This window comes from Staphylococcus sp. MZ3 (assembly GCF_018622755.1).
Classification (GTDB): Bacteria; Bacillota; Bacilli; order Staphylococcales; family Staphylococcaceae; genus Staphylococcus; species Staphylococcus aureus.
The window spans coordinates 2,479,049-2,536,719 of record NZ_CP076026.1 but is presented as its reverse complement, the minus strand read 5'-3'; the positions used below and the strand labels follow the sequence as shown (position 1 = coordinate 2,536,719).

Annotated in this window: 56 protein-coding genes and 2 pseudogenes (2 of these 58 running past the window's edge); 44 read left to right on the top strand and 14 right to left on the bottom strand. The window is 33.4% G+C overall.

Annotated features, from left to right (window positions below):
• From KI230_RS12540 to KI230_RS12500, 8 genes and pseudogenes are all read left to right on the top strand, one after another.
• Positions 1-342 carry the end of a tandem-type lipoprotein gene (locus tag KI230_RS12540; protein ID WP_214958279.1) on the top strand. The gene continues 432 nt to the left of window position 1, outside the view, so the window shows 342 of its 774 coding nt (coding positions 433-774); its start codon lies off the left edge, out of view; its stop codon occupies positions 340-342.
• 243 nt (positions 343-585) lie between these two features.
• The gene (locus tag KI230_RS12535; protein ID WP_000581871.1) at positions 586-1,380 is read left to right on the top strand and encodes a tandem-type lipoprotein; all 795 of its coding nucleotides are present in this window, start codon (positions 586-588) and stop codon (positions 1,378-1,380) included.
• Complete coding sequence (locus KI230_RS12530; RefSeq protein WP_001044255.1) at positions 1,367-2,692, top strand: membrane protein; 1,326 nt, start codon at positions 1,367-1,369, stop codon at positions 2,690-2,692. The genes KI230_RS12535 and KI230_RS12530 overlap by 14 nt, the downstream gene beginning before the upstream one ends.
• A complete protein-coding gene (locus tag KI230_RS12525) occupies positions 2,692-3,018 on the top strand; it encodes a hypothetical protein (protein ID WP_000495498.1) in 327 nt (108 codons plus the stop codon). Before KI230_RS12530 ends, KI230_RS12525 begins: the two co-directional genes overlap by 1 nt.
• Before the next feature lie 2 nt (positions 3,019-3,020).
• Positions 3,021-3,308 (top strand): hypothetical protein, encoded by a 288-nt coding sequence (locus tag KI230_RS12520; protein ID WP_045177706.1) that lies wholly within the window; start codon positions 3,021-3,023, stop codon positions 3,306-3,308.
• Positions 3,309-3,624: 316 nt separating this feature from the next.
• Positions 3,625-3,732, top strand: a pseudogene (locus KI230_RS12515) (Csa1 family protein); the annotation flags it as partial.
• A 111-nt stretch (positions 3,733-3,843) separates the two neighbouring features.
• Positions 3,844-4,638 (top strand): tandem-type lipoprotein, encoded by a 795-nt coding sequence (locus tag KI230_RS12510; RefSeq protein ID WP_000581890.1) that lies wholly within the window; start codon positions 3,844-3,846, stop codon positions 4,636-4,638.
• Positions 4,639-5,198: 560 nt separating this feature from the next.
• Entirely contained in the window at positions 5,199-5,390 is a 192-nt protein-coding gene (locus KI230_RS12500; protein ID WP_001224379.1) for a hypothetical protein, read from the top strand.
• Between the two features lie 138 nt (positions 5,391-5,528).
• On the opposite strand, the gene KI230_RS12495 is transcribed toward KI230_RS12500, so the two are convergent.
• On the bottom strand, positions 5,529-5,714 hold the full coding sequence (locus KI230_RS12495; protein WP_020978354.1) for a hypothetical protein: 186 nt from the start codon (positions 5,712-5,714) through the stop codon (positions 5,529-5,531).
• The gene (locus tag KI230_RS12490) at positions 5,650-5,931 is read right to left on the bottom strand and encodes a single-stranded DNA-binding protein (RefSeq protein WP_000220938.1); all 282 of its coding nucleotides are present in this window, start codon (positions 5,929-5,931) and stop codon (positions 5,650-5,652) included. The genes KI230_RS12495 and KI230_RS12490 overlap by 65 nt, the downstream gene beginning before the upstream one ends.
• Before the next feature lie 288 nt (positions 5,932-6,219).
• On the opposite strand from KI230_RS12490, the gene KI230_RS12485 reads away from it, so the two are divergent.
• From KI230_RS12485 to KI230_RS12465, 5 genes are all read left to right on the top strand, one after another.
• Positions 6,220-6,915 (top strand): SDR family oxidoreductase, encoded by a 696-nt coding sequence (locus KI230_RS12485; protein ID WP_000217459.1) that lies wholly within the window; start codon positions 6,220-6,222, stop codon positions 6,913-6,915.
• A gap of 250 nt (positions 6,916-7,165) precedes the next feature.
• Entirely contained in the window at positions 7,166-7,588 is a 423-nt protein-coding gene (locus KI230_RS12480; protein ID WP_001034726.1) for a DUF1433 domain-containing protein, read from the top strand.
• Positions 7,589-7,854: 266 nt separating this feature from the next.
• Complete coding sequence (locus tag KI230_RS12475) at positions 7,855-8,274, top strand: DUF1433 domain-containing protein (RefSeq protein ID WP_000038231.1); 420 nt, start codon at positions 7,855-7,857, stop codon at positions 8,272-8,274.
• Between the two features lie 17 nt (positions 8,275-8,291).
• Positions 8,292-8,711 carry a DUF1433 domain-containing protein gene (locus KI230_RS12470; protein ID WP_000037508.1) on the top strand — a complete coding sequence of 140 codons (420 nt, stop codon included), beginning with the start codon at positions 8,292-8,294 and terminating at the stop codon, positions 8,709-8,711.
• A 451-nt stretch (positions 8,712-9,162) separates the two neighbouring features.
• Complete coding sequence (locus KI230_RS12465; RefSeq protein ID WP_001146762.1) at positions 9,163-9,585, top strand: carboxymuconolactone decarboxylase family protein; 423 nt, start codon at positions 9,163-9,165, stop codon at positions 9,583-9,585.
• A gap of 111 nt (positions 9,586-9,696) precedes the next feature.
• On the opposite strand, the gene KI230_RS12460 is transcribed toward KI230_RS12465, so the two are convergent.
• A complete protein-coding gene (locus tag KI230_RS12460; protein WP_006191049.1) occupies positions 9,697-11,235 on the bottom strand; it encodes an AbgT family transporter in 1,539 nt (512 codons plus the stop codon).
• Between the two features lie 232 nt (positions 11,236-11,467).
• Here KI230_RS12460 and KI230_RS12455 point away from each other — a divergent pair.
• The 11 genes and pseudogenes from KI230_RS12455 (at position 11,468) to cntE (ending at position 23,044) form a co-directional block, all read left to right on the top strand.
• Positions 11,468-12,286, top strand: a pseudogene (locus KI230_RS12455) (SDR family oxidoreductase).
• Between the two features lie 262 nt (positions 12,287-12,548).
• Positions 12,549-12,911, top strand: coding sequence for a hypothetical protein (locus KI230_RS12450; RefSeq protein WP_000910576.1), 363 nt, complete (start codon positions 12,549-12,551; stop codon positions 12,909-12,911).
• Between the two features lie 874 nt (positions 12,912-13,785).
• A complete protein-coding gene (gene cntK, locus KI230_RS12445; protein WP_001081682.1) occupies positions 13,786-14,607 on the top strand; it encodes a histidine racemase CntK in 822 nt (273 codons plus the stop codon).
• Positions 14,608-14,617: 10 nt separating this feature from the next.
• Positions 14,618-15,436: a D-histidine (S)-2-aminobutanoyltransferase CntL gene (cntL, locus tag KI230_RS12440; RefSeq protein WP_001058843.1), complete on the top strand. Its 819-nt coding sequence runs from the start codon at positions 14,618-14,620 to the stop codon at positions 15,434-15,436.
• Positions 15,429-16,733: a staphylopine dehydrogenase CntM gene (gene cntM / locus KI230_RS12435; protein ID WP_006191042.1), complete on the top strand. Its 1,305-nt coding sequence runs from the start codon at positions 15,429-15,431 to the stop codon at positions 16,731-16,733. The genes cntL and cntM overlap by 8 nt, the downstream gene beginning before the upstream one ends.
• A gap of 139 nt (positions 16,734-16,872) precedes the next feature.
• Positions 16,873-18,471, top strand: coding sequence for a staphylopine-dependent metal ABC transporter substrate-binding lipoprotein CntA (cntA, locus tag KI230_RS12430; RefSeq protein WP_001229081.1), 1,599 nt, complete (start codon positions 16,873-16,875; stop codon positions 18,469-18,471).
• A gap of 12 nt (positions 18,472-18,483) precedes the next feature.
• On the top strand, positions 18,484-19,419 hold the full coding sequence (gene opp1B, locus KI230_RS12425; RefSeq protein ID WP_000472235.1) for a nickel/cobalt ABC transporter permease: 936 nt from the start codon (positions 18,484-18,486) through the stop codon (positions 19,417-19,419).
• Positions 19,416-20,285, top strand: a complete 870-nt coding sequence (gene cntC / locus KI230_RS12420) for a staphylopine uptake ABC transporter permease subunit CntC (RefSeq protein ID WP_000584765.1) — start codon at positions 19,416-19,418, stop codon at positions 20,283-20,285. Before opp1B ends, cntC begins: the two co-directional genes overlap by 4 nt.
• A complete protein-coding gene (gene cntD, locus KI230_RS12415) occupies positions 20,282-21,097 on the top strand; it encodes a staphylopine uptake ABC transporter ATP-binding protein CntD (RefSeq protein ID WP_000173869.1) in 816 nt (271 codons plus the stop codon). Before cntC ends, cntD begins: the two co-directional genes overlap by 4 nt.
• Complete coding sequence (locus KI230_RS12410) at positions 21,090-21,839, top strand: ABC transporter ATP-binding protein (RefSeq protein ID WP_000590517.1); 750 nt, start codon at positions 21,090-21,092, stop codon at positions 21,837-21,839. The genes cntD and KI230_RS12410 overlap by 8 nt, the downstream gene beginning before the upstream one ends.
• Positions 21,840-21,850: 11 nt before the next feature.
• Positions 21,851-23,044: a staphylopine family metallophore export MFS transporter CntE gene (gene cntE / locus KI230_RS12405; RefSeq protein WP_000675402.1), complete on the top strand. Its 1,194-nt coding sequence runs from the start codon at positions 21,851-21,853 to the stop codon at positions 23,042-23,044.
• Between the two features lie 464 nt (positions 23,045-23,508).
• Here the strand turns inward: cntE and lnsB are convergent, their stop codons facing one another.
• Entirely contained in the window at positions 23,509-24,258 is a 750-nt protein-coding gene (gene lnsB, locus KI230_RS12400; RefSeq protein ID WP_000072443.1) for a CPBP family lipoprotein N-acylation protein LnsB, read from the bottom strand.
• 194 nt (positions 24,259-24,452) lie between these two features.
• On the opposite strand from lnsB, the gene KI230_RS12395 reads away from it, so the two are divergent.
• Complete coding sequence (locus tag KI230_RS12395) at positions 24,453-26,030, top strand: FMN-binding glutamate synthase family protein (protein WP_214958278.1); 1,578 nt, start codon at positions 24,453-24,455, stop codon at positions 26,028-26,030.
• 167 nt (positions 26,031-26,197) lie between these two features.
• Here the strand turns inward: KI230_RS12395 and KI230_RS12390 are convergent, their stop codons facing one another.
• Positions 26,198-26,653 carry a YehR family lipoprotein gene (locus KI230_RS12390; RefSeq protein WP_000732090.1) on the bottom strand — a complete coding sequence of 152 codons (456 nt, stop codon included), beginning with the start codon at positions 26,651-26,653 and terminating at the stop codon, positions 26,198-26,200.
• Between the two features lie 359 nt (positions 26,654-27,012).
• Between KI230_RS12390 and KI230_RS12385 the strand changes: the two genes are divergently transcribed.
• The 6 genes from KI230_RS12385 (at position 27,013) to KI230_RS12360 (ending at position 32,230) form a co-directional block, all read left to right on the top strand.
• A complete protein-coding gene (locus KI230_RS12385) occupies positions 27,013-27,270 on the top strand; it encodes a type II toxin-antitoxin system Phd/YefM family antitoxin (RefSeq protein WP_000587618.1) in 258 nt (85 codons plus the stop codon).
• Positions 27,270-27,536 (top strand): Txe/YoeB family addiction module toxin, encoded by a 267-nt coding sequence (locus tag KI230_RS12380; protein WP_045177693.1) that lies wholly within the window; start codon positions 27,270-27,272, stop codon positions 27,534-27,536. The genes KI230_RS12385 and KI230_RS12380 overlap by 1 nt, the downstream gene beginning before the upstream one ends.
• A gap of 355 nt (positions 27,537-27,891) precedes the next feature.
• Positions 27,892-28,968, top strand: a complete 1,077-nt coding sequence (locus KI230_RS12375; protein ID WP_001076673.1) for a M42 family metallopeptidase — start codon at positions 27,892-27,894, stop codon at positions 28,966-28,968.
• Positions 28,969-29,215: 247 nt separating this feature from the next.
• Complete coding sequence (locus KI230_RS12370; RefSeq protein ID WP_045177691.1) at positions 29,216-29,878, top strand: ABC transporter ATP-binding protein; 663 nt, start codon at positions 29,216-29,218, stop codon at positions 29,876-29,878.
• On the top strand, positions 29,871-30,647 hold the full coding sequence (locus KI230_RS12365; RefSeq protein ID WP_000072151.1) for an ABC transporter permease: 777 nt from the start codon (positions 29,871-29,873) through the stop codon (positions 30,645-30,647). Before KI230_RS12370 ends, KI230_RS12365 begins: the two co-directional genes overlap by 8 nt.
• A gap of 395 nt (positions 30,648-31,042) precedes the next feature.
• Positions 31,043-32,230, top strand: coding sequence for an MFS transporter (locus tag KI230_RS12360; protein WP_045177690.1), 1,188 nt, complete (start codon positions 31,043-31,045; stop codon positions 32,228-32,230).
• Between the two features lie 61 nt (positions 32,231-32,291).
• On the opposite strand, the gene KI230_RS12355 is transcribed toward KI230_RS12360, so the two are convergent.
• Positions 32,292-33,644: a carboxylesterase family protein gene (locus KI230_RS12355; protein ID WP_000700923.1), complete on the bottom strand. Its 1,353-nt coding sequence runs from the start codon at positions 33,642-33,644 to the stop codon at positions 32,292-32,294.
• 308 nt (positions 33,645-33,952) lie between these two features.
• The gene (locus KI230_RS12350) at positions 33,953-35,590 is read right to left on the bottom strand and encodes an APC family permease (protein WP_001030711.1); all 1,638 of its coding nucleotides are present in this window, start codon (positions 35,588-35,590) and stop codon (positions 33,953-33,955) included.
• A 179-nt stretch (positions 35,591-35,769) separates the two neighbouring features.
• On the opposite strand from KI230_RS12350, the gene KI230_RS12345 reads away from it, so the two are divergent.
• The 10 genes from KI230_RS12345 to KI230_RS12300 all read left to right on the top strand — a co-directional run bounded on the left by KI230_RS12345 (position 35,770) and on the right by KI230_RS12300 (position 44,578).
• Positions 35,770-36,369 carry a YdeI/OmpD-associated family protein gene (locus KI230_RS12345; protein ID WP_001291521.1) on the top strand — a complete coding sequence of 200 codons (600 nt, stop codon included), beginning with the start codon at positions 35,770-35,772 and terminating at the stop codon, positions 36,367-36,369.
• Between the two features lie 3 nt (positions 36,370-36,372).
• Complete coding sequence (locus KI230_RS12340) at positions 36,373-36,513, top strand: hypothetical protein (RefSeq protein ID WP_001791736.1); 141 nt, start codon at positions 36,373-36,375, stop codon at positions 36,511-36,513.
• 79 nt (positions 36,514-36,592) lie between these two features.
• Positions 36,593-36,712: a hypothetical protein gene (locus KI230_RS12335; RefSeq protein ID WP_001789925.1), complete on the top strand. Its 120-nt coding sequence runs from the start codon at positions 36,593-36,595 to the stop codon at positions 36,710-36,712.
• Between the two features lie 326 nt (positions 36,713-37,038).
• The gene (locus tag KI230_RS12330; protein ID WP_045177685.1) at positions 37,039-38,265 is read left to right on the top strand and encodes a betaine/proline/choline family ABC transporter ATP-binding protein; all 1,227 of its coding nucleotides are present in this window, start codon (positions 37,039-37,041) and stop codon (positions 38,263-38,265) included.
• Positions 38,262-38,897 (top strand): ABC transporter permease, encoded by a 636-nt coding sequence (locus KI230_RS12325; RefSeq protein ID WP_000569113.1) that lies wholly within the window; start codon positions 38,262-38,264, stop codon positions 38,895-38,897. Before KI230_RS12330 ends, KI230_RS12325 begins: the two co-directional genes overlap by 4 nt.
• A gap of 16 nt (positions 38,898-38,913) precedes the next feature.
• Positions 38,914-39,855, top strand: a complete 942-nt coding sequence (locus KI230_RS12320; protein WP_045177684.1) for an osmoprotectant ABC transporter substrate-binding protein — start codon at positions 38,914-38,916, stop codon at positions 39,853-39,855.
• Positions 39,855-40,550, top strand: coding sequence for an ABC transporter permease (locus tag KI230_RS12315; protein ID WP_000398941.1), 696 nt, complete (start codon positions 39,855-39,857; stop codon positions 40,548-40,550). The genes KI230_RS12320 and KI230_RS12315 overlap by 1 nt, the downstream gene beginning before the upstream one ends.
• A 293-nt stretch (positions 40,551-40,843) precedes the next feature.
• Positions 40,844-42,244: an MFS transporter gene (locus KI230_RS12310; RefSeq protein WP_000381267.1), complete on the top strand. Its 1,401-nt coding sequence runs from the start codon at positions 40,844-40,846 to the stop codon at positions 42,242-42,244.
• Between the two features lie 225 nt (positions 42,245-42,469).
• Positions 42,470-43,405, top strand: coding sequence for a 2-dehydropantoate 2-reductase (locus KI230_RS12305; protein ID WP_000684051.1), 936 nt, complete (start codon positions 42,470-42,472; stop codon positions 43,403-43,405).
• Between the two features lie 321 nt (positions 43,406-43,726).
• Positions 43,727-44,578 carry an NAD-dependent epimerase/dehydratase family protein gene (locus KI230_RS12300; RefSeq protein WP_000034507.1) on the top strand — a complete coding sequence of 284 codons (852 nt, stop codon included), beginning with the start codon at positions 43,727-43,729 and terminating at the stop codon, positions 44,576-44,578.
• Positions 44,579-44,668: 90 nt separating this feature from the next.
• On the opposite strand, the gene KI230_RS12295 is transcribed toward KI230_RS12300, so the two are convergent.
• On the bottom strand, positions 44,669-46,165 hold the full coding sequence (locus KI230_RS12295; protein WP_000208558.1) for a serine hydrolase domain-containing protein: 1,497 nt from the start codon (positions 46,163-46,165) through the stop codon (positions 44,669-44,671).
• 231 nt (positions 46,166-46,396) lie between these two features.
• Between KI230_RS12295 and kimA the strand changes: the two genes are divergently transcribed.
• The gene (gene kimA, locus KI230_RS12290; protein ID WP_045177681.1) at positions 46,397-48,226 is read left to right on the top strand and encodes a potassium transporter KimA; all 1,830 of its coding nucleotides are present in this window, start codon (positions 46,397-46,399) and stop codon (positions 48,224-48,226) included.
• Positions 48,227-48,364: 138 nt separating this feature from the next.
• On the opposite strand, the gene KI230_RS12285 is transcribed toward kimA, so the two are convergent.
• Both KI230_RS12285 and KI230_RS12280 read right to left on the bottom strand, forming a co-directional pair.
• Positions 48,365-50,443, bottom strand: a complete 2,079-nt coding sequence (locus KI230_RS12285) for a cation:proton antiporter (protein WP_001185696.1) — start codon at positions 50,441-50,443, stop codon at positions 48,365-48,367.
• A gap of 137 nt (positions 50,444-50,580) precedes the next feature.
• Positions 50,581-51,990: an amino acid permease gene (locus KI230_RS12280; RefSeq protein WP_000101542.1), complete on the bottom strand. Its 1,410-nt coding sequence runs from the start codon at positions 51,988-51,990 to the stop codon at positions 50,581-50,583.
• Positions 51,991-52,275: 285 nt separating this feature from the next.
• On the opposite strand from KI230_RS12280, the gene KI230_RS12275 reads away from it, so the two are divergent.
• On the top strand, positions 52,276-53,082 hold the full coding sequence (locus KI230_RS12275) for a metallophosphoesterase (protein WP_000690199.1): 807 nt from the start codon (positions 52,276-52,278) through the stop codon (positions 53,080-53,082).
• A 62-nt stretch (positions 53,083-53,144) separates the two neighbouring features.
• Here KI230_RS12275 and KI230_RS12270 read toward each other — a convergent pair whose 3' ends face one another.
• Entirely contained in the window at positions 53,145-53,801 is a 657-nt protein-coding gene (locus KI230_RS12270; protein ID WP_001080281.1) for a C39 family peptidase, read from the bottom strand.
• A 112-nt stretch (positions 53,802-53,913) separates the two neighbouring features.
• On the opposite strand from KI230_RS12270, the gene KI230_RS12265 reads away from it, so the two are divergent.
• Positions 53,914-54,387 carry a GyrI-like domain-containing protein gene (locus KI230_RS12265; RefSeq protein ID WP_000456489.1) on the top strand — a complete coding sequence of 158 codons (474 nt, stop codon included), beginning with the start codon at positions 53,914-53,916 and terminating at the stop codon, positions 54,385-54,387.
• A gap of 122 nt (positions 54,388-54,509) precedes the next feature.
• Here the strand turns inward: KI230_RS12265 and tcaB are convergent, their stop codons facing one another.
• From tcaB to KI230_RS12250, 3 genes are all read right to left on the bottom strand, one after another.
• A complete protein-coding gene (gene tcaB, locus KI230_RS12260) occupies positions 54,510-55,721 on the bottom strand; it encodes a putative multidrug effflux MFS transporter TcaB (RefSeq protein WP_214958277.1) in 1,212 nt (403 codons plus the stop codon).
• Positions 55,722-55,902: 181 nt separating this feature from the next.
• A complete protein-coding gene (locus tag KI230_RS12255) occupies positions 55,903-56,562 on the bottom strand; it encodes a membrane protein (protein WP_000831298.1) in 660 nt (219 codons plus the stop codon).
• Between the two features lie 59 nt (positions 56,563-56,621).
• Positions 56,622-57,671 carry the 3' portion of a glycerate kinase gene (locus tag KI230_RS12250; RefSeq protein ID WP_001176863.1) on the bottom strand. It continues 93 nt past the right edge of the window, so only the last 1,050 of its 1,143 coding nucleotides appear in the window; the start codon falls outside the window, past its right edge — the gene reads right to left on this strand; the stop codon is at positions 56,622-56,624.

The window sequence follows — 57,671 nt, the reverse complement described above, 5'->3', positions numbered from 1 at the left end:
GCTGATGATAAATTAAGAAAAGAAATAGAAAACTTTAAATTCTTTGTACAATACGGTGACTTTAAAGATATTAATGATTATAAAGATGGTGACATTTCATATAATCCTAATGTTCCAAGTTATTCCGCAAAATATCAATTGAAAAACGATGATTACAATGTGAAGCAACTTCGAAAAAGATATAATATTCCAACCAACAAAGCTCCGAAACTATTATTGAAAGGTGATGGTGATTTAAAAGGTTCATCAATAGGATCAAAAAATCTAGAATTTACCTTTGTAGAAAATAAAGAAGAGAACATTTATTTTTCTGATAGTATTAATTTCAAACCTACTGAATAGGGTTAATAGAAGTTTGGAATGAAAATTCCATAAAGCACTAGGTAAAAGATTATAACGATAACTCTTAAAATTAATAATAAATCACAGAAACTTTATCTTTTGATTTAATTGTTTTATAATTCTGATAAGAAGATTTAAAATACAAAATAATTACAATTAAATTCATTTGTTCAAAACAATTTTTCGTTTTAGTTGTAAATATTAAAAACTGAGTCAGAATTATAAATATAAGGTGGAGAAATGATGATTCATTCAAAAAAATTAACGCTCGGTATATGTTTGGTATTACTCATTATATTGATTGGAGGTTGTATCATTATGACAAAAATAAATAGTCGAAACGCCCAAATTAAAGACACATTTAATCAAACATTAAATGTGTATCCAACCAAGAATCTTGATGATTTTTACGATAAGGAAGGCTTTCGAGATCAAGAATTTGATAAAAGAGATAAAGGGACTTGGATTATTAATTCTGGAATGTACATCCAATTAAAAGGAGGAGCCTTAAAATCCAGAGCGATGGTACTTTACATCAATCGTAACACTAGAACAGCTAAGGGATATTTTTTAATAAGTGAGACAACAGAAGACAAAAAAGGATACGTTCATAATAAAGATAAAAAATACCCTGTCAAGATGGAACGTAATCGAATAATTCCAACGAAGCCCATAACGGACGAGAAGTTAAAAAAAGAGATTGAAAACTTTAAGTTCTTTGTACAATATGGGAATTTTAAAGATTTTAAAGATTATAAAGATGGGGATATTTCATACAATCCTAACGTACCAAGTTATTCCGCAAAGTATCAATTGAATAATGATGATTATAATGTCCAACAATTAAGAAAACGATATGATATATCAACCAAAAGGGCACCTGAATTAAAATTGAGAGGATCTGGCGATTTAAAAGGCTCATCCGTAGGTTCTAAAGAACTAGAATTTAACTTTGTAAGAAATAAAGAGGAAAATGTGTATTTTTCTGATGGTATTAATTTCAAACCTACTGAGGAAATGAATCATGAACAAAACTAAATATCAAATAAATTCTGACAATATAAAGAGTAACTCTGAAGAAACAAGCGCAATATCTAGTATAAGTTATGAAATAGAAAACGCAAATAATAACGATTTAAATAATGCAAGTATTCAAACGCAAATAGAAATATTAAAATCACAAAATAGTTTCCCTAAAAATCTTTCATATCTTAAAAGTTATACGGACCCCAAAACAGGTACGACTACAAGCGCCTTTTTAAATAAAGACACTGGCAAAGTTACTTTAGGTATGACAGGTACTAATGTACACAAAGACGCAATATTAAAACAAACATTTGGTGTTCCTTCTTATCAAGGATATATAGATGCGAGTGAAACGCTAAAGGATATTGGGGCCGATGTCAATATTGGCCTTCATTCCGTCACAGATAAAGATCCACATTATAAAAATACCCAAGACTTTATCAAAAATATCAAAAAAGACTATGATATTGATATTATTACCGGACATTCGCTGGGCGGTAGAGATGCGATGATTTTAGGTATGAGTAATGATATTAAACATATCGTTGTGTATAATCCAGCACCATTAGCGATCAAAGATGTGAGCGGCCTTTATGCCGATCAAGAAGAACTTAAAAAATTGATTGAAAAGTACGATGGTCACATTGTAAGATTTGTGTCTGATGAAGACGAATTAGATGCAGGTGTCCGCAATCATTTATATGAAACTGCTGGAGAAAAAATAGTACTTAAAAATGGAGAAGGCCATGCAATGAGTGGTATTTTAATGAGCAGAACACAGGCTATAATCTTAGCTGAATTAAACAAAGTTAAAGGCTACCAAGACGAAAATAATAAAGCATTAAAATCCGTTCGTAAACAAACGAGGCATAGATTACATAAAGTAGAGACGTTAAGAGCGAATTGGATTCAAACAACGGGTGGATCACTCTCTTCCTCCCAACAACAATTATTAGAAGCTTTAACAGCACTAACCATTGCCGAAGGCTTAAATCAATTAGTGAATGAAGAAAGCCAACATTTGAAAAAAATGTATCACGCGATGGCACATAAATTTGGAGACAACTGGAAAAAAGCGCAAGAAGTTGGAAATGAAATTGGTGAAAAATTAACCTCTGAAGAGGTTATAGATGAATTAAGAAAAGGTGGCGCGTATGAAAGTAAACTTGAAACAGATCCCAAAAGAAAAATTGATGATAAGATAAAGAAATTAAATGATGTTTATAAAAATTGTAATGGCTATATCGCAAAAATTAAACAGAGTATCGAAGCAATTGTTTCTAATGACCAAATGTTAGCGAGCCAGATTGATGGGATGATGTAATGTTTACTACGTATAAAAATATTAATGAACTTGAAAATGCCTATGATGAAGAAAGAAAACAATTGAATGATGCATTCAATCAAATTGATGAATTAAGACATCAAACACGCAAGAAATGTGAACAAATGTATGATCATTTCTTATATCTCAAACATAAAATGAATTATAGTGAAGACGCTATGATCAGGATGACACGTATTATAGAATCTTTCGATAGAGAAACGAATCAACGTATCCGACATCACGAAATGAAATTAGAAGATTATAAAGATGAGTTAAGAAGAGAATATCTAAAACAATCTGACAGAATTGAAGGAGATGAATAAGCGTGGGACTTGATTTTAGTGGTTTACCAGATTTAGCAGTATTGGAACAAATGAAGGAAAAAGAACAGATTAGTGAGGTTATTGCGCCTGAACATGTTCGTATGCATCATGATCATCAAAATAAGCTGAAAAGTGATGAGAAAATATTACTTGACCAAATGGTAAGTCATTTCAAAAACTTTGAAGATGATTTTAAAAATGCGGCACAAGGGGCTTGGGTGAAAAATGCCACAGGCGAATTAAAAGATATTAGTAATGATTTAGAAAAAATTCAAGATATTAAAGTATAAAAAGATATTAAGAAACACAATAACTATATAATCCATTTAATAATAAATAAATTATATAGTTCATAATTTCGACTATAAGTGGCTATTAGCCATTATTTTTCGGGATCTTTGTCAAATCGGACTAATGAATTCAATAATGGAAGTTAAGCAACCAATCTTTGTTTAACTTCTTTTTTATTTTTTGGAAAATAAAGTTTTGAACATAATAAAATTTGATTATGTTTTAACGAATTTTGATGTTTCTTGAACTATATATCATCTAGTCGTCATTTACAATTGGTAAATATGACTTCAAACTGTATGAAGGTGATGGCGATTAAAAGGCTCATCCGTAGGTTCTAAAGAACTAGAATTTAACTTTATAAGAAATAAAGAAGAAAATGTGTATTTTTCTGATAGTATTAATTTCAAACCTACTGAATAGGGTTAATAGAAGTTTGAAATAAAAATTTCATAAAGTGTTCAAAATAATTTTTCGCTTTAGTTGTAAATATTAAAAACTGAGTCAATATTAAAAATATAAGGTGGAGAAATGATGATTCATTCAAAGAAATTAACGCTCGGTATATGCTTGGTATTACTCATTATATTGATTGTAGGTTATGTCATTATGACAAAAACAAATGGTCGAAACGCCCAAATTAAAGACACATTTAATCAAACATTAAAATTATATCCAACCAAAAATCTCGATGATTTTTACGATAAAGAAGGCTTTCGAGATCAAGAATTTAAAAAGGGTGATAAAGGTACTTGGATAGTTAATTCTGAAATGGTAATCGAGCCAAAAGGTAAGGATATGGAAACGAGAGGAATGGTGCTCTATATCAATCGCAATACTAGAACCACAAAAGGGTATTATTTTATAAGTGAAATGACAGATGACAGTAACGGCAGACCAAAGGATGATGAAAAAAGGTATCCGGTAAAAATGGAACATAATAAAATCATACCAACGAAGCCACTACCGAATGACAAGTTAAAAAATGAAATTGAAGACTTTAAGTTTTTTGTACAATACGGTGACTTTAAAGATATTAATGATTATAAAGATGGTGACATTTCATATAATCCTAATGTTCCAAGTTATTCCGCAAAATATCAATTGAAAAACGATGACTACAATGTGAAGCAACTTCGAAAAAGATATAATATTCCAACCAACAAAGCTCCGAAATTATTAATAAAAGGTGATGGTGATTTAAAAGGCTCATCTGTAGGGTCAAAAAATCTAGAATTTACCTTTGTAGAAAATAAAGAAGAAAACATTTATTTTACAGATTCTGTACAATATACTCCAAGTGAGGATACAAGTTATGAGTCAAACTGAATATCAAATAAAACCTGGTAATATAACAAGTAACTCTGAAGAAACAAGTTCGATATCTAAAGTGAGCTGTGAAATATAGGTAGCCATTTCAAAAAATTTAAAGGTGAATTTGATAATGTAGCTCAAGGAGATTGGGTTAAAAAGGCGAAGAATGAACTGGATGATATTAGTAAGAAATTAAAAAATATTCAAAGAACGGAAGTTTAATATTCTAGCCGATTCCTGAAACTAAGACAGCTTGTGTTCATTCATGCCATTATCAATATAATCACTACAACAAAAAAGCTTCTAATGTGATACAGGAACCTCATATTCCGTATCATGTTAGAAGCTTTTAATGTCTAAAGAACATCTACATTTTATCATATTTTCTTACTTATTAAACTTTTATATAATTAAATATTTCTTAATTTTCCAAAATAGTGATAAATTTGTGAAATACATCACAAACCCCTTTATTTATTTGGAAATTCATGTAATATTAGACTTGTAAGAAGTTAATAAATAGAGAGAGACGAGAGAGTTTATATAAATAATATATAAACATTGGAGTGATGATTATGAGAAAAGAGATTGAAGCGCTTATTTTCTCAGACGTAAGTAGCTATGATATTTACGTGAACACTGGTGTAAATCAAGGATTAATTGGTGACATCAAAGATGGTTACCTAACTATTGATTCTATGCCTTACATTGATGCTGAGCGTTTGTATCACTTTGCTATGGAACGTAAATCGTTAGTCACTAACTAGTTCTTATTGCCAATGATTACTACCCCTAGTCGGCGGCAATTGAAGTGTGATTGATGTAACTTGCCCTCGTTGGTGAGCAATTGAGGGCAGACCCCTTTAATTAAGTAAACCCTAACTCCCCACAAATCTGGAACGATACTAAAAGCCACGTCCTATATTGGATGTGGCTTTAGTCATGCTTATATTATTTTTAAAACGATTACCTACAAGATTTACATATAAAATTCTATCATGTCTGCTATATATAAACGAAATGATATTAGAATCCTTCATTTTCAACTTGTTTAAAATTACGTTTGATGCCGTTATAAGAATATACAACATTATATAATTTTACTTGGGCGTCATGGACACTTGAGAAGGGCATTCTTACATCGTCCATATTTTTAACTTCGTGTCGAAATGCTTTTTCAGCTTTTTGTCTTTCTGCAAGAGACATACTTAGCCATTCTTCTTTGCTAAATAAATCTTCGAATCGAAAATCAAATGCGGTTCTTTTACTTTCTGCTCTTAATGCTAAAACACGCTCATGATATGTCATGTTTTATTCCTCCCTCTAATCATTCAATCGAATGATAAATCACAGTATTAACTTTAGTACTAATATAATGTTTTTACAATAAAGAAGTGACGATTTTTCAACATTTTTAAAAATAAAAAATATAAGCAACGATTAATTGTATATTTCGAATGGCTTGGAATATACTTTATTAACGAAAATGAAGCGAGTTATTATGACCGTTATATGAATTGTGATACGCTTTTTAAAAGTAATATGTATTTATGATTTACCCTGAAAAAATAAAAAGAATCAAAGGAGTCGATCATTATGACAGTATTAACAGATAAAATAGCAGTAGTTACAGGTGCAGGTAGTGGTATTGGAGAAGCAATTGCAACATTACTACATGAAGAGGGTGTGAAAGTCATCTTAGCCGGTAGAAATAAAGATAAACTACAAAATGTGGCGAATCAATTAGCTCAAGATAGTGTGAAGGTAGTGCCAACAGATGTAACGAAAAAAGAAGAAGTCGATGAATTGATAAAAATTGCACAACAAACATTCGGTGGTTTGGATATTGTTATCAATAGTGCGGGACAAATGTTATCGTCTAAGATTACTGATTATCAAGTAGATGAGTGGGATAGTATGATTGATGTGAATATCAAAGGCACTTTATATACGGCACAGGCTGCATTACCAACTATGTTAGAACAATCAAGTGGTCATCTTATTAACATTGCATCTATTTCTGGCTTTGAAGTAACGAAAAGCAGTACGATTTATAGTGCGACGAAAGCAGCAGTTCACACTATTACTCAAGGATTAGAAAAAGAGTTGGCAAAGACAGGCGTTAAAGTAACAAGCATTTCTCCAGGAATGGTAGATACAGCCATAACTGCCGCATACAATCCAACAGATCGTAAAAAACTTGAACCACAAGATATTGCAGAAGCAGTATTATATGCATTAACACAACCAAAGCACGTTAACGTGAATGAAATTACAGTGCGTCCTGTATAAAAATGTGTTTGAGGTATGGGATATAGGCATTTAATGTAATAAATATCGGTTTTGTTAATATTAGTAAGGCAATAATGATATAAAAGCATGATAGGCAATTATTCCTTGCACAATTTTCACTAACTGGTGATTTTAACAATCGAGTTAATGAATGGGGCGATGTTAGTGTTATGGTTTATAATCTGTAATGTTCATAATTATAGATTACAAAAATTTTTTCATTTTCCACCACATTTTAGGAGTTACTTTAATGAACAAAAAACATATTTTTATAATTATTGGTGTCATATTATGTATATGTATAGTTGCTACAGTCATTTATTTAAAAGTGAAATATGACGAAAAAGAAAAACAAAAAGCACTTTACTACAAAGAACAACAGGAGCGTATTACACTCTATCTCCAGCATAATACCAAAGAACCCAATACCATCAAATCTGTGCATTTTACAAGTTTAAAGACAGGACCTATGGGCGATGCCGTAATTGAAGGTTACATCAATGAAAATAAAGAAGATGATTTTGTTGCATATGGGTCTCCAGAACATAATTATCAATTTGGTGGAAGTTTAATCAAAAGTAAAAATTTAAGCACATTATTAAAACCAGTACATCAAACCAAATCACCTGATGAGATAAAAAAGGAATTAGAGTCTAAAAAGAACGACCGCTAAAACTATGCGGCCGTTTTAATTTTGTTTTCAAGTTAATCATACTTACATATAAAAATGAAAAGTTGAATTTTTAGTACAATTTCCACTGTATTTATCTGTTAACCACTTTATACCCGCAATATTTCGTTGATCTTATATAAACACTTTTGGCTGCTTTTCCTTGACCTAGATTAAAATTATAGATTTTCTTTGTAAGAGTGTGTTTTGTAGTATCATAAATATGTAAACTGTATAAAATTCCACCACATTTTAGGAGCTGGTGATAGATGTCGAAAAAGAAAATTTTAATATTAACTAGTATTATGTTAATCATATTAATTAGTGTTGCAGGTATCTATTTAAAAGTGAAATATGACGAAAAAGAAAAACAAAAAGCAATATACTATAAAGAACAACAAGCGCGCATTACACTTTATCTCAAGCATAACACTAAAGAACCGAATACAATCAAATCTGTACATTTCACAAACTCGGAAACAAGTCCTATGGGAAGTGCTGTGATTGAAGGTTACATAAATGAAAACAAAAAAGATAATTTTACTGCTTATGCTACACCAGAACATAATTATCAATTTGGTGGTGCTATGATAGAAAGTGAAAAATTAAGCGAGTTACTAAAGCCAGCCAATCAGTTAAAATCACCAGATGATATAAAAAAAGAACTAAATAAAAAGAAGAGTCACTAAAGTTAGGAGTTACTTTAATGTCCAAAAAACATGTTTTTATAATTATTGGTGTCATATTGTGTATATGTACAGTTTCTACGGTCATGCATTTTAAAATGAAATATGATGAAAAAGAAAAACAAAAAGCGATTTACTACAAAGAACAACAAGAACGTATTACACTCTATCTTAAGCATAATACTAAAGAAACGAACACGATTAAATCTGTACATTTCACAAACTTGGAAACAAGTCCTATGGGAAGTGCTGTGATTGAAGGATACATCAATGAAAATAAAGAAGATGATTTTACTGCTTATGCATCGCCTGAACATAATTATCAATTTGGTGGCGCTATGATAAAAAGTGAAGGAGTAGATAAATTATTAAAACCAGCACATGAAAGAAAATCACCAGAAAAAATCAAAGAAGAATTAGATAAAAAAGAAGGCCACTAGGGTCTTCTTTATTTTTGATTTAATCTTCCAATAATCTATGTCATTGCTATCGAAGGTGTTTCGCAATTAATATAAATCACTTCATCATCACCAATACTTCCCCAGTTTTGTACAGTACATTAACACAAACGAACCACGTTAATTTAAATGGAATAATAGTTTGGCCATTATAAGAACAATATATATCGAATAACAATGTCGATGACGTGGTTTATTGACATTATCAAATTTTCTCAAATGTGTGTGATTTTTTATAAAAAAGGGTAGAGCAAGGTATAATATCCTTTCAATCTGTTTTCATATTTTATATATTTTTTAAATATAAGCGCTAAATGTTTTAACTAAAACATAGATTGACAAGATGTTATACAGAATTTCAAATTCTATCCAATATTGTTCGAAGTGTAGTATCACTGGATTGGTATTAAACAATGTAAAGGAGAGATTGCAAATGCCGTATAATTACAAGAAACAAAATGGAGAGTTAATGTCTGTAATGAGCCAAGGTGAAAAGTTTATTCATCAATCACCCGTTAATGATGAACTTAGTGCATTGATTAAGTTATTAATTTCAAAAATTAACGGTTGTCATTATTGTGTTGATATCCATAAAAAAGAATTAAAGGAATTGGGTGTAACACAAATGAAAATTGATGAAGTCTTGAGTTTTAGACATTTAGATTTATTTACTGATCAAGAAAAAGTGACGCTTGAATTTGCAGAAATGTTAAATTCAATCAAAGACTTTAAGAAGTTTGAAATTATTGACCGGCTAAAATCATTTTATGATGAAGAACAAATTATTGATCTTGTCTTTGTTGTAAACCAAATTAACGGTTGGAACAGGCTAAATATTATTAGTGATAAACTATAATTCTTCATATAAATACAGAGTTTCATCTCGAACGCTATATCATAACAAATCATGCCACTATACAGGTCAAATCTTGTATAGTGGCATTTTAATTTATCCCTTTGAATACTGTTATTTAACGAATATCGGTCCACCTGGTCCAACAGGGATACCTAATAGGAACCAAATAATGACAAATACTGTCCACACAATACTTAGCGCGATTGAATACGGCATTAAACTAGAAAGTAAGGCTCCGAGTTTCATGCGTTTATCGTATTTTTGTGCATAAGTTAATAATAAAGGTAAGTACGGCATCATCGGTGTAATTGGATTGGTAATTGAATCTCCTACACGGTAAATGACTTGTGTGAATGCGGGATGAAAGCCGATAAGGATTAACATTGGTACGAATATCGGTCCTAAAATACCCCATTTAGCCGATGCGCTTCCGATTAACATGTTGACCATTGCACTCAGTACAATAATACCTAGTATCAATACAATGCCGTTTTGATGTTCTAATAATTTGGCACCTTTAACAGCAGCGATAATTCCTAAATTACTCCACTTTAAATACGCAAGTAGCTGTGCTGCAAAAAACACAATAACGATAAATGTTCCCATTGATCCTACAGCATCGCCGAACATTTTACCTAAGTCTTTTGTATTTTTAATTTCTTTGCTTAAAATCCCATAAACTAATCCAGGTACTAAAAATACAACAAGAATAATTAATCCGACACCGTTAATTAATGGCGCATCGTCTAGTAAGCTGCCTGTTTTAGCATTTCTTAAAAAGCTATGTTCAGGAATGGCTGTAATAATTAATAAAATAATTGTGACTATGAAACTGATATTTGCCCATTTTAAAGCATTAGCTTCTTTGTCAGTAATATGTGAAGACGTTTCTTCATGATCATCATGCATTAAACGATCATCATATTGACCTAACCTAGGAATAATCAGTTTAGTTGTAACTAGCAATATCGTAGGAAGTAATACAACGACACTCGCTGCGATAAAGTACCAGTTCATAGCAACGTTTGTTTTAATAGAATCTGAAACGATACGTGTTGCTGGTTCTGTAAATGAATAGACCAAAGCATCTTGCATACCAACAACTATATTTGCGGCAAAGCCACCTACAGCGGAAGCATATGCCATCGTTAGTCCAGCGATAGGATGATAGCCAATTTTAATAAAAAGCATCGCTGCGAGCGGCGGCAAGATAATTGTAGCAGCATCGCCGGCTGTACTACCTAAAATACCAATTAATATAATAGTCGGTAAAATTAAGAAACGTGGTGCGCGATTCACAACAGAAATCATTAACTTGTCGAAGTATCCTGTTTTCTCTGCAACACCAATACCAATCATCACTGCTAGTACTAAGCCTAATGCTGGGAACTCTGAGAAATTTTTAATCGTATCATTCATTATCATCGTAAATCCATCATGGCTAATTATATTTTTAATATAAATGGTTTGATGCGTACCTGGATGCTTAACAGATACATTAAATAATGAGATAACCCACGTCATAATGGCTAAGCCCACACACATTAAAAAGAATAAAACGCTAGGATCTGGCAATTTATTTCCAATTTTTTCAACACTATTCAAGAAACGATTGACGATAGACCCCTTTTGTTGATGTTTTGATGTCATCAATGATTCCCCCCTTTGTTAAATATTTAAAGTGTAACAAAAAATACTCTCAAAAGTAACAATTTTCAGAAAATAAAAAAACTAATATTGTTAAATATTTTGAGTTATTCAATAGAAAGTGTATAGCAGAGTAGTTAAGACTGCCTGAAGACTTATCTATTAGGTTTATGAAGCATCGAACAGTGGAAAATAAGGACTGTAAGTTTAAGATATGTTGTATAGGAGTGACTGAATGAAACGTTTGGAAAATAAAGTAGCAGTCGTAACAGGAACAAGTACAGGTATCGGTCAAGCTTCTGCAATCGCTTTAGCTCAATAAGGTGCGTATGTATTGGCGGTAGACATAGCTGAAGCGGTATCGGAGACTGTCGATAAAATTAAAAGTAATGGTGACAATGCGAAGGCGTATAATGTGGATATTGCAAGCGAACAACAAGTGGTAGACTTTGTGTCTGACATAAAGGAACAGTTTGGAAGAATCGATGTGTTGTTTAATAATGCCGGTGTGGATAATGCGGCTGATAGAATTCATGAGTATCCAATAGATGTGTATGACAAGATTATGAATGTAGATATGCGTGGGACATTTTTAATGACGAAAATGATGTTACCTTTAATGATGAATCAAGGTGGCTCTATTGTTAATACGTCTTCATTTTCCGGACAAGCAGCAGACTTGTATCGCTCTGGATATAATGCTGCGAAAGGTGCAGTGATTAATTTTACAAAATCAATCGCAATTGAGTATGGCCGCGAGGGCATTCGAGCCAATGCAATTGCACCAGGTACAATTGAAACCCCGTTAGTAGATAAACTGACAGGTACGAGTGAGGATGATGCAGGTAAAACATTTAGAGAAAATCAAAAATGGATGACTCCGCTGGGACGTTTAGGTAAACCAGAAGAAGTAGGCAAGCTCGTTGTCTTTTTAGCATCTGATGACAGTTCATTTATTACTGGTGAAACAATTCGCATTGACGGTGGTGTTATGGCTTACACATGGCCTGGCGAGATGTTGAGTGATGATTCGTGGAAGCGGACATTGGAATAATTATTTAAAATCGATATCCAGTGGAAAAGAATTTGGCATGAAGTAGGCAATGTATGCATATTGTCGCAATGAAAGACATTTAAAGCGGAGATTAATTAATCTTTGAAAATCACATATTGTTCATTTGAAGTGTATTGCTTAAAGCTTGTTTTAACGTATTGTAGGTCGTGCATCTAATTTATCAGAATCTCGAGTTCAAACTTTTGGAGTATCTTTAAAATAAGCTGTATTTTGTCTATTCTAATAAATTAAGGAGAATTTTATGTTAAAAGAAAAAGAAAGTTTTAGATTGCTATATCAAGCTATAAGAGAGATTGCAGATAAAATTGGAGATAATCAGTTAGAAACTAATTCCGTTAGTTTATTATTATTGGACTTTGATTTTGAACATGAAGTATTTGATGAATTGTATCTTGCGATTTTAAAATATTTAAATACAGTAAGTATAGAGAACATAAGTCATAGTGAGCTTTTGAATTTAATAGAAAATACGATTCCAGAAGATCGAGATATTAACACGTTTGTAAAAAATAAAATAATAATTGGCTTTGCTAATAATTATTTCCCTGAATTACAAGTATTAGCAAACGAAATAAAATCTGATATGGCTAGTTCATTAAAATAATGATATTTTTATTTGAATTTTTAAAGCTTTGTACGAAATTGTACAAAGCTTTTTTTGGTGCGCATTGCATGGGCAACAACTTGACGATGAAAATTCGTTACAGGATTGGTGATAGGAAATGTTAGCGAAAGACAAGGGGATCCATTGTAGATTAACAAAAGGACGTTTCCACAAGTGTGGGTTATTCTCACTAAAGCAATACGCAGAGACAACTTACGTAAAATTTTGAACTGACGAGAACGGAACTTCTATTCAATTATTGATAAAAATTTTCAAAAAGACTTGAATGTGCTGAGAATACGATGTTTATGGAAGGATTATCAAAATATAAATGTGCATTCATTTACAACCTTTATTGACAATGATTCTCAACTAATATAGTATATAATCAAATCGTAATAGTTACGATTTGTTTTCTGCAACTTTTTTGAAGTTTTAGTTGAGGTGAAAACAGTAAAAGCATCTAAGTGAATGTAGTTAACGGACAACTGCATTCGCTTGTAGAGCCACAAGAAGCAACTTTAAATAAGGTTTACGGTTGCATGTTGATACAACAACCGATTACTAAGTCATGCTTTCCACTTTGCGGGTTAGCATGACTTACCTAATAGATGGGAAACTATTAGGTTCATCTTCTATTAAAAATTACAGGTTAAGAGGAATACAGTTGCTTGCTTCGCACCAACTGCATAAGAGCCATGGTTTTCGCTTTTGCGAATTAGCATGACTTACCTACTAGATAGAGCTATTAGGTTCATCTTCTAAAAAATTACAGGTTTAGAGGAATACAGTTGTTTGCTTCGCAACAACTGCATAAGAGCCTCTAGTAATTAAAATTACAGAGGCTCTAAAAATACATCTAAAGGAGTGTCGTATGAATCGGCAGGTTATAGAATTTTCTAAGTATAATCCTTCGGGGAATATGACGATACTTGTTCATTCAAAACATGATGCTAGTGAATATGCATCTATCGCCAATCAGTTGATGGCCGCAACACATGTATGTTGTGAACAGGTAGGCTTTATAGAATCAACACAAAATGATGATGGCAATGATTTTCACTTAGTTATGAGCGGTAATGAATTTTGCGGTAATGCGACGATGTCATATATACATCATTTGCAAGAAAGTCATTTGCTTAAAGACCAACAGTTTAAGGTGAAGGTGTCTGGCTGTTCGGATTTAGTTCAATGCGCAATTCATGATTGCCAATACTATGAAGTTCAAATGCCACAAGCCCATCGTGTTGTGCCAACAACAATTAATATGGGTAATCATTCATGGAAAGCAATAGAAATTATTTATGAAACATATGTACATTATGTGATTCCAGTTAAACAAGTAACAACAGAAATTCAACATTTGGTTGAAGCGTTTGTGCGTGAGCAACAATGGAGTCACAAATATAAAACAGTAGGTATGATGCTTTTTGATGAACAACGTCAATTTTTACAGCCATTAATCTATATACCAGAAATTCAAAGTTTAATTTGGGAAAATAGCTGTGGTTCTGGTACAGCATCAATTGGGGTTTTTAATAATTATCAACGTAATGACGCATGCAAAGATTTTACAGTACATCAGCCAGGGGGCAGTATTTTAGTGACATCAAAGCGATGTCATCAATTGGGATATCAAACTTCAATTAAAGGACAGGTTACAACTGTAGCTACAGGAAAAGCATATATAGAATAAGGAGCCTACAATGAATAACTTTAATAATGAAATCAAATTGATATTACAACAATATTTAGAAAAGTTTGAAGCGCATTACGAGCGTGTATTACAAGACGATCAATATATCGAAGCATTAGAAACATTGATGGATGACTATAGTGAATTTATTTTAAATCCTATTTATGAACAACAATTTAATGCTTGGCGTGACGTTGAAGAAAAAGCACAATTAATAAAATCACTGCAATATATTACAGCGCAGTGTGTTAAACAAGTGGAAGTCATTAGAGCGAGACGTCTATTAGACGGACAGGCGTCTACCACAGGTTACTTTGACAATATAGAACATTGTATTGATGAAGAGTTTGGACAATGTAGTATAGCTAGCAATGACAAATTATTGTTAGTTGGTTCAGGTGCATATCCAATGACGTTAATTCAAGTAGCAAAAGAAACAGGTGCTTCAGTTATCGGTATTGATATTGATCCACAAGCCGTTGACCTAGGGCGCAGAATCGTTAACGTCTTAGCACCAAATGAAGATATAACAATTACGGATCAAAAGGTATCTGAACTTAAAGATATCAAAGATGTGACGCATATCATATTCAGCTCGACAATTCCTTTAAAGTACAGCATTTTAGAAGAATTATATGATTTAACAAATGAAAATGTCGTAGTTGCAATGCGCTTTGGTGATGGCATCAAAGCAATATTTAATTATCCGTCACAAGAAACAGCGGAAGATAAGTGGCAATGTGTGAATAAACATATGAGACCACAGCAAATTTTTGATATAGCACTTTATAAAAAAGCAGCTATAAAGGTAGGTATTACGGATGTCTAAATTATTAATGATAGGCACTGGTCCGGTCGCAATCCAATTAGCGAATATTTGCTATTTAAAATCAGATTATGAGATTGATATGGTTGGACGTGCCTCAACATCAGAAAAATCAAAACGCTTATATCAAGCGTATAAAAAAGAGAAACAATTTGAAGTCAAAATACAAAACGAGGCGCATCAACATCTGGAAGGTAAGTTTGAAATTAATCGTTTGTATAAAGATGTTAAAAACGTTAAGGGTGAATACGAAACGGTTGTCATGGCATGCACAGCAGATGCTTATTATGACACACTACAGCAATTGTCGTTAGAAACTTTGCAAAGTGTCAAACATGTCATTTTAATTTCACCGACATTTGGATCGCAAATGATTGTGGAACAATTTATGTCTAAGTTCAGTCAGGATATCGAAGTGATTTCATTTTCAACTTATCTTGGCGATACACGTATTGTTGATAAAGAAGCGCCTAATCATGTGTTGACAACAGGTGTAAAAAAGAAATTGTACATGGGATCGACACATTCAAACTCAACAATGTGTCAACGAATCTCTGCTTTAGCTGAGCAATTGAAGATTCAATTAGAAGTCGTTGAATCGCCACTGCACGCTGAAACGCGAAACAGTTCGCTTTATGTGCACCCACCACTATTTATGAATGACTTTTCATTGAAAGCCATTTTCGAAGGGACGGATGTACCGGTTTATGTGTATAAGTTATTTCCTGAAGGACCGATAACGATGACACTAATCCGTGAAATGCGTTTAATGTGGAAGGAAATGATGACTATTTTACAAGCATTTAGAGTGCCGTCAGTCAACCTGCTTCAATTTATGGTGAAGGAAAATTATCCAGTACGTCCTGAAACTTTGGATGAAGGTGATATTGAGCATTTCGAAATCTTGCCAGATATCTTACAAGAATATCTGCTTTATGTAAGATATACCGCAATCCTCATTGATCCATTTTCACAGCCAGACGAAAACGGACATTACTTTGATTTTTCAGCTGTACCATTTAAGCAAGTCTATAAAAATGAACAGGATGTTGTTCAAATTCCAAGAATGCCAAGTGAAGATTATTACAGAACGGCGATGATTCAGCATATTGGGAAAATGCTAGGTATCAAAACGCCAATGATTGATCAGTTCCTAACTCGCTATGAAGCAAGTTGCCAGGCGTACAAGGATATGCATCAAGATCAACAACTATCTTCTCAATTTAATACAAATCTATTTGAAGGAGATAAAGCACTCGTCACAAAATTTTTGGAAATCAATAGAACGCTTTCACAATAAGGGTTTGAAGTTTTATAATAGAAAAAAATTATTGAATTATGTTTGACATTTACATAAAAATAAGCAAATAATTGAGAAAAATAATCATTACGATTTGATTAAGTAATGCAACTTATCAATTTAGAAAGAGGAAAAGCAAATGAGAAAACTAACTAAAATGAGTGCAATGTTACTTGCATCAGGGCTAATTTTAACTGGTTGTGGCGGTAATAAAGGTTTAGAGGAGAAAAAAGAAAACAAGCAATTAACGTATACGACGGTTAAAGATATCGGGGATATGAACCCGCATGTTTACGGTGGATCGATGTCTGCTGAAAGTATGATATACGAGCCGCTTGTACGTAACACGAAAGATGGAATTAAGCCTTTACTAGCTAAAAAATGGGATGTGTCTGAAGATGGGAAGACATATACATTCCATTTGAGAGATGACGTTAAATTCCATGATGGTACACCATTTGATGCTGACGCAGTTAAGAAAAATATTGATGCGGTTCAACAAAATAAAAAATTGCATTCTTGGTTAAAGATTTCAACATTAATTGACAATGTTAAAGTTAAAGATAAGTACACGGTTGAATTGAATTTGAAAGAAGCATATCAACCTGCATTGGCTGAATTAGCGATGCCTCGTCCATATGTATTTGTGTCTCCAAAAGACTTTAAAAACGGTACAACAAAAGATGGCGTTAAAAAGTTCGATGGTACTGGTCCATTTAAATTAGGTGAACACAAAAAAGATGAGTCTGCAGACTTTAACAAAAATGATCAATACTGGGGCGAAAAGTCTAAACTTAACAAAGTACAAGCAAAAGTAATGCCTGCTGGTGAAACAGCATTCCTATCAATGAAAAAAGGTGAAACGAACTTTGCCTTCACAGATGATAGAGGTACGGATAGCTTAGACAAAGACTCTTTAAAACAATTGAAAGATACAGGTGACTATCAAGTTAAGCGTAGTCAACCTATGAATACGAAAATGTTAGTTGTCAATTCTGGTAAAAAAGATAACGCTGTCAGTGACAAAACAGTCAGACAAGCGATTGGTCATATGGTAAACAGAGATAAAATTGCCAAAGAAATTTTAGATGGTCAAGAAAAACCAGCAACTCAATTATTTGCGAAAAATGTAACAGACATTAATTTCGATATGCCAACACGTAAGTATGACCTTAAAAAAGCAGAATCATTATTAGATGAAGCTGGTTGGAAGAAAGGTAAAGACAGTGATGTTCGTCAAAAAGATGGTAAAAACCTTGAAATGGCAATGTACTATGACAAAGGTTCTTCAAGTCAAAAAGAACAAGCAGAATACTTACAAGCAGAATTTAAGAAAATGGGTATTAAGTTAAACATCAATGGCGAAACATCAGATAAAATTGCTGAACGTCGTACTTCTGGTGATTATGACTTAATGTTCAACCAAACTTGGGGATTATTGTACGATCCACAAAGTACTATTGCAGCATTTAAAGCGAAAAATGGTTATGAAAGTGCAACATCAGGCATTGAGAACAAAGATAAAATATACAACAGCATTGATGACGCATTTAAAATCCAAAACGGTAAAGAGCGTTCAGACGCTTATAAAAACATTTTGAAACAAATTGATGATGAAGGTATCTTTATCCCTATTTCACACGGTAGTATGACAGTTGTTGCGCCGAAAGATTTAGAAAAAGTATCATTCACACAATCACAGTATGAATTACCATTCAATGAAATGCAGTATAAATAAAGGAGCGTTTAGATGTTCAAATTTATCTTAAAACGTATTGCGCTCATGTTTCCATTGATGATTGTAGTAAGTTTTATGACATTTCTATTGACGTATATTACAAATGAAAATCCAGCTGTGACAATTTTACATGCACAAGGGACACCAAATGTAACACCAGAGTTGATTGCAGAAACGAATGAAAAGTACGGTTTCAATGATCCATTATTAATTCAATATAAAAACTGGTTACTTGAAGCGATGCAATTTAATTTTGGTACAAGTTACATTACAGGGGATCCTGTTGCTGAACGCATTGGCCCAGCATTTATGAACACATTGAAATTAACAATAATTTCAAGTGTTATGGTGATGATTACATCAATTATTTTAGGTGTAGTTAGTGCATTAAAAAGAGGAAAGTTCACTGATCGTGCGATACGTTCAGTGGCTTTCTTTCTAACTGCATTACCATCATATTGGATAGCTTCAATACTTATTATTTACGTTTCAGTGAAGTTAAACATATTGCCGACTTCTGGATTAACAGGTCCAGAAAGTTACATATTGCCAGTGATCGTTATTACGATTGCCTATGCTGGTATTTACTTTAGAAATGTTAGACGCTCGATGGTGGAACAATTAAATGAAGATTATGTACTTTATTTAAGAGCAAGCGGTGTGAAATCTATCACATTAATGTTGCATGTGTTGCGTAATGCTTTACAAGTTGCGGTATCAATCTTTTGTATGTCTATACCAATGATAATGGGTGGACTAGTTGTTATCGAGTATATCTTTGCATGGCCTGGACTAGGTCAATTAAGCTTAAAAGCAATACTTGAACATGATTTTCCAGTTATTCAAGCATATGTATTAATTGTAGCGGTATTATTTATTGTATTTAATACATTAGCAGATATCATTAATGCGCTATTAAATCCAAGATTAAGGGAGGGCGCACGATGATAATTTTAAAACGATTATTACAAGATAAAGGTGCAGTGATTGCTTTAGGCATTATTGTATTATATGTCTTTTTAGGATTAGCAGCACCACTTGTGACATTTTATGATCCTAACCATATCGATACAGCAAACAAATTTGCTGGCATGAGTTTTCAACATCTACTAGGTACTGACCATTTAGGTAGAGATATTTTAACTAGGTTAATTTATGCGATTAGACCAAGTTTGTTATATGTCTTTGTTGCGCTATTTGTTTCTGTACTTATTGGATCTATTTTAGGATTCTTATCAGGATATTTCCAAGGGTTTGTTGACGCCTTAATCATGCGTGCGTGTGATGTTATGTTGGCATTCCCAAGTTATGTTGTAACGTTAGCATTAATTGCATTGTTTGGAATGGGTGCCGAAAATATTATCATGGCATTTATTTTGACGCGTTGGGCATGGTTCTGTCGTGTTATACGTACAAGTGTTATGCAGTACACTGCTTCTGACCATGTAAGATTTGCTAAAACAATCGGTATGAATGATATGAAAATTATTCACAAACATATTATGCCATTAACATTAGCAGATATTGCTATCATCTCTAGTAGCTCGATGTGTTCAATGATCTTGCAAATATCTGGCTTTTCATTTTTAGGATTAGGTGTCAAAGCGCCTACTGCAGAGTGGGGCATGATGCTTAACGAAGCTAGAAAAGTGATGTTTACACATCCTGAAATGATGTTTGCGCCAGGTATTGCCATAGTGATTATAGTGATGGCATTTAACTTCTTATCCGATGCTTTACAAATTGCTATTGATCCCCGCATCTCTTCTAAAGATAAACTTCGTTCTGTGAAAAAAGGAGTGGTGCAATCATGACATTGTTAACAGTTAAACATTTGACGATTACAGATACCTGGACAGATCAACCACTCGTGAGTGATGTGAATTTTACATTAACTAAGGGTGAAACTTTAGGCGTTATTGGAGAAAGTGGTAGTGGTAAATCAATCACTTGTAAATCGATTATTGGTTTGAATCCCGAACGACTCGGGGTGACAGGTGAAATTATCTTTGATGGTACATCAATGTTGTCATTATCTGAATCGCAATTGAAAAAGTACCGTGGTAAAGACATTGCGATGGTCATGCAACAAGGTAGTCGTGCCTTTGACCCATCAACTACTGTCGGTAAACAAATGTTTGAGACTATGAAAGTACATACGTCAATGTCTACACAAGAAATTGAAAAGACATTGATTGAATATATGGATTATTTAAGTTTGAAAGATCCTAAACGTATATTAAAATCATACCCTTACATGTTATCAGGAGGAATGTTACAGCGATTGATGATTGCTTTAGCGTTAGCTTTGAAACCAAAGTTAATCATTGCTGATGAGCCGACAACGGCTTTAGATACAATTACACAATATGATGTACTGGAAGCATTTATAGATATTAAAAAACACTTTGACTGTGCGATGATTTTCATTTCACATGATTTAACGGTTATTAACAAGATTGCAGACCGTGTTGTTGTGATGAAAAATGGTCAGCTTATTGAACAAGGGACACGTGAATCAGTCTTGCATCATCCAGAACATGTTTATACGAAGTATTTATTATCAACGAAGAAGAAGATTAATGATCATTTTAAACATGTGATGAGGGGTGATGTACATGATTAAAATTAAAGATGTTGAAAAGTCATATCAAAGCGCACATGTTTTTAAGCGTCGTCGAACACCTATCGTGAAAGGTGTGTCATTTGAGTGTCCAATCGGTGCGACGATTGCGATTATCGGAGAAAGTGGTAGCGGTAAATCGACGTTGAGTCGTATGATATTAGGTATTGAGAAACCGGATAAAGGTTGTGTAACCTTAAATGATCAACCGATGCATAAGAAGAAAGTGAGACGTCATCAAATTGGTGCTGTATTTCAAGATTATACGTCATCATTACATCCATTTCAGACTGTTAGAGAAATCTTATTTGAAGTGATGTGTCAATGTGATGGACAACCTAAAGAAGTTATGGAAGTCCAAGCAATTACATTGTTGGAAGAAGTCGGTCTATCTAAGGCATACATGGATAAATATCCTAATATGTTATCAGGTGGAGAGGCGCAACGTGTTGCGATTGCGCGTGCAATATGTATTAACCCTAAATATATTTTGTTTGATGAAGCCATTAGTTCACTCGACATGTCAATTCAAACACAAATATTAGATTTATTGATTCATTTACGTGAAACGCGTCAGTTGAGTTATATTTTTATCACACATGATATTCAAGCTGCCACGTATTTATGTGATCAATTAATTATTTTTAAAAACGGAAAAATAGAAGAACAAATTCCGACAAGCGCATTGCATAAAAGTGACAATGCTTATACAAGAGAATTAATAGAAAAACAACTATCATTCTAAGGAGTGAGATAATGAAAGGTGCAATGGCTTGGCCCTTTTTGAGATTATATATATTAACATTGATGTTCTTTAGTGCCAATGCAATCTTAAACGTGTTTATACCTTTACGAGGGCATGATTTAGGCGCAACGAATACGGTTATCGGTATCGTTATGGGGGCATACATGTTAACAGCAATGGTATTTCGACCATGGGCAGGACAAATTATTGCTCGTGTCGGTCCCATTAAAGTATTAAGAATTATTTTGATTATCAATGCCATAGCTTTAATTATTTATGGTTTTACTGGCTTAGAAGGTTATTTCGTAGCACGTGTTATGCAAGGTGTGTGTACGGCATTCTTTTCTATGTCTTTACAGCTAGGTATTATTGATGCATTACCAGAGGAACATCGTTCTGAAGGTGTATCATTGTACTCGCTATTTTCAACGATTCCAAACTTAATCGGACCATTAGTTGCCGTAGGTATTTGGAATGCAAATAATATTTCACTATTTGCAATTGTCATTATCTTTATCGCATTAACAACAACATTCTTTGGCTATCGCGTGACCTTTGCTGAACAGGAACCCGATACGTCAGATAAGATTGAAAAAATGCCATTTAACGCTGTAACTGTTTTTGCGCAATTTTTCAAAAATAAAGAGTTGTTGAACAGTGGTATTATCATGATTGTTGCATCGATTGTATTTGGTGCAGTTAGTACATTTGTACCGTTATACACAGTGAGTTTAGGATTCGCGAATGCGGGAATCTTTTTGACAATACAGGCCATCGCAGTTGTTGCGGCAAGATTTTACTTAAGGAAATACATTCCGTCAGATGGTATGTGGCATCCTAAATATATGGTATCTGTACTATCATTATTAGTGATCGCGTCATTTGTAGTGGCATTTGGTCCGCAAGTAGGTGCAATTATTTTCTATGGCAGTGCAATATTAATAGGAATGACACAAGCAATGGTGTATCCAACATTAACATCATACTTAAGTTTCGTCTTACCAAAAGTAGGTCGTAATATGTTGTTAGGTTTATTTATTGCCTGTGCAGACTTAGGTATATCGTTAGGTGGCGCATTGATGGGACCTATTTCCGATTTAGTAGGATTTAAATGGATGTATCTAATTTGTGGTATGTTAGTCATTGTAATAATGATTATGAGTTTATTGAAAAAACCAACACCACGCCCAGCAAATAGTCTTTAATGAAGTGAATTAAAGCATCTTAAGTTAATAAATATTTAAATTTTAAAAGGTATATTGAGCATGGCGATTCATGGGAGTGGGACAGAAATGATATTTTCGAAAAATTTATTTCGTCGTCCCACCCCAACTTGCACATTATTGTAAGCTGACTTTTCGTCAGCTTCTGTGTTGAGGCCCCCACCCCAACTTGCATTGCCTGTAGAATTTCTTTTCGAAATTCTCTTTGTTGGGGCCCCTGACTAGAATTGAAAAAAGCTTGTTACAAGCGCATTTTCGTTCAGTCAACTACTGCCAATATAACTTTGTAGAGCATTGAACATTGATTTATGTCTCAGGCTCTCTATATGGCTCGTTTTTAGAACGACAGTATATCTAAATAAAGCACGCTTAAAAGTGAGTTTTGATACTGACTTTTAAGTGTGCTTTTTGATGTGTATGGATAATGGATAATACTCTGAAAAATTTTACATGAAAATATGCAAAACGAGTATAACTGCTAATTGATAGAAATAGCTCACCATAAAATTACGGTATGATTTTAAATATAAGTAAGTCGCACTACCTGCTAGTATCAATGCTGGAATGAATTCCCACCATGTATTAATGTATGGATAGTAGAACAGAGTTTCAAGGATAATGGACAATACTATTGTAATCTTTAAAGGTATTAATCTGCTTAATTCTTGAATTAAAATATGACGGAAAATAAGTTGACAAATCAAAGTATTTAATATAATGGTTAACGAAAATATAGCTATTAAACTGATGGAACCATACCCTTTAATGAGCGGGTAAATGTCAAAGACAGTAAAGGAATCTACATTTAGTGCGAAAATATTGAAATGATTTAAAAGTAAAAAGAGTACGACACTTAGTGTAAATGATATAAGAATATGCCATTTATATTTAGCACTAGCAACGATTTGCGAACGTATCATTGGAATAAACGCATCTTCATGCATCAGACGAAAAATAGCTAGTGAAATAATAACTGCGAGTAAATAGCTAATGTTCATTGAAATAGGAAAAGAGAAACCCCACGGAGCTTGTTGAGTGAATACAGCTACTAACCCAAAAGTTAAAAAGACGATAATGATCGGCAAGATGTTAACCAAAAATATGTAAAGGAAAATAAATCCAATATCACGTTTGAAAAAACGCGATTGTTCGGTAGCGTATTCTTCTTCTATGTAATGTTTATTTGTATTTGACATAGTATACCTCTTAAATAGTTGTATTATATAGATACTTTAGCACATATTACTTTGTATTGTATGTTTTATACATTAAAATTTAAAATGAAAAACATATCATAAAATTGTTTTATAAAATGAAGCGCTTCCATTGTGTTTTGTTTTGTAAGGTGTATCATAAATATTGAATTGAAATTTTGGGGGGAGGTATTGTAATGACGTTTCTTACAGTCATGCAATTTATAGTTAACATTATCGTTGTAGGATTCATGCTTACGGTTATTGTTATCGGGCTTATTTGGTTAATTAAAGATAAAAGACAATCACAACATAGTGTATTAAGGAATTATCCTTTACTAGCACGTATTAGATATATTTCAGAAAAAATGGGACCGGAATTACGTCAGTATTTATTTTCTGGGGATAATGAAGGGAAACCTTTTTCACGTAATGATTATAAAAATATCGTTTTGGCTGGAAAATATAACTCTCGTATGACCAGCTTCGGTACTACTAAAGATTATCAAGACGGCTTTTACATACAGAACACAATGTTTCCGATGCAACGTAATGAGATTTCAGTAGATAATACAACATTGTTATCAACATTCATTTATAAAATCGCGAATGAGCGTTTATTTAGTCGTGAAGAATATCGTGTACCGACAAAGATTGATCCGTATTACTTAAGTGATGACCATGCAATAAAATTAGGTGAACATTTAAAACATCCATTTATTTTAAAACGTATCGTAGGACAATCTGGTATGAGTTATGGCGCTTTAGGAAAAAATGCCATTACAGCTTTATCTAAAGGTCTAGCTAAAGCGGGCACTTGGATGAATACAGGTGAAGGTGGCTTATCAGAATATCATTTAAAAGGTAATGGGGATATCATTTTCCAAATTGGTCCCGGTTTATTTGGTGTTCGTGATAAAGAAGGTAATTTTAGTGAAGGTTTATTTAAAGAGGTTGCACAGTTATCTAACGTACGCGCATTTGAGCTGAAGTTGGCACAAGGTGCTAAGACTCGTGGTGGTCATATGGAAGCTGAAAAGGTAAACGAAGAAATTGCTAAAATCCGAAATGTTGAACCTTATAAAACAATCAATTCACCTAACCGTTACGAATTTATTCATAATGCTGAAGATTTGATTCGTTTCGTCGAACAGTTGCAGCAATTAGGTCAAAAACCAGTAGGATTCAAAATTGTAGTAAGCAAAGTTTCAGAAATTGAAACACTTGTACGTACGATGGTGGAACTAGATAAGTATCCAAGCTTTATTACGATTGATGGTGGTGAAGGTGGTACTGGTGCAACATTCCAAGAATTACAAGATGGTGTTGGCTTACCGCTATTTACAGCTCTACCTATTGTGTCTGGCATGTTAGAAAAATATGGTATTCGAGATAAAGTGAAATTGGCGGCATCTGGTAAGTTAGTGACACCAGATAAAATTGCGATTGCATTAGGTTTAGGTGCAGATTTTGTAAATATCGCACGTGGCATGATGATTAGTGTCGGTTGTATTATGAGTCAACAATGCCATATGAATACATGTCCTGTAGGTGTTGCAACGACAGATGCGAAGAAAGAAAAAGCATTGATTGTTGGAGAAAAGCAATATCGTGTCACAAACTATGTAACAAGTTTGCATGAAGGCTTATTCAATATTGCAGCAGCTGTTGGCGTATCCAGTCCTACAGAAATTACTGCTGATCATATTGTATATCGAAAAGTCGATGGTGAGTTACAAACGATACATGATTATAAATTAAAACTCATTAGTTAACTTAATTATTTCGGGAAATTGAAAGCAGCGGATTTTAGCGTTACTGCAAATAATTTTATATTAGTAGTGGATGCTGGTCACACAAGAACTTCAAATATTAAAGCCCTCAGAATATGAATTAAGGTTTGTAACCTTAGTCTTATCTGAGGGCATTTTTAAGTTATAAACTATTTGTCGTCCATTTTATCTTTTTCTTTTAAACCTCTGTGCTTTAATTGCTTTTCAAGTTTTTCAAAACTAATATCTTTATTTTCTTTAGTCGAAACACCAAGACGTTTATTTAATTTTTTCATGTCAACTTCTGTGTAATCTATGTCTAAGTGTTCAATTGCTTTTTTATCTTTATAGTCTACTTTGTATTTTACGCCTTTAAGGTCTTTGAAAATACTTTCAGATTTGGCGAATAACTTTTTGGCTTCGTCTTTATCCATACCTAGATCGTCATATTTAATTGTGTTGATTGTAGACTGTTTTAAAACTTTATCATCTTTATATGTGATAGAAGTTAGTACATGTTTACCACTAACATCACCTTCATATGTTTTGGTTTGTTCTTTACCACAAGCTGATAATGCAATGACACAAACTAATGCTACTACAATTAATGAACATAATTTTTTCAAAGTCAGTCGCCTTCTTTCGATATTTGTATTATAAAGAAATTATAACATTTACTAAAAAATGATGTTATTCAAAAATTTAAATTTTGTCACTTTTTTTGAAGGTATGAGTTTTTTTAAGCGGATTCCTCACAAAATTTTAAAAATATTTAAGCCTGAAAAATGATAAAGCGGTAGGGAACGTAGTGTGTTCCACTGCTGATTTCTTTTTGAGCATTATAGACGGTATGTTGGAAGAAAAGAACAAAAGCTTGTGTACGATAGCATATAGAGACTAAGATTACGACGGATGTGTCGGTGATATTGACGTACTTAAATACGTACGCCATAATTAGCGTAACAGAAGACAAAGGAGGATTTATATGATTATCACTAGCCCTACAGAAGCGAGAAAAGATTTTTATCAATTACTAAAAAATGTTAATAATAATCACGAACCAATTTATATTAGTGGTAATAATGCCGAAAATAATGCTGTGATTATAGGTTTAGAAGATTGGAAAAGTATACAAGAGACAATGTATCTTGTATCTACTGGTACAATGGACAAAGTAAGAGAAAGAGAAAAAGATAATAGTGGTACAACAAATATAGATGATATTGATTGGGATAATCTTTAATGAGCAATTACACGGTTAAGATTAAAAATTCGGCGAAGTTAGATTTAAAGAAAATAAAACATCCTTATTTAAAGAAGTCATTTTTAGAAATTGTTGAGACTTTAAAAAATGATCCGTATAAAATAACACAATCTTTTGAAAAATTAGAGCCTAAATATTTAGAGCGATATTCAAGAAGAATTAACCATCAGCACAGGGTCGTCTATACCGTAGATGATCGAAATAAAGAAGTATTAATACTATCGGCATGGTCACATTATGATTAATGAATATTCAATATCTGAATAACTTTAATGGTAAGTTAATTAAAGAAACTAGTATTTAAGTGTAGGGAAAATAGCGACGTTAATGCGTTGTTATCTCTACACTTTTTAATTTTATAATAGCGCAAGACTAAACAAATTGAAATTAGTAACAATAAAAGAATAACGTATTATAATAAGGAATTTTAAATTGTGACTTTTTCGGAATATTAAATTTTAGAAATATGAGTTTTTTTAAGCGGATTCCTCACAAAATTTTAAAAATATTTAAGCCTGAAAATGATAAAGCGGTAGGGAACGTTTTTCTGAAAGTTAGTGATACAATAGTTTTAAGTTGAAATACAGGAGGATGAATAACATGAATCAGTCAGTCAAATTACTTAAACATTTAACAGATGTAAACGGCATTGCTGGTTATGAAATGCAAGTTAAAGAAGCAATGCGTAACTATATAGAGCCTGTCAGTGATCAAATTATTGAAGATAACTTGGGTGGCATTTTTGGAAAGAAAAATGCTGAGAATGGTCAATACTCAATTATGATTTCTGGTCATATGGATGAAGTTGGTTTTATGGTAACAAAGATTGATAAACATGGTTTTATTTCATTTACGCCAGTTGGTGGATGGTGGAATCAAGTCATGTTATCTCAAAAAGTAACGATTACAACAGATTCGGGCAAAGAAATTAGAGGTATCATCGGTTCTAAACCGCCACATGTCTTAACGCCTGAAGAACGTAAAAAGCCAATGGAAATCAAAAATATGTTTATAGATATTGGTGTTAGTAGCAAGGAAGAAGCTGAAGAAGCTGGCGTTGAAGTAGGCAATATGGTTACGCCATATAGTGAATTTGAAGTGCTTGCAAATGATAAATATTTAACTGCGAAAGCATTTGATAATCGCTATGGCTGTGCATTAGCTGTTGAGGTATTAAAACGTTTAAAAGATGAAAATATTGGAATTAACTTATACAGTGGTGCCACAGTGCAAGAAGAAGTTGGTTTGCGTGGTGCGAAAGTGGCAGCGAATACAATTAAACCAGATTTGGCGATAGCTGTCGATGTAGGTATTGCTTATGATACCCCAGGTATGTCAGGTCAAACGAGCGATAGTAAACTAGGCGGTGGTCCAGTTGTCATTATGATGGATGCTACAAGTATTGCTCACCAAGGTTTGCGTAAGCATATTAAAGATGTAGCTAAGGAACATAACATCGAAGTACAATGGGATACGACACCAGGTGGAGGTACAGATGCGGGAAGTATTCATGTCGCAAATGAAGGTATTCCAACGATGACAATCGGTGTTACGCTGCGATACATGCATTCTAATGTTTCAGTGCTCAATGTAGATGATTATGAAAATTCTATCCGTCTTGTTACTGAAATTGTCCGTTCATTGAATGATGAAAGTTATAAAAATATCATGTGGTAATCAAATCCATAAATAATAAAGAATCCTTTTAATATGGTAGGTTGTTAAACAATTGTCTAATTTTAATTCTTAGTCATTAGACAGTATCCATGTTAATAGGATTTTTTGTTTTTAATTTAAATGCTGAAAATCAATTATGCCTAAATTTTGATATTACAAGAAAATGATTTTTTCTTAAATGTAATTGCACTAAAAACCAAAAAAACGGGAATAATATACCTGATATATTACATGAGGAGCGGTGCAAATGTTGTTAGAAATTAAAGATTTAGTGTATAAAGCGAGCGATAGAATCATACTAGATCATATCAGTCTAAAAGTAGATAAAGGCGAGAGTATTGCCATTATAGGTCCATCAGGTAGTGGTAAAAGTACATTTCAAAAGCAAATATGTAATTTGTTTAGTCCAACTAGTGGAGAACTTTATTTTAAAGGTAAACCCTATAATGATTATGACCCGGAAGAATTGCGTCAACGAATCAGTTATTTGATGCAGCAAAGTGACTTGTTTGGTGAAACGATTGAAGATAACATGATATTCCCATCACTTGCACGTAATGATAAATTTGATAGAAAACGTGCAAAGCAATTAATTAAAGATGTCGGTTTGGGACATTATCAATTAAGTTCGGAAGTGGAAAATATGTCGGGTGGTGAGCGGCAAAGAATTGCTATAGCGCGCCAACTGATGTATACACCGGATATTCTTTTATTAGATGAATCGACCAGTGCATTAGACGTTAATAATAAAGAAAAGATAGAAAATATCATTTTTAAATTAGTGGAACAGGATGTTGCTATCATGTGGATTACCCATAGTGATGATCAAAGTATGAGACATTTTCAAAAGCGCATAACGATTGTTGATGGCAAAATTTCTAAGGTTGAGGAGTTGAATCAACATGAGTAATACGGCACTTGGATTGACGGCATTGCTTTTAGTCATTCCGATTATCATTTCATATAAAGAAGGTTTACATATTATTAAAGATTTAATTGTTGCGACATTACGCGCAGTTGTGCAATTAATCATTTTAGGATTCTTACTGCACTATATTTTTAAAATTAATGACAAATGGCTATTAGTATTATGTGTATTTGTCATTATTGTTAATGCTTCTTGGAATACGATTAGTCGATCATCACCAGTGATGCACCATGTCTTTTTGATTTCCTTTGTGGCTATCTTTGTTGGAACGGCATTACCACTTGCAGGTACTATTGCGACAGGGGCCATCCAATTTACAGCAAATGAAGTTATACCTATCGGCGGCATGCTTGCAAATAATGGCTTGATTGCAATTAATTTAGCTTACCAGAATTTAGATCGTGCATTCGTACAAGATGGTACTAATATTGAATCTAAATTATCACTTGCAGCTACACCTAAATTGGCTTCTAAAGGTGCAATACGTGAAAGTATTCGTTTAGCTATAGTGCCAACAATTGATTCGGTTAAAACATATGGGCTTGTGTCGATTCCTGGTATGATGACAGGCTTAATTATTGGTGGCGTACCACCTTTACAAGCGATTAAATTTCAATTGTTAGTCGTGTTTATTCATACAACTGCGACCATTATGTCTGCTTTGATTGCGACATATTTAAGCTATGGTCAATTTTTCAATGCAAGACATCAATTAGTAGCACGAAATACGGATGTTAAGAGTGAATCATGATAGATTTTACTGCATCAGATTTAGGCATTAGTTTTAATTGGAAATGAAGTGACGCGCACATATAGTATCGCTATTCATTAACACAGCGAAAATATTCATAAAGGCACGCATACTTTGTAGTCAGTTATCTGTTCTGACATATAAAGCGTGCGTGCTTTTTTGGAGTCATTGTTGAAACTGAAGTAATTATACATAATTATTAAATGACATACTTGTGTTAATTTTTCAAATACTGAAAAACAATTTCAATAATTTTCCGATTAAGCACAGAAAATTAAAGCAAAATATTATATAATAGAACGGTTATATATAAAATTGTGTTGCACACATTTTTTAATAAATCGTTATTCTAAGGGAAATGAATATCGGAAATTTTGTTTGAAAGGAGTTTTAAAATGTCAATCATGCGACTATTTACATTCATTTTAAGTATTTTTATCGTAGGAATGGTTGAAATGATGGTTGCAGGAATTATGAACTTGATGAGTCAGGACTTACATGTATCAGAAGCTGTCGTTGGTCAATTAGTGACAATGTACGCTTTAACATTTGCGATATGTGGACCTATTCTGGTTAAATTAACGAACCGTTTTTCATCAAGGCCTGTATTATTATGGACATTACTTATATTTATCATTGGTAATGGCATTATTGCTGTAGCGCCAAATTTTTCAATATTAGTAGTTGGTAGAATTATCTCATCTGCAGCAGCAGCACTAATTATCGTAAAAGTATTAGCTATTACAGCGATGTTATCAGCACCTAAAAATCGTGGCAAAATGATTGGACTTGTCTATACAGGGTTTAGTGGGGCCAATGTTTTTGGTGTACCAATTGGAACGGTTATCGGCGATTTAGTAGGTTGGCGCTATACATTTCTATTCTTAATTATTGTGAGTATTATTGTTGGCTTCTTGATGATGATCTATTTACCGAAGGATCAGGAAATACAACGAGGCCCTGTGAATCATGAGGCACCATCTCATGAAAATCATGTTACTTCGAAAATATTAAAACCTGCTGAAGTAGCAAAATATTTAATTATTACGTTTTTAGTATTGATTGCAAACTCAGTGACATTCGTCTTTATAAATCCACTTATTTTATCTAATGGTCATGATATGTCATTCGTTTCATTAGCACTTCTAGTAAATGGAATCGCTGGCGTTATTGGAACATCATTAGGTGGTATATTCTCCGATAAAATTACAAGTAAGCGTTGGTTAATGATTTCTGTTTCTATTTTTATCGTCATGATGTTACTTATGAATTTAATCTTACCTGGTTCAGGTCTATTGTTAGCAGGACTATTTATTTGGAATATCATGCAATGGAGTACTAATCCAGCAGTGCAAAGCGGTGTGATTCAACATGTTGAAGGCGACACAAGCCAAGTAATGAGTTGGAACATGTCTAGTTTAAACGCTGGTATTGGTGTTGGAGGCATTATTGGAGGCTTGGTCATGACACATGTTTCTGTTCAAGCTATCACATATACGAGTGCCATCATTGGCGCATTAGGATTAATCGTTGTTTTCACATTGAAAAATAATCATTATGCTAAAACATTTAAATCATCATAATTCTCATATGAAAAGCACGCCTGCTATCAAATTCAGGTGTGCTTTTTTAGATGCGATAACGTTATTGATATGTGCGATAATAGCGACGTTCATTATGATACATCGGCCAAGGCATTTTACCGCTTTTAGCAAAATTAGCTAAATCATTTTGCATTTGTCGACTTAAAAATTTAAGGTGAGCAGTTGTTGGATATTGATGTGCTGCTAATATTTGTAAGTTTCCGAACCAAAATACCATATCTAGAATATGGTAAGCACTGCGATAGTGTGCGCTAGAAGTATCATGCCATGCAAATTCAGCAAGCCATAGTTGTGCGTTTGAATCTTGTATATTAAGTTGTTGTAAAAATTGCTTCATCGGCTGTTTGAAATAACAATGTGTAATCGCTAAAGATTGTTGCTTCGCCGTCTGAACATCTTCGTATTTTAAAGGAATATCATTTAATTCCATAATGTCGATAAAGCGTTGCGGCGATAATTTTTTCTGTTCACTAGTAATATAAATATCGCCTTCATCTTTTGTATAACATGCAAAAATTGGTTTCGTTGTTGGATAATTATTTTGTATATAATCTGTTTTAATAGGCGCATATATTAAATCAAGCCCTTTAGAAGGTCCTCGAGATTGTTTTAGCTTCGCCATCAGCATAAGAATATCATCTGTCGATAATGATGTAACATCATCTGTATCTAAATAATCGAGCATCAATTTTTGGAAATATTGTGCTTTATTGCGTGCACTCTTAAGGGTGTCTAATCGTAGTGCGCCACTTAGCAGAACGACTTTATGGAAGTATGGCTCAATGTCAGGTATTTTAAGTAAAGTCAAAATGCTCATACTGCCTGCAGACTGACCCATTAAAGTAATGTTATTAGCGTCGCCACCGAAGGATTCAATAAATTGATGCACCCATTTTATGACATTGATTTGATCTGAAAGGCCATTATTGGAATGAAAATCTTTATTAAAATATGACCAGTCTAAATATCCTAATGCGCCTAAACGATAATTGCATGTAATAACGATAATGTCGTTATTTTGTACTAAATGTGCCGGTTGATAGAGTTCGGCTGTACCATGACCATTTTCAAAACTACCACCATAAAAATAAATGATGACAGGTTTCTTCGTCTGATCATTATGTTGTTTCCAAATATTTAGATATAAACAGTCTTCATGTTCAGTAAAAGTTGTAGATTGTGAGGAGAAAAAATCTTCTAATTTGTTGTCTGGTTGCGGTGGGATGGGTTGTATTTCAGTTGCATCAATTGGCTCTGACCATTGTGTTTTTAACGTAGAATGTTTAAAGCGATTGTCATGAACTGGTGGTTCTGCATAAGGAATGCCTAAGAAGATATCTAAACCATCTTGTGTAATACCATGAATTTGACCACCTGTAGTATTAATCTTCATATTTATTAACCTCCTTTATCATCCCCAATTTAATCATACCACGGTCTATAGATGATAGGTGACAAGTATAACAAGACAATTTTGTGACTGAATCAGACGAGCTTGATATCTGTTTTAACTCAAACCATTTTCAGCATTATATGATGTTCTTCTACAGTGACATTTCATTACAATATCACTCTCGCCATCTTGTTATGTTAGTTATTTATAACCGATTTTCAAAATAAAAAACCAACCAAGATGTTGAAATCAATGGTTGGTTAATGTGTGTGTGTTGAAATCATATATGGCACTGCATTTTAAAATATTTAATGAGATGACTTTGATTCATTATTTAGTGACTCACGCATCTTCGTATTGATTCGTGTTGCGCGACGGAAATAGACGCTTTCAAATGAACTCGTTGTACCGATGTAATAGAAGATAAGCGCCACAATAATAATAACGATAAAGTCAAATGGATAGTGAATCATATTTAAGCCTTTAAATTCTTTGCTTCCTATAAATGACAGTATTGATAGCACGATTAAATATACAATAATCCATAAGCTACCACCAATTTGTTTCTTTGTATTACGCCAATTCATACGATATTCATAGAAGAAGTAGATTGGTAATCCAAGTATAATGATTAAAATAACTTCAGCCGTTGTTGGCCACATTGCCCAATATATAGCTAATGAAGCTAATACAAATGATAATGGTGCCATTACTTTTAAAATTTTTGCTCTAAATGGACGAGTCATTGTTGGTCCCATTTTTCTTAATGCAATCACTGTCGTTGGGCCAGTTAAATAGGCTACTAAAGTTGCAGTAGAAATAACTGCTGCTAGCGTACCCCAATCTCTAAATAATGTAACCATAATCATACTAATGATGGCATTAAAGATGATTGCTACACGTGGGATATGATATTTTTCATTCATCTTCCCAAGAAATTTAGGGATATGTCCATTTTTCTCCATTGCTCGTAAAACTCGACCTGTAACGGCGACAAATGACACGCCAGTACCGAATGGTGATACAAAAGCTTCAATATATAGTAAAATTGCGAGCCAATTAATTCCTAATAAGATAGCTAAATCAGCAAATGGTGAATTGAAGTTGATGCCATTCCATCCACTATGTTGTAACATTGATTGAGGCATAGAAGTGATAAACGTACTTTGTAAAATGATGTACAACACTGCACTGATTGACAGTGAGATAGCGATGCCTCTTGCGATATTTTTTTCAGGATTTTTAATTTCTGAACCCATATTAATAATTGTTTGGAATGAATTGAATGAAAAAATAATCCCTGATGCTGTTGTTGCAGCAAAAATCGGTGCACTTCCGTAAGGCATAAATGTGCTTGCCGAATGGCCGTAATTTGAAGTGTCGAATCCTGATAACATCAACATGATGATGGTTAACATGGGTACGCCTAATTTAAATACAGAAATTAAACTCGTAAATGATGTTAAAAGTTTTACGGACCAATAGTTTAATAATGAAAAAATAACAATGATGAGATATACAGCTAGCAATCCGTATGTGCTAATAGAGCCATTTTCCATTAAATATCTCATTGGTTTCGCCCAATGCCACGGCCAAGAACTCATATATTGAACAGCTGACACAGCTTCGATAGGTATTATTGTCACCAAAGACACCCAATTCGCCCAAGCAGCAATAAAGCCTAATAATGAGCCATGTGTATACTGGGCATAGTTACTCATGCCACCTGATTGAGGAAACATTGTGCCGATTTCAATGTAGTTATAGGCAATGGTTCCAATGACTAGGAATCCAAGAACCCATGATATGATTGCTGCTGGTCCAGCTATTGATGATGCTTCCCACGCACCAAATAGCCAACCAGATCCTATTAAAGAGCCTAACCCTAATAAGACTAATTGGGATAGATTGATTTTGTCGTTGTGCAATTGCTTGTCTTTATTCATAAATACTCCTTCGTTATTGCCAAAAATACAAAAAATAATATGCGACAATTATACGCTTATTATAATAATAGTCAAATGCATTTTTTGTAAGAACGCAAAAGCATTTGTAAAATTAGTTTTTTATAAAATTAGGATATATAATACAATGTGTATTGAAAAACAAAATGGAAGTGATGACTATGAGTGAGAAACAATCAAATGAACAAGTTGAAGCATTTTTAAATAAAGAGAGTCAATGGCAAGAAGAATATAAATATTTGAGAGCGTTAATCTTTAATGAAACAGAATTAGAGGAAGCGTATAAATGGATGCATCCTTGTTACACGTTGAATAATAAAAATGTAGTACTTATCCATGGCTTCAAAAATTATGTTGCACTATTATTTCATAAAGGTGCCATTTTGGAGGATAAATATCATACACTCATTCAACAGACTGAAAAGGTGCAAGCAGCTCGTCAGTTACGATTTGAAAATTTAACAGAGATTCAAACACGTACCGAAGAAATTAAATATTATCTAGCCGAAGCAATTAAAGCTGAAAAAGCTGGTAAAAAAGTTGAAATGAAGAAAACAGAGGAATATGTTATTCCTAAAGAGTTAGAAGCTAAGTTCGAAGAAATGCCACAGTTAGAGTCTTCATTTTATAAATTAACGCCAGGCAGACAACATCAATATATATATCATATTGGACAAGCTAAACGCAGTGAAACAAGACAAAAGCGTGTTGAAAAGTATATTAACCAAATACTAGAAGGTAAAGGGATGCATGATAAGTAATTAATGAGTAAAGCATACCGGTTATACAACAACATACAAGATGACACGAAACAACCAATGGCTCATGCTGTTGGTTGTTTTTTTAGGTGTGTCTGTCATGGGCAACACTTTGACGTTGGAATTCCGTTACAGGCTTGGGAGTAGAAAATGTTAGCAAAAGGCAAGGGTGTCTACAATGAATGATGAAGATATTAAAATATAAGGATGACTTTGTGAGTGGCGGATGGGCGGTTGTCCGTCTGTAACAATGGATGCGTGTGCATTATTACAAAAATTCGACTTTTGCAATAATATTTCACATTTTCGACACTTTTTTGCTATAAAACAACCAATTGAGCGATAATAAATTCGCTTTTAAAAAATATGAGTTATCTATTTAGTTGCCAAAGATAAAATAATAATGTTTAATAACATCATATAGAGTATGTTAGTTTTAAATGTCGAATATACGAATGTGCAAACAAAGTAATCGGTAGAAATTCAACATACATAGCGCCGTTTACTGTTAAGTATTCACATTACAGATGAAAAATATAAAATTCTACATAATCAAGACCATGATGTGTACTTGTTTAACTTATGACTCTATTTGTTTAACAATTGCGATAATGGTCTTTTTATTTTATGCGTATCATTCGTCATATTTTTTATGAGGAAGGAGAAATGATTATGTTAAGTATTAAGCATTTAACGAAAATTTATTCTGGTAATAAAAAGGCAGTAGATGACATCTCTTTAGATATTCAATCTGGGGAATTTATCGCATTTATTGGAACCAGTGGAAGTGGTAAAACAACTGCTTTAAGAATGATAAACCGTATGATTGAAGCGACAGAAGGACAAATTGAAATTGATGGTAAAGATGTTCGGAGTATGAATCCTGTCGAATTACGTAGAAATATTGGTTATGTTATTCAACAAATTGGGTTAATGCCTCATATGACGATTAAAGAGAATATTGTATTGGTACCCAAATTGTTGAAATGGACTAAAGAAGAAAAGGATAAACGTGCAAAGGAATTAATTAAACTTGTGGATTTACCGGAGTCATTTTTAGAGCGTTATCCAGCAGAACTATCAGGTGGGCAACAACAACGTATCGGTGTCGTAAGAGCACTTGCGGCCGAACAAGATATTATTTTAATGGATGAACCTTTTGGTGCATTGGATCCTATTACGAGAGATACGTTACAAGATTTAGTTAAAACGTTACAACGAAAATTAGGCAAGACGTTTATCTTTGTAACACATGATATGGATGAAGCGATTAAATTAGCAGACAAAATTTGTATTATGTCAGAAGGTAAGGTGGTGCAATTTGATACACCAGACAATATTTTAAGACATCCCGCAAATGATTTTGTACGTGATTTTATAGGACAAAATAGACTGATTCAAGACCGTCCCAATGACAAGACTGTAGAAGGTGTAATGATTAAACCAATCACGATACAGGCAGAAGCAACACTGAATGACGCCGTTCATATTATGAGAAAAAAACGTGTTGATACTATTTTTGTAGTAGATAGGGATAACCATTTACTAGGTTTCTTAGACATTGAAGATATAAATCAGGGTATACGTGGACACAAAAGTTTACAAGATACCATGCAACAACATATTTACACCGTTCAAATTGATTCCAAGTTACAAGATTCTGTACGTACGATTTTAAAAAGAAACGTTAGGAATGTACCTGTCGTAGATGATAAGCAACGTTTAGTAGGACTGATTACGCGTGCCAATGTTGTTGACATTGTATATGACACGATTTGGGGCGATAGTGAGGATGCAGTGCAAACAGAACATGTGAGGGAAGACACTGCGTCCTCAAAAATGCATGAGCAACACACTACTAATGTCAAAGTACGTGACATAGGAGATGATAAATCATGATCGAGTTCCTACATGAACATGGTGGACAGTTGATGTCGAAAACACTGGAACATTTCTATATTTCTATAGTGGCATTATTACTTGCCATCATTGTTGCAGTACCTATAGGCATTTTATTATCAAAAACAAAGCGAACTGCCAATATTATATTAACTGTGGCAGGTGTCTTACAAACTATTCCAACACTAGCTGTACTTGCTATTATGATACCGATTTTTGGTGTTGGTAAAACGCCTGCAATTGTAGCGCTATTTATTTATGTATTATTACCTATTTTAAATAACACGGTACTCGGTGTTCAAAATATTGATAGCAACATTAAAGAAGCTGGAAAAAGTATGGGAATGACACAATTTCAATTGATGAAGGATGTTGAATTGCCGTTAGCATTGCCGCTTATCATTGGTGGCATTCGTTTGTCATCTGTGTATGTAATTAGTTGGGCTACACTTGCAAGTTATGTAGGTGCGGGTGGATTAGGTGATTTCATTTTCAATGGTTTAAATTTATATGATCCACTGATGATTGTAACTGCAACGGTACTCGTTACTGCACTAGCATTAGGTGTTGATGCCTTATTAGCTTTAGTTGAAAAATGGGTAGTTCCCAAAGGCTTAAAAGTATCTGGATAATTAGGAGGCTAAGATAATGAAGAAAATTAAATATATACTTGTCGTGTTTGTCTTATCGCTTACCGTATTATCTGGATGTAGTTTGCCCGGACTAGGTAGTAAGAGCACGAAAAATGATGTCAAAATTACAGCATTATCAACAAGCGAATCGCAAATTATTTCACATATGTTACGGTTGTTAATAGAGCATGATACACATGGTAAGATAAAGCCAACATTAGTAAATAATTTAGGGTCAAGTACGATTCAACATAATGCCTTAATTAATAGGGATGCTAATATATCAGGTGTTAGATATAATGGCACAGATTTAACGGGAGCTTTGAAGGAAGCACCAATTAAAGATCCTAAGAAAGCAATGATAGCCACACAACAAGGATTTAAAAAGAAATTTGATCAAACGTTTTTTGATTCGTATGGTTTTGCGAATACGTATGCATTCATGGTAACGAAGGAAACTGCTAAAAAATATCATTTAGAGACAGTTTCAGATTTAGCAAAGCATAGTAAAGATTTACGTTTAGGTATGGATAGTTCATGGATGAATCGTAAAGGCGATGGCTATGAAGGATTTAAAAAAGAGTATGGTTTCGACTTTGGTACAGTGAGACCAATGCAAATAGGTCTAGTCTACGACGCATTAAACTCAGAGAAGTTAGACGTTGCATTAGGTTATTCTACAGATGGTCGAATTGCGGCGTATGATTTGAAAGTACTTAAAGATGATAAACAATTTTTCCCACCTTATGCTGCGAGTGCTGTTGCAACAAATGAATTATTACGCCAACACCCAGAACTTAAAACGACGATTAATAAGTTGACAGGAAAGATTTCAACTTCAGAGATGCAGCGCTTGAATTATGAAGCGGATGGTAAAGGTAAAGAACCTGCTGTCGTCGCAGAAGAATTTTTGAAAAAACACCACTATTTTGATAAACAGAAAGGTGGTCATAAGTAATGGAAGGTAATTTATTACAGCAATTATTCAATTATTATGTTACGAACTTTGGCTATCTATGGGATTTATTTTTCAAACACTTATTAATGTCTGTCTATGGTGTGCTGTTTGCAGCTTTAATTGGTATTCCATTGGGAATCTTGCTTGCAAGATACACAAAACTTTCTGGATTTGTAATTACAATTGCAAATATAATTCAAACAGTTCCAGTCATTGCAATGTTAGCTATTTTAATGTTAGTCATGGGCTTAGGTTCAGAAACAGTAGTTTTAACAGTGTTTTTATATGCGTTACTTCCAATTATAAAAAACACTTATACTGGTATAGCTAGTGTTGATGCGAATATTAAGGATGCTGGCAAAGGTATGGGAATGACACGCAATCAAGTGCTACGAATGATTGAATTACCGTTATCTGTTTCGGTTATTATCGGTGGCATTCGTATTGCCTTGGTTGTTGCGATAGGTGTTGTTGCCGTTGGATCATTTATAGGAGCACCTACGCTTGGTGACATTGTGATTCGTGGTACAAATGCGACGGATGGCACAACGTTTATTTTAGCAGGTGCGATTCCGATTGCTATCATTGCAATCGTCATTGATGTACTATTAAGATTTTTAGAAAAACGATTAGACCCAACAACACGACATCGTAAAAATCAATCTAATCATCGGCCGCAAAGTATTAATATGTAATAGTAGAAGATGTTTATAATTTAGCGATTTCGTTTCATGATTTATAAAAAATGAGGCTACTCAAGGAGCTCAAATAATCTTTGAGTAGCCTTTTTATAGGTTGTGTTTGTATGCGTTTACACTAAAATAGCAATTATTATCATGAAAGTTTTTGGATAAAAAGCGTTAATTATTGTAAAAATGCTAAAAAATGAGATGTTTTATTTATAATTTTCTGCAAATTTATGATATTGTTTCTTAATATATCATATTAAAAATTTGTTTTTCTTAAACACAGGAGGCTTATCTAATTCATGGACACATCAAAACAATTTAGAGGTGACAACCGATTGCTTTTGGGTATCGTTTTAGGGGTTATTACCTTTTGGCTATTCGCGCAGTCACTTGTTAATCTTGTTGTCCCATTACAATCAACATATAGTAGTGACGTTGGAACGATAAATATCGCTGTTAGCTTATCTGCCTTATTTGCTGGTTTGTTTATCGTAGGTGCTGGTGATGTTGCTGATAAATTTGGTCGCGTCAAAATTACTTATGTAGGATTGATATTAAATGTTGTAGGTTCATTACTCATCATCATTACACCTTTGCCAGCATTTTTAATTATAGGTAGAATAATTCAAGGTTTGTCTGCAGCATGTATTATGCCATCAACACTTGCTATTATTAACGAATATTATATTGGTACAAGAAGACAACGTGCCTTAAGCTATTGGTCTATTGGTTCTTGGGGTGGTAGTGGTATTTGTACGTTGTTTGGTGGCTTAATGGCTACATATATAGGTTGGCGTTCAATATTTGTTGTTTCAATTCTATTAACATTATTAGCAATGTACTTAATCAAACATGCACCTGAAACTAAAGCAGAACCAATCAAAGGTATGAAAGCAGAAGCTAAAAAGTTTGACGTTATTGGTTTAGTCATTTTAGTAGTGACGATGTTAAGTTTAAATGTAATCATCACACAGACGTCTCATTTTGGTTTAGTTTCACCGTTAATTCTAGGTTTAATTGTTGTGTTTATCTGTTCATTAGTTGGTTTTGTATATTACGAAAATAAAATAAAGCATCCACTTGTTGATTTTTCAATTTTTAAAAATAGAGGATACAGTGGTGCAACTATTTCAAACTTCTTATTAAATGGTGTAGCAGGTGGTGCACTTATCGTCATTAACACGTATTATCAACAACAATTAGGATTTAATTCTTCGCAAACGGGTTATATTTCATTAACGTATTTAATAGCAGTGTTGTCAATGATTCGTGTAGGTGAAAAGATTTTATCTCAACATGGTCCGAAGCGCCCACTATTACTAGGAAGTGGCTTTACAGTGATTGGGTTAATCTTATTGTCGTTAACATTTTTACCAGAAATGTGGTATATCGTATCTAGTATAGTTGGATATTTATTGTTTGGTACTGGTTTAGGATTATATGCTACACCATCAACTGATACCGCAGTTGCTAGTGCGCCAGATGATAAGTCGGGTGTTGCTTCAGGTGTATATAAAATGGCGTCATCATTAGGAAATGCATTTGGAGTGGCAGTATCTGGTACGGTTTATACTGTGTTAGCAGCTAATTTAAATTTGAACTTAGGTGGTTTCACAGGTATGATGTTTAATGCCTTGCTAGCAATTGTTGCATTTTTAGTCATTTTACTATTAGTTCCTAAAAATCAAACGAATTTGTAAAACTGAAATGATAGCAAGTTATTATGTACGGATTTTAAAGGAAATTTTGTGAAAGTAAGTTTATCATACACACTTAATGTTGCGTATTGACGTTTAATGTTAGGTGTGTTCTTTTATAGACGATAAAAGCTGTGTGCATATTAAGCGAATGATTTTCAAATTGACGCTAATATGCGAAAGTAGTATTTTTAAAATGAACAACAACGATGAAGAGAGGTTTATAGGATGAAAATTGCAATTGCTGGATCGGGTGCATTAGGTAGTGGCTTTGGTGCCAAACTATTTCAAGCAGGATATGATGTCACACTTATTGACGGATATACATCTCATGTTGAAGCGGTTAAGCAACATGGATTAAATATAACGATTAATGGAGAGGCATTCGAGTTAAACATTCCGATGTATCATTTTAATGATCAACCGGACGAAAGCATTTACGATGTTGTCTTTCTATTTCCAAAGTCTATGCAATTAAAAGAAGTGATGGAAGCTATGAAGCCACATATTGATAATGAAACGATTGTCGTATGTACGATGAATGGTTTGAAGCATGAAGAAGTCATTGCGCAGTATGTTGCTCAATCACAAATTGTCAGAGGTGTTACGACTTGGACGGCAGGTCTTGAAAGCCCTGGACACAGTCATTTACTTGGTAGTGGACCAGTTGAAATAGGTGAACTAGTGGATGAAGGTAAAGAAAATGTTATAAAAGTTGCTGATTTACTTAACGAAGCGGAATTGAATGGTGTCATTAGTAAAGATTTATACCAATCGATTTGGAAAAAGATTTGTGTTAATGGTACGGCAAATGCATTAAGCACAGTGTTGGAGTGTAATATGGCATCGCTGAATGAAAGTAGTTATGCGAAGTGTTTGATTTATAAATTAACGCAAGAAATAGTGCATGTAGCGACGATTGATAATGTTCATTTAAATGTTGATGAAGTATTTGAATATTTAGTTGATTTAAATGAAAAAGTTGGTGCGCATTATCCATCCATGTATCAAGATTTAATTGTTAATAATAGAAAAACTGAAATTGATTATATTAATGGCGCAGTTGCAACATTAGGTAAACAACGTCATATTGAAGCGCCAGTCAATCGCTTTATTACTGATTTAATTCATACTAAAGAAAGTCAGCGACACGCACAGGATTAATTGGTGTTTTAGGTATGATTACAAGGAAATGACAATCACGTGATATTACGGTCATTATTAAGATTGAAATGTAATAAATAAAGAACAGCAGTAAGGTACTTTCAAATTGAAATGATCTTGGTGCTGTTTTTCTTGATTGATCTTCGTCATAATTCAGATTTGTCATAGGTCTACGACATACTATTAGTATTTACTAGACAGTTTTTACGACGACACTTTGAAAAATTTTGAGGCAAATCATTTGGAAGTCTCACGTGAATTTTGTAAACTCATCAAGCAAGTAATTATATTAAAAAGACAAATAGAGAAAAGGTGTTTATAATGAGTAAAATTTTTGTAACTGGTGCAACGGGCCTTATTGGCATTAAATTAGTTCAAAGACTAAAAGAAGAGGGGCATGAGGTTGCTGGTTTTACTACATCTGAGAATGGTCAACAAAAGCTAGCTGCTGTTAATGTAAAAGCATATATTGGTGATATATTAAAAGCTGATACTATTGATCAAGCGTTAGCAGATTTTAAACCAGAAATCATTATCAATCAAATTACGGATTTAAAAAATGTTGATATGGCAGCAAATACGAAAGTACGTATTGAAGGTTCTAAAAACCTAATTGATGCGGCGAAAAAGCATGACGTAAAGAAAGTAATTGCCCAAAGTATTGCCTTTATGTATGAACCTGGCGAAGGATTAGCAAATGAGGAAACTTCACTTGATTTTAACTCAACTGGCGATAGAAAAGTAACGGTTGATGGTGTGGTTGGTTTAGAAGAAGAAACGGCTCGTATGGATGAATACGTTGTTTTACGTTTTGGCTGGTTATATGGCCCAGGTACTTGGTACGGAAAAGATGGCATGATTTATAATCAATTTATGGATGGTCAAGTGACACTTTCAGATGGCGTAACATCATTTGTGCATCTTGATGATGCAGTTGAAACATCTATTCAAGCTATTCATTTTGAAAATGGTATCTATAATGTAGCAGATGATGCACCTGTTAAAGGTTCTGAATTTGCAGAATGGTATAAAGAACAACTTGGTGTTGAACCAAATATTGATATTCAACCTGCGCAACCATTTGAACGTGGCGTAAGCAATGAGAAGTTTAAAGCGCAAGGTGGTACTCTGATTTATCAAACTTGGAAAGATGGCATGAATCCAATTAAATAATAATTTATCCGTTTAATATACAAAGAATAAAGACTTGGTCGAATCGTGGATGATATATTATCAAACGCACGGCTCGAACAAGTCTTTTTATTATGTCTTCGTTATCTTTGTATGAAGGAATAATAGAATTACAATTAATGTACTGAATAATGCAATTAATGTTGTGATTAGTGCTAATTTAATTTCTATTGGTAGCCAAGTCAGTACAAAAGACCAATTATTGCTACCGAGAATGAGATATGGTAATGCATATAATATGAGCGCTATAGCGATACATAAACATAAAGTTAGCCAACTCAATACAGCAATCCGTTTTGATCTACGCAAAAGAATTTGACCATGGCGCATTTGCCAAGCACGATAAGCTGAGAATATAAATGCTAATAAAATAAGTGTTGTCATCAAAACGGTAACAATATTAAATTGGTCTTTATATTGATTGAGTATAGACGCAACCGTCGAATATCGCTTGTGATTTACAATTTGTGTATTAAGATGCTCAACTAATTTGGGTACATATTCCGAATTTAGATTTGCAAGCACAACAATTCCATAATTTTGTTTTGGATTTAGTAAAATAAATGATGAAAAGTTATCGAGCGTTCCTGAATGAAACACTAAATGTTCATCATTATTGGTAAACCAGCCCGAAGCATATGCATTGGCATTAGGTTCACCAATTGTTGATGATAAATTTTTATGTGATTGTTGAACTAATGATTTGTATTTATCAGGTGGATTAAGTTGGAATTTTATCCAATGTTCCAAATCTTCAGTTGATGTCATCATATATGCTGATGGTGTATCCCAAAGGTTAAATTCAGGTTTAGAGACGACAGGTGTCGAACCTTGTAATTCGTAGCCAATAGCATCATGTTTTGATTTGTTATTGGTTTGTTTGAATGATGTATGTGTCATATGCAAAGGCTTGAGCCATGAATTTGTAATATATTTTGTATAGGATTGCTTCGTAACGTTTTGGATAATTAAACCTAATAAATCATAGTTCATATTTGAGTATTCAAATTCTTCTCCGGGCTTATGATGTAATTCATCACCCATAATTGCACGGGTTACATCATTTAAACGATTATTTTTATTTGTTACGGCGTCTTCGCTTGTAATATCACTAGGTATACCACTTGTTTGAGCCAAAAGTTGCTTAATCGTAATAGTTTCATTTTGACCATTATAGTTCATTTTAAAATGAGGCACATGTTTGGATACGTCATCATTTAAGTTTAATCGACCTTCTTGAGCTAATTTTAAAATTGCAAGACCTGTGAAAGCTTTAGTATTAGAAGCAATTTCATACTTTGTTGTGGGAGAAGCTTTGACTTTTTTATCAACATCTTGATAACCATAACCTTTATTTAAAAAAACTTTGCCATTTTTTACTATTAAAATTGATGCTCCAGGAATGTGTCCCTTTTGTAAATCATGCTCGATAATTGTATCTATTTGTTGTTGCGAATCATTGGTTAACCGTGTCTTCGTATTGCTATTTAATGTTATATGTATAGCAATTGAAATGGCGACTAAAATGATAATAGAAATGGATAGAAAATACAGTTTTTTAGTAGTCATAAACGTTCCTTTTTATATGTTAAATTTACTTAAGTGCCTAATGAGATTTATTTTATTATACCAGTTCTATTGAATAAATTAATTAAAGAGGTATATTTACCATTATTTTTGACACCTTATATGTTAATAGGTGTATAATTACATAAAAAATATTAATTAACTCTCTATACTTTTTGGAAAGATAGGCGTATAGTGATATCCATCAAAAACTATAAAAAGGAATAGGAGATTATGTTCAATCAATTTAAAAGACTTATTATAGGGCAACCTAAAAAAAACAGAGAACTAAAAGACGAAAAGATATCGAAGTTTAAAGGGTTAGCGATTCTTTCGTCGGATGCATTATCTTCAGTGGCTTACGGTCCCGAACAAATACTGATTACATTATCAGTAGTGGGTGCAGTTGCAACTTGGTATACTTTACCGATTGCAGGTGCTGTTCTGATCTTATTAGCTGCTTTAATTATGTCTTATAGGCAAATTATTTATGCATATCCTAAAGGTGGCGGCGCGTATATGGTGTCCAAGACCAATTTAGGAGAAAAATGGGGATTGCTTGCAGGAGGCTCATTATTAGTCGATTACATACTGACTGTCGCTGTTAGTATATCATCTGGTGCTGATGCATTTGTTGCTGCATTCCCAAGTTTATATGGGCATAAAGTACTGATTGCATGTTTACTTGTACTTTTTATTTTAATATTAAATTTACGTGGTTTAACTGAATCTGCCACCGTATTATCCTATCCAGTATATCTTTTCATTATAGGGTTAGTGATATTAATATTTATAGGTACTTTCCGTGTGGCGACAGGAGATATTCAACCACATATGCATGCATCAGTAGGAACTGCGGTTCCTGGAGTAACATTATTCTTGCTATTAAAAGCATTTTCTTCAGGGGCTTCATCATTAACAGGTGTTGAAGCTATTTCAAATGCGGTAACCAATTTTAGAGAACCAAGTGCTAATAATGCTGTAAAAACGTTAATTGCTATGGGTTCAATTTTAGCGTTTTTATTAGTTGGTATCGTTGGTTTAGCATATGTTTATGGAATTATGCCACAAACGGAAACGACAGTTTTATCACAATTAGCTATGCAAATATTTGGTGATAATGCTGCCTTCTATTTTGTACAGGCAACGACTGTGATGATTTTGGTATTAGCAGCAAACACTGGATTTACAGCTTTTCCGATGTTAGCAGCTTCAATGTCTAAAGATAAATATATGCCTAGAATGTTTACTGTTAGAGGTGATCGCTTAGGCTACTCTAACTCAATTATTATTTTAGGTGTATTAGCCATTATTTTAATTATTGTATTTGATGGTATGACTGAAGATTTAATTCCATTGTATGCTGTTGGTGTATTTATTCCATTTACACTAGCACAATTCGGTATGGTTATTAAATGGATTCATGAACGTCCTAAGAATTGGTTAAGTAAGTTGTCTGTGAACTTACTTGGTGGTATCGTGACATTTATTGTTTTTATGATTTTACTCATAACTAAATTTAGCCAAGTATGGCCGATACTTATTTTCTTGCCGTTCGTGGTGATTTTCTTCTTGAAAATTAACAAACATTATCGAGATATCGCAGAACAATTACGTTCTGACATTGATGTTCATAATGTAGAAGTAGTAGATCGTAATTTAGCAATTGTGCCGATAACAAGCATTACAACTGCAGTTGATAAGTCTATTTATTACGCACAAATGCTTGCAAATAATGATGTCATTGCGGTACATGTATCATTTGGAGATGAAGATGAAAAAGCATTCCAAGAGAAATGGAAGCGTCATTTCCCAGATGTAAGATTAGTTATTTTACACTCGGAATATCGCAGTATTATACGACCAATTTCACGTTTTATCGATAAGATTAATCGTAAAGCCAACGATCAAAACTATATGATTACAGTAGTGATACCAGAATTTATTATTAAGAAACGTTGGCATAATTTATTACACAATCAAACTAGTTTGCGTATGAAATTGTATTTAATTTATCAAAAGAATGTTAACGTATGTACAATTCCATTTAAACTTAAAAAATAGATTCTATAATCAATCGGATTGATGAAAGGTTATTTACTTTTCATCAATCCGATTTTTTGATGTTGAATATAAAAACCCCGTACATATGAGATGGTAATGACTTTGTCTCATATGTACGGGGGTGTTGTTATGTCTTACTTAATGTTTGGACTGTAAAGACAAGACAATTTCGTTGTAATTGATATTTTCTCGAATTTGAGCTGCAACGATATTGTTGATTTTATTTTTGCGAATTAATTCATCTAAAAGATGACGTTGTAAGTACAATGCTTCCAATTTGTGGTTATGGAACATAGCTTGCGGTATGATTTGATTGCTGTTTTCTTGACGTTCTTTTCGACGTTGTGCACGCCACTTTAATGAGCGACTCATATCATAGTAATGATTAATGACTAAGCTAACCTCAAGTACATTTGTACTATTTTGTTCTTCTTTTAAGCGTAAAATAATATTGTGATTCACAATACGCATAATTTTTTGAACATCTTTGAATGAATTTTCAAATTCTTGCTTCTTAGATTCTTTGTTTAAGGCTTTGTAGTGCTTCATCGCTTTAAGTCTAAGCCATAACATCTTGAAGAAGTTTGCAAATTTTTCAACAAATGAAGCAGTACGGTGTGTCTCTGTTAATTCGACAATATTGCGGTAATTATTAATATCCTGATATGTTGCCTTACCTTTATCAATTAAACGCTCAAGTGTAGATGTTTCGATTACTTTTGCAATATCTTCTAAACGTTTGAGTTCTTTTGTATTTTGATTATCAGGTTCTGAATTTAATAAAAATAACAATTCTCCATAGTATTGGTTTAATACTGGGCGATAATTTGTATCGCTTTTGTCTTTTTTACTTTCGTTTTTAAAATGCTGGATCACTTTTTGAACAATGAAAATTTTGGCAGATTGATAAGTCATACCTTTAAAAGTAGTATCTTCGGCAGATGGTGTAATTAAAGGTAAAACAATTTGCGCTAAGATTAAACTAATTAATACCATGAAAGATGCAATAAACAATAAATCATTACGGTATTCGAATGCTTGTCCTTTTGTAATGATAAATGGTAATGTAAGTGCCATTGAAAGTGAAATTGTACCGTGAATACCACACATGGTCATAATAAATGCGTAACGCACACGAGAAGGTGGTGTTTCATGTGAATCATGTTCCTCGTCTAGATAAGATTGTATATTTTTCGGGAAATAAAAATCTTTGTACCAGAAATAAACCCAAACAAATCGACATGCATAAATTGCAATAGCGATTAATATAGTGATCACTATTAAAAATGAAAAGTTGTCAGGCTCTGTTTGGAAAATATCTATGACTACAGTAGGAATCATAAAACCTAATACAACAAATACAAAACCATTTAAGGCATAACTAAATGTGTTCCAAATTTGATGGTAATTCATTTGTAGTTCCGTTTGTGCTCTAATTAAACGGTCGCGTTCTAAACCATGGATTAGACCTGCGATTACAACTGCAATGATACCTGAAGCATGAACTTCTTCTGCTAAAAAGTATACGACAAAAGGAGTTAATAATTGAATAAAGGTTAAGGTATTGTTATCTTTTAAACCTTTATTAGCGGTTAAGTCTATACGTATTCTAACGACAACGAATCCAATAATTGCACCAATAAGTACACCTAGTATTGTTGAAATGATAAATTGTTCAACAGCTTGGAATAATGAAAAGGTACCAGTTACTAATGCAGTAACAGCAATTTTAAATGAAATGATACCTGCTGCATCATTGAGTAAAGATTCACCTTCTAAAATCGTCATAGAACCTTTAGGTAATAATTTTCCGCGTGTAATAGCAGATACTGCTACTGCATCAGTAGGACATAAAATTGCTGCTATTGCAAAAGCGGCTGGCATTGGTAAGGCAGGCCAAATCCAATGTATAAAATAGCCAACACCGACTACAGTTGCAAACACTAGTGCCATTGACATTAATAGTATAGGTTTACGATATTCTAATAATTTTGTTCGAGAGACGTGGGTACCTTCCACAAAAAGTAGTGGCGCGATAACGGCAAACATAAATACTTCAGAATTGAATTGGAAATCAACTTGTATTGGAATAATGAAAATAACGACACCTAATGCAATTTGAATAAAGGCAGTAGGAATTTGTGGGAATCGATTATTGATAACCGAACTAATAATCACAGCAAAGATAAAAATTAAAAATGCTTCTAATAGTGCCATACAATACTCCTCAAAATTTTAATAGTTAATATTTTATCACTTTTAAGGCATAATGACATAGATATATTGATAAAATGAAGTTATTTTCAAAAAAACTCTAGTATCGGTTGAACTGATACTAGAGCGAGATGTTTAAATTATTGATTGTCATATCTGAAATGACCGCTGTCATTTTGTCGTTGTTCATACGCGAGTTTTTCAGCATTCGTTTTGTATTTTTTATAAAAGAAAAATAAAAATATAAACCAGAATGGCGAAATATAAATAGCTGCTCTTGTTTCGTCACTAAAGAATAATAAAATGAATACAAAGAAGAAGAACGCTAGAATAATGTAAGCAATAGGCTTACCACCAATCAACTTAAATTTACTGTTTTTATGTGCCTCAGGATGCTTTTTCAAATACATTAGATAAGCGACAATAATCATTGTCCAAACAACTAAAAACAACACAGTTGATAACGTTGTAACGTATATGAATAGTTGAATTGCATTAGGGAAAATGTAGTTTAACAAGGCTGCTATAAGTAATGCAATTGATGAAACTAACATTGATAAATAAGGCACGCCATGACTATTCGTTTTATTTAAAACTTTAGGACCTAACCCTTGTTGTGACAGTCCGAATAAGATACGACTATTCGAATAGATACCACTATTTGTAGCAGAGGCCGCGGCAGTTAGCACGACAAAGTTAACGACACCTGCTGCAAATGGCACGCCGATTAATGTAAAGAGTTTAACGAAAGGGCTACTATTTGGATCGATATCATTCCAAGGTATGACTGACATAATTACTAATAGACCACCGATATAGAATAATAAAATACGGATAGGTACATTATTAATTGCTTTCGGTAAGGTTTTTTCAGGATCTTTCGTTTCACCAGCAGTTACACCTATAAGTTCAATACCAATGAATGAATATACAGCAATTTGGAATGACATTAAGAAACCAAATGTTCCACCAGGGAACATGCCACCGTGACTGATTAAGTTTGTGAATGATGCATGTCCATAATGTGTTTTAAATGAGAAAAAGATTAATACAAGACCAACGATAACCATCGCAATAATTGTGACAACTTTAATAATAGAGAACCAAAACTCCAGTTCACCAAATAATCTGGCACCTAATAAGTTGAAGCTAATCAAGATTAAAACAATAAATAGCACGGTAATCCAATTTGGGACTTGTGGATACCAAAATGCAAAGTATTGTCCCATCGCAGTTAGGTCTGACATACTTGATACAATCCAACATAACCAGTAAGTCCAGCCAATGACAAAGCCACCAAAAGGGCCTAAATATTCATTTGCAATATCAACAAATGAATTAAATCTTGTATTGCTCAACAACAATTCGCCTAATGCGCGCATAAAAGCGAATAGTACAACCCCAATAATCATGTATGTGAATAACAGTGATGGACCAGTTAAAGATATTGTTTGACCTGATCCTAGGAATAACCCAGTTCCAATTGCGCCCCCAATTGCTATCAATTGGATGTGTCTGTTATTCAACTCTCTATGCAATTTTCTTGCCATAATTTTCCTCCTCAGGATAAAGCAAATAAAAAAGTTGTGTGTAAGCGTTTTCTTAATTATAAATACTAAAGAAATCCATTTAATAAAGCAATTATTTTTTTAAATATAAGAAAAAACATTTGATAGGTAAGGGTATGATAACTAAAACTTATCGATTTTTTGAAAAGATATAAGTTTTTATGCAAAAATATAAAATAATCATCTAAATGAAGCAGTTAACTATATATATTAGATAAGCTATGGCATAATAAATAACATTTTAATTTGAGTAAAGAAGGTATGGGTATGAAGATAGGGACAATCGCCGATTTACATATTGATCGTCATAATAAAAAAACATCCGAAGATTACTTAGAGGCATTGGTTGAAATAGTTAAGTATAAGAAATTGGATATATTGTTGATTGCGGGAGATATCTCAAATCATTATCAATTGACGCACCAATTTATAACGCAATTGACAAAACAATTAGATATACCTGTGAAATTTGTTCCTGGAAACCATGATTTATGGGAAGTTGAAAGTATGACTACGCAAGACATTTGGAATAATTATAAGAGCATGTCACAGTGCTTGGTAGGAAAACCATTTATAGTAAATGAAGAATGGGCAATAATAGGACATACAGGTTGGTATGATTATAGCTTTGCAGCACAACGATTTTCATTAGAACATTTACAAAAAGGAAAACATTATGGTGCGACTTGGCAAGATAAAGAACGAATATCTTGGGGCATATCAGATCAAAATTTATCTAAAATAGCGGCTGAACAAGTGAAGAAAGATATATTAGAAGTAGGAAATAGACGAGTGATTTTAGTCACACATGTTGTGACGCACCCTGATTTCATTGTTCCTATGCCACATCGTATATTCGATTTTTATAATGCATTTATTGGGACAAGTGATTTCAATCCTTTGTATGCGATGTTCGATATACCATATAGTATTATGGGCCATGTTCATTTTCGTAAAAGTGTGATAGATGATGGCAGATGTTATCTCTGTCCGTGTCTAGGCTATCCAAGACAATGGCGTTCAGAAGATATTTACCAGGAAATAAATGAGACGATACAAATAATAGAAATTTAAAATGCGCAAACCTGACCCAGTTTGCGCATTTTATGTTTTACACACGCGAGTAATGTGTTTACTTACGTGTGTTTATTTTGTTGTTGATTTTCAATTGTATATGAATGTGGTTGCACATAAATGCACTTTCTTCCTGGTGAATTAAAGCTGTATTCCATTTTCTCTTTACGAATTTTAATAATTTGTTTGCGATTTGGAATGATGGCAGGTAAAACTAGGCCACGACGAATATGACTCCAAAGTGGATCGATATAATAGTAATAGTAATCATCGTACCCAATGAGTAACGTTACGTGAATATTTGAAACTTGTTTCGCTGGCTTGTTATCAAAGCGGAAAACACGTAGTAATGGTTTAGAGCCAAGATTAGTATGGTATATTAACACAGGTTGACCTTGATCGATAATACCTTTAAGATCTTCTAAGGATTTACCAGTGCCGTCTACGATATTAGGATTGTATTTTTGTAAAAATGGTACATATGCTTCTGGAAATATCGTTTGATGATAATTGCCAAGCTTAATGAATAAGTGATGTCCAACATAACCTTTATGTGGATTGTTCGGATGTGTCGGCCAATGTCTCATAATTTCTGTAGCAGGGATATGTTGGTTATTGTATTGCAACATCATGGCTGCGGAAACACCTTCACACCCCATGACCATAGGGATAGGAAATAGCTGACTGATAGGTTTAACTGGTAATATTTTTCGGTTCATAATATAGTCCTCGCATTGATTCAATAAATATTTAATATAATTATATAGCGTCAATGCAAAATGTCCTAAACATATGTTTTACATGAGTGAATAAAATTAATGGAGTGATAAAATGGAATATCAATTACAACAACTTGCGTCGTTAACGTTAGTAGGTATTAAAGAAACGTATGAAAATGGACGACAGGCTCAGCAACATATAGCAGGGTTTTGGCAAAGATGTTATCAAGAGGGAGTAATTGCGGATTTACAGTTAAAAAATAATGGTGATTTAGCCGGGATACTTGGCTTATGTATACCTGAATTAGACGGTAAGATGTCATATATGATTGCAGTTACCGGAGATAATAGTGCTGATATTGAAAAATATGATGTCATAACATTAGCAAGTTCAAAGTATATGGTATTTGAAGCACAGGGCGCAGTACCTAAAGCAGTTCAACAAAAAATGGAAGAGGTTCATCACTACATACATCAATATCAAGCAGATACGGTAAAATCAGCACCATTTTTTGAGTTGTATCAGGATGGTGATACTACAAGTGAAAAATATATTACAGAAATTTGGATGCCTGTTAAAGGGTGATTGAATAGAAATGTCCTTGATATGAAGGCGTAATTTTAGTTGAAGATTCGATCTCATAATTCATAAAGAAGAACCCTGACAAAGATAGATATCTTTGCTAGGGTTCTAATTATGTTGAAGTGTTATGCGACATGTTGCTTTTTAATCATTTTAAAGTAAATGATTTGTAGACTGACTAATAGAATGGCTGTAATGAAGATAATAATCATATATGGTGATGTATTAAATTCGCCTTTTAAGCCAACTAATGGTGCAACAGCGCCACCTAAGATAAATTGGAATAAGCCAAGTAAACTTGATGCGTTACCACTGCCACCTGTTCGTTCTTCCATAGCCATTGTGAAACCAAGCGGTCCAATTGACGTCACAGGACACACATTTAAGAAGAATGCGATGAGTAAGACCCAAAGTGGTAAATGGAATGTAAGTGTCAGGATAATTAAAGCAACACCTACCACTTGTATAATAGTTAAAATGATTAATAATATGTGGCGATGTAATTTTTCTACTAATAAAGCAACGACTTGACTGACAATGATTAAACCTACACCGTTAACAGCAAACATGATACTAAATTGTTGGTGTGTCATATTATACAATTTTTGAGTAATAAATGGCGATGCAGATGAATAACTAAATAGCATTACATAAGTTAAACCTTGTAATAGCATTGGAATAATAAACGCTGGTTTTTTCAATAGACTTCCAAAGTCTTTAATGACGCTACTAAAATTCACCTGCTTTAATTCATCTTTAGATGTTTTAGGTAATTGAGAAGCGACGCCAATTAAAATGATGAGTGCCACAATAGTTAAAATTGTGAAAATAGAACGCCATGTTGCTACGGATAAAGCTAATCCACCAGCTAATGGTGCAAGAATAGTGATGATGCCATTAACTACCATTAAAGATGCTAAAAATTTAGCGAGTGCGTTGCCACTAAATTTATCACCAGCAGAGGCTTTGGCAATCACGATGACGCCACCACCAGTTAAACCTTGAATAAATCGTAAAGTTAAGAATAATGGCAATTGATCAACAAACATAGACAAACCTGATACCAAAATGAAAATGATCAAAATGGATACAGCAATCCGTTTGCGACCAAAAGCATCGGATAAAGGTCCAAAGATAAATTGGCCTAGTGCAAGACCAATCATTGTGAATGATAATGTTAATTGAATTTCTGATGTAGTAGAACCAAAATCACCTTGCACTTTAGGTAACGATGGTACGTACATATCTATAGTTAGTGGGCCAAAAGCGGTCATGACGCCTAACGTAATTAGCAATAAAAATGAAAAATGCTTCGTTTTGGTTTTCGTTGATTGCATGATCAGACTCCTTTAAATGATATAATTATATAAATTATATACGTTTTGTGTGTATTTGTATGTAGTTAGAATACAAGTTTATATAAAAAATCCCTATACTCTTAATGCATCATCACTAATAACGTAGTGATACAGATAAAGTATAGGGAATTAATGTTTATCATCAAAGCAGGTGTAATAATTAATTAGCGCCACCATTGTCATCTTTAAATAAGCTTTCTAATTTAGATTTAATACTGTCGAATTTTGTATTAATATCATTTAACATGCTTTCAATTTTACCTTGGCTTGCATTGTTTTTAAGTGCATTATTTGCCTCTGTCAATTTGTTGATTTGGTCTTGATAAAATTGAGTTAGCTTAGAATCAGCTTTGTTTTGTTCTTGCTGCTTCAAGTTGTCGATTTGATTTTGTAAATTTTTAATAATGTCATCAGTTTTTTGGTTGTTTTTAATATTTTCTTTAGCATTATCGACTTGCTGGTTAATTTGGCCGTCTTGATTTTCAACTTGTTTTTTATAATTTTGAGAGACTTTAGGGTCATTACTAACTTTATCGCTATCATTGTTAAGTAAGGCGCGTGTGACAAAAATAGCGACAATAATTAAGAGAATGGCAATAATGATATATAACCATTTTTTTGAACGGCGGGATTTCTCGTTTTCTTCTTCAAGAATTTGTTCTCTTCGATAATCTCTACCATTATAGTATCGTTCCGGGTGTTCTTCAGGATCGCCTTTAGCATATTGTTGTCTATACGATGCGTCTTCAGATTGACGACGATGATTTTGGTTTTGATTGTCGTATTGATATGAATCACGGTATTTATCAGTTCTTTTCATGTGTTTCACCTCATTCAAGTTTTAACTGCAAATAATAAAGCTGATGATTTACTTTGACATTATTGTAATTTCAGAATACGAGCAATGTCAGTTGCAGTGTTTAATAAATTTTGTTCGCTATTTTGTAGGACATCTTCTAAAGTGCTAGGTGAAGAGATTATAGAATAGGCACTATCAATACCGAAATCGTAAACATGTTGATAATTTTCGCCTAGACTGCCACAAATCGCGATGACAGGAATATGATATTGTTTTGCAGCTAACGCAACGCCTACGGGTGTTTTACCAAAGATGGTCTGATAATCCATGCGTCCTTCTCCAGTAATAACGAGGTCTGCATCTTTAATTCTTTGATGAAAATCTGTAATGTCAAAGACGACATCAATACCTTTTGTTAAAGTTGTCTCACAAAACGCTAATAATGCTGCGCCCATACCGCCAGCTGCACCAGAACCTGGTATTTGATTAACGGACTTTCCTGTGCACATTTTTATCTTATCATGATAATGCGACATTGCGAAATCCAACTTTGGTATCATCTTTGCATCAGCGCCTTTTTGAGGACCATAAATATAGGTAGCACCATTTTCACCCAATAAAGGATTTGAAACATCACAGGCCACTTTAAAGGTCACCTCTTTTAATCGCGAATCTAGATTGGTTATATCGATTTGTGCAATGTGAGCAAGATTAGCACCATTCATTTGTAATAAGTCCCCGTTTACATCAGTAAACTTTACGCCTAGTGCACTTAGCATACCTGTACCACCATCATTTGTTGCACTGCCACCAATCCCTAAAATAATGGTCTTAGCACCATGATTTAATGCATCTTTAATTAGTTCACCGGTACCATATGATGATGTGTATAAAGGATTACGTTCCTCTTTTTCTAATAAATCCAAACCTGACGCTGCCGCCATTTCAATAATTGCAATTTGTTGTTCGTCTGCGCGTGCATAACATGCTTCAATAGGTCGCATTAAAGGGTCATTAACGATGACTGTATACTTAGTGGCACCTGTTGCATGCATTAAAGCATCTGTGGTACCTTCACCACCATCAGCCATCGGAATGATATCATAATGAAGGGTATTCCCATAAACATT

Coding starts and splice junctions, on each gene's coding strand:
- KI230_RS12535 (WP_000581871.1), top strand. CDS start 586: ATGATTCATTCAAAAAAATTAACGCTCGGTATATGTTTGGTATTACTC.
- KI230_RS12530 (WP_001044255.1), top strand. CDS start 1,367: ATGAACAAAACTAAATATCAAATAAATTCTGACAATATAAAGAGTAAC.
- KI230_RS12525 (WP_000495498.1), top strand. CDS start 2,692: ATGTTTACTACGTATAAAAATATTAATGAACTTGAAAATGCCTATGAT.
- KI230_RS12510 (WP_000581890.1), top strand. CDS start 3,844: ATGATTCATTCAAAGAAATTAACGCTCGGTATATGCTTGGTATTACTC.
- KI230_RS12500 (WP_001224379.1), top strand. CDS start 5,199: ATGAGAAAAGAGATTGAAGCGCTTATTTTCTCAGACGTAAGTAGCTAT.
- KI230_RS12495 (WP_020978354.1), bottom strand. CDS start 5,714: ATGTTGTATATTCTTATAACGGCATCAAACGTAATTTTAAACAAGTTG.
- KI230_RS12490 (WP_000220938.1), bottom strand. CDS start 5,931: ATGACATATCATGAGCGTGTTTTAGCATTAAGAGCAGAAAGTAAAAGA.
- KI230_RS12485 (WP_000217459.1), top strand. CDS start 6,220: ATGACAGTATTAACAGATAAAATAGCAGTAGTTACAGGTGCAGGTAGT.
- KI230_RS12480 (WP_001034726.1), top strand. CDS start 7,166: ATGAACAAAAAACATATTTTTATAATTATTGGTGTCATATTATGTATA.
- KI230_RS12475 (WP_000038231.1), top strand. CDS start 7,855: ATGTCGAAAAAGAAAATTTTAATATTAACTAGTATTATGTTAATCATA.
- KI230_RS12470 (WP_000037508.1), top strand. CDS start 8,292: ATGTCCAAAAAACATGTTTTTATAATTATTGGTGTCATATTGTGTATA.
- KI230_RS12465 (WP_001146762.1), top strand. CDS start 9,163: ATGCCGTATAATTACAAGAAACAAAATGGAGAGTTAATGTCTGTAATG.
- KI230_RS12460 (WP_006191049.1), bottom strand. CDS start 11,235: ATGACATCAAAACATCAACAAAAGGGGTCTATCGTCAATCGTTTCTTG.
- KI230_RS12450 (WP_000910576.1), top strand. CDS start 12,549: ATGTTAAAAGAAAAAGAAAGTTTTAGATTGCTATATCAAGCTATAAGA.
- cntK (WP_001081682.1), top strand. CDS start 13,786: ATGAATCGGCAGGTTATAGAATTTTCTAAGTATAATCCTTCGGGGAAT.
- cntL (WP_001058843.1), top strand. CDS start 14,618: ATGAATAACTTTAATAATGAAATCAAATTGATATTACAACAATATTTA.
- cntM (WP_006191042.1), top strand. CDS start 15,429: ATGTCTAAATTATTAATGATAGGCACTGGTCCGGTCGCAATCCAATTA.
- cntA (WP_001229081.1), top strand. CDS start 16,873: ATGAGAAAACTAACTAAAATGAGTGCAATGTTACTTGCATCAGGGCTA.
- opp1B (WP_000472235.1), top strand. CDS start 18,484: ATGTTCAAATTTATCTTAAAACGTATTGCGCTCATGTTTCCATTGATG.
- cntC (WP_000584765.1), top strand. CDS start 19,416: ATGATAATTTTAAAACGATTATTACAAGATAAAGGTGCAGTGATTGCT.
- cntD (WP_000173869.1), top strand. CDS start 20,282: ATGACATTGTTAACAGTTAAACATTTGACGATTACAGATACCTGGACA.
- KI230_RS12410 (WP_000590517.1), top strand. CDS start 21,090: ATGATTAAAATTAAAGATGTTGAAAAGTCATATCAAAGCGCACATGTT.
- cntE (WP_000675402.1), top strand. CDS start 21,851: ATGAAAGGTGCAATGGCTTGGCCCTTTTTGAGATTATATATATTAACA.
- lnsB (WP_000072443.1), bottom strand. CDS start 24,258: ATGTCAAATACAAATAAACATTACATAGAAGAAGAATACGCTACCGAA.
- KI230_RS12395 (WP_214958278.1), top strand. CDS start 24,453: ATGACGTTTCTTACAGTCATGCAATTTATAGTTAACATTATCGTTGTA.
- KI230_RS12385 (WP_000587618.1), top strand. CDS start 27,013: ATGATTATCACTAGCCCTACAGAAGCGAGAAAAGATTTTTATCAATTA.
- KI230_RS12380 (WP_045177693.1), top strand. CDS start 27,270: ATGAGCAATTACACGGTTAAGATTAAAAATTCGGCGAAGTTAGATTTA.
- KI230_RS12375 (WP_001076673.1), top strand. CDS start 27,892: ATGAATCAGTCAGTCAAATTACTTAAACATTTAACAGATGTAAACGGC.
- KI230_RS12370 (WP_045177691.1), top strand. CDS start 29,216: ATGTTGTTAGAAATTAAAGATTTAGTGTATAAAGCGAGCGATAGAATC.
- KI230_RS12365 (WP_000072151.1), top strand. CDS start 29,871: ATGAGTAATACGGCACTTGGATTGACGGCATTGCTTTTAGTCATTCCG.
- KI230_RS12360 (WP_045177690.1), top strand. CDS start 31,043: ATGTCAATCATGCGACTATTTACATTCATTTTAAGTATTTTTATCGTA.
- KI230_RS12355 (WP_000700923.1), bottom strand. CDS start 33,644: ATGAAGATTAATACTACAGGTGGTCAAATTCATGGTATTACACAAGAT.
- KI230_RS12350 (WP_001030711.1), bottom strand. CDS start 35,590: ATGAATAAAGACAAGCAATTGCACAACGACAAAATCAATCTATCCCAA.
- KI230_RS12345 (WP_001291521.1), top strand. CDS start 35,770: ATGAGTGAGAAACAATCAAATGAACAAGTTGAAGCATTTTTAAATAAA.
- KI230_RS12340 (WP_001791736.1), top strand. CDS start 36,373: ATGAGTAAAGCATACCGGTTATACAACAACATACAAGATGACACGAAA.
- KI230_RS12335 (WP_001789925.1), top strand. CDS start 36,593: ATGGGCGGTTGTCCGTCTGTAACAATGGATGCGTGTGCATTATTACAA.
- KI230_RS12330 (WP_045177685.1), top strand. CDS start 37,039: ATGTTAAGTATTAAGCATTTAACGAAAATTTATTCTGGTAATAAAAAG.
- KI230_RS12325 (WP_000569113.1), top strand. CDS start 38,262: ATGATCGAGTTCCTACATGAACATGGTGGACAGTTGATGTCGAAAACA.
- KI230_RS12320 (WP_045177684.1), top strand. CDS start 38,914: ATGAAGAAAATTAAATATATACTTGTCGTGTTTGTCTTATCGCTTACC.
- KI230_RS12315 (WP_000398941.1), top strand. CDS start 39,855: ATGGAAGGTAATTTATTACAGCAATTATTCAATTATTATGTTACGAAC.
- KI230_RS12310 (WP_000381267.1), top strand. CDS start 40,844: ATGGACACATCAAAACAATTTAGAGGTGACAACCGATTGCTTTTGGGT.
- KI230_RS12305 (WP_000684051.1), top strand. CDS start 42,470: ATGAAAATTGCAATTGCTGGATCGGGTGCATTAGGTAGTGGCTTTGGT.
- KI230_RS12300 (WP_000034507.1), top strand. CDS start 43,727: ATGAGTAAAATTTTTGTAACTGGTGCAACGGGCCTTATTGGCATTAAA.
- KI230_RS12295 (WP_000208558.1), bottom strand. CDS start 46,165: ATGACTACTAAAAAACTGTATTTTCTATCCATTTCTATTATCATTTTA.
- kimA (WP_045177681.1), top strand. CDS start 46,397: ATGTTCAATCAATTTAAAAGACTTATTATAGGGCAACCTAAAAAAAAC.
- KI230_RS12285 (WP_001185696.1), bottom strand. CDS start 50,443: ATGGCACTATTAGAAGCATTTTTAATTTTTATCTTTGCTGTGATTATT.
- KI230_RS12280 (WP_000101542.1), bottom strand. CDS start 51,990: ATGGCAAGAAAATTGCATAGAGAGTTGAATAACAGACACATCCAATTG.
- KI230_RS12275 (WP_000690199.1), top strand. CDS start 52,276: ATGAAGATAGGGACAATCGCCGATTTACATATTGATCGTCATAATAAA.
- KI230_RS12270 (WP_001080281.1), bottom strand. CDS start 53,801: ATGAACCGAAAAATATTACCAGTTAAACCTATCAGTCAGCTATTTCCT.
- KI230_RS12265 (WP_000456489.1), top strand. CDS start 53,914: ATGGAATATCAATTACAACAACTTGCGTCGTTAACGTTAGTAGGTATT.
- tcaB (WP_214958277.1), bottom strand. CDS start 55,721: ATGCAATCAACGAAAACCAAAACGAAGCATTTTTCATTTTTATTGCTA.
- KI230_RS12255 (WP_000831298.1), bottom strand. CDS start 56,562: ATGAAAAGAACTGATAAATACCGTGATTCATATCAATACGACAATCAA.